This window comes from Paenibacillus sp. VTT E-133291 (assembly GCF_002264395.1).
GTDB classification, from domain to species: Bacteria; Bacillota; Bacilli; order Paenibacillales; family Paenibacillaceae; genus Paenibacillus_AQ; species Paenibacillus_AQ nitricinens.
Genome location: NZ_NFVA01000059.1, coordinates 1 through 45,268 on the forward strand (window position 1 = coordinate 1; position 45,268 = coordinate 45,268).

28 protein-coding genes are annotated in these 45,268 nt (G+C 35.5%); 10 read left to right on the forward strand and 18 right to left on the reverse strand.

The window, feature by feature from the left end:
- Window positions 1–289: 289 nt before the first annotated feature.
- The 3 genes from CA598_RS20970 to CA598_RS20980 form a co-directional block, all read right to left on the reverse strand.
- Complete coding sequence (locus tag CA598_RS20970) at window positions 290–4,024, reverse strand: AAA family ATPase (RefSeq protein ID WP_179283727.1); 3,735 nt, start codon at window positions 4,022–4,024, stop codon at window positions 290–292.
- Window positions 4,025–4,501: 477 nt separating this feature from the next.
- On the reverse strand, window positions 4,502–7,168 hold the full coding sequence (locus tag CA598_RS20975) for a UvrD-helicase domain-containing protein (protein ID WP_094877783.1): 2,667 nt from the start codon (window positions 7,166–7,168) through the stop codon (window positions 4,502–4,504).
- Window positions 7,169–8,062: 894 nt separating this feature from the next.
- Window positions 8,063–11,734 (reverse strand): ATP-dependent DNA helicase, encoded by a 3,672-nt coding sequence (locus CA598_RS20980; protein WP_094877784.1) that lies wholly within the window; start codon window positions 11,732–11,734, stop codon window positions 8,063–8,065.
- A gap of 399 nt (window positions 11,735–12,133) precedes the next feature.
- Here CA598_RS20980 and CA598_RS20985 point away from each other — a divergent pair, with 399 nt between their 5' ends.
- Window positions 12,134–13,345: a hypothetical protein gene (locus CA598_RS20985; protein ID WP_094877786.1), complete on the forward strand. Its 1,212-nt coding sequence runs from the start codon at window positions 12,134–12,136 to the stop codon at window positions 13,343–13,345.
- A gap of 609 nt (window positions 13,346–13,954) precedes the next feature.
- Here the strand turns inward: CA598_RS20985 and CA598_RS20990 are convergent.
- The 13 genes from CA598_RS20990 to CA598_RS21050 all read right to left on the reverse strand — a co-directional run bounded on the left by CA598_RS20990 (window position 13,955) and on the right by CA598_RS21050 (window position 37,454).
- Complete coding sequence (locus CA598_RS20990) at window positions 13,955–15,058, reverse strand: AAA family ATPase (protein ID WP_256990576.1); 1,104 nt, start codon at window positions 15,056–15,058, stop codon at window positions 13,955–13,957.
- Window positions 15,055–16,479: a hypothetical protein gene (locus tag CA598_RS20995; RefSeq protein ID WP_094877790.1), complete on the reverse strand. Its 1,425-nt coding sequence runs from the start codon at window positions 16,477–16,479 to the stop codon at window positions 15,055–15,057. Before CA598_RS20995 ends, CA598_RS20990 begins: the two co-directional genes overlap by 4 nt.
- A 372-nt stretch (window positions 16,480–16,851) precedes the next feature.
- Window positions 16,852–18,654 carry a cation diffusion facilitator family transporter gene (locus CA598_RS21000; RefSeq protein ID WP_094877792.1) on the reverse strand — a complete coding sequence of 601 codons (1,803 nt, stop codon included), beginning with the start codon at window positions 18,652–18,654 and terminating at the stop codon, window positions 16,852–16,854.
- Window positions 18,655–19,190: 536 nt separating this feature from the next.
- Window positions 19,191–19,745 carry an HNH endonuclease gene (locus CA598_RS21005; protein WP_094877794.1) on the reverse strand — a complete coding sequence of 185 codons (555 nt, stop codon included), beginning with the start codon at window positions 19,743–19,745 and terminating at the stop codon, window positions 19,191–19,193.
- A 369-nt stretch (window positions 19,746–20,114) separates the two neighbouring features.
- Complete coding sequence (locus CA598_RS21010; RefSeq protein WP_094877796.1) at window positions 20,115–25,364, reverse strand: DEAD/DEAH box helicase; 5,250 nt, start codon at window positions 25,362–25,364, stop codon at window positions 20,115–20,117.
- Entirely contained in the window at window positions 25,361–26,407 is a 1,047-nt protein-coding gene (locus CA598_RS21015) for a hypothetical protein (protein ID WP_094877798.1), read from the reverse strand. Before CA598_RS21015 ends, CA598_RS21010 begins: the two co-directional genes overlap by 4 nt.
- Window positions 26,400–28,367 carry a coiled-coil domain-containing protein gene (locus tag CA598_RS21020; protein WP_094877800.1) on the reverse strand — a complete coding sequence of 656 codons (1,968 nt, stop codon included), beginning with the start codon at window positions 28,365–28,367 and terminating at the stop codon, window positions 26,400–26,402. The genes CA598_RS21015 and CA598_RS21020 overlap by 8 nt, the downstream gene beginning before the upstream one ends.
- On the reverse strand, window positions 28,354–30,006 hold the full coding sequence (locus CA598_RS21025) for a hypothetical protein (RefSeq protein WP_143812434.1): 1,653 nt from the start codon (window positions 30,004–30,006) through the stop codon (window positions 28,354–28,356). The genes CA598_RS21020 and CA598_RS21025 overlap by 14 nt, the downstream gene beginning before the upstream one ends.
- Window positions 30,007–30,243: 237 nt before the next feature.
- Complete coding sequence (locus CA598_RS21030) at window positions 30,244–33,399, reverse strand: type I restriction endonuclease subunit R (protein WP_094877804.1); 3,156 nt, start codon at window positions 33,397–33,399, stop codon at window positions 30,244–30,246.
- A 24-nt stretch (window positions 33,400–33,423) separates the two neighbouring features.
- Window positions 33,424–34,677, reverse strand: coding sequence for a restriction endonuclease subunit S (locus CA598_RS21035; RefSeq protein WP_094877806.1), 1,254 nt, complete (start codon window positions 34,675–34,677; stop codon window positions 33,424–33,426).
- The gene (locus CA598_RS21040) at window positions 34,667–36,259 is read right to left on the reverse strand and encodes a type I restriction-modification system subunit M (RefSeq protein ID WP_094877807.1); all 1,593 of its coding nucleotides are present in this window, start codon (window positions 36,257–36,259) and stop codon (window positions 34,667–34,669) included. Before CA598_RS21040 ends, CA598_RS21035 begins: the two co-directional genes overlap by 11 nt.
- Window positions 36,260–36,279: 20 nt before the next feature.
- Complete coding sequence (locus CA598_RS21045) at window positions 36,280–36,849, reverse strand: restriction endonuclease subunit S (RefSeq protein WP_094877809.1); 570 nt, start codon at window positions 36,847–36,849, stop codon at window positions 36,280–36,282.
- Between the two features lie 329 nt (window positions 36,850–37,178).
- Window positions 37,179–37,454: a hypothetical protein gene (locus CA598_RS21050; RefSeq protein WP_094877811.1), complete on the reverse strand. Its 276-nt coding sequence runs from the start codon at window positions 37,452–37,454 to the stop codon at window positions 37,179–37,181.
- Window positions 37,455–38,004: 550 nt separating this feature from the next.
- Here CA598_RS21050 and radC point away from each other — a divergent pair.
- The 6 genes from radC to CA598_RS33045 all read left to right on the forward strand — a co-directional run bounded on the left by radC (window position 38,005) and on the right by CA598_RS33045 (window position 40,791).
- A complete protein-coding gene (gene radC, locus CA598_RS21055) occupies window positions 38,005–38,613 on the forward strand; it encodes a RadC family protein (RefSeq protein WP_094877812.1) in 609 nt (202 codons plus the stop codon).
- Between the two features lie 189 nt (window positions 38,614–38,802).
- A complete protein-coding gene (locus tag CA598_RS21060; protein ID WP_094877814.1) occupies window positions 38,803–39,162 on the forward strand; it encodes a helix-turn-helix domain-containing protein in 360 nt (119 codons plus the stop codon).
- Window positions 39,163–39,176: 14 nt separating this feature from the next.
- Window positions 39,177–40,121: a hypothetical protein gene (locus CA598_RS21065; RefSeq protein WP_094877816.1), complete on the forward strand. Its 945-nt coding sequence runs from the start codon at window positions 39,177–39,179 to the stop codon at window positions 40,119–40,121.
- A 33-nt stretch (window positions 40,122–40,154) separates the two neighbouring features.
- Entirely contained in the window at window positions 40,155–40,370 is a 216-nt protein-coding gene (locus CA598_RS21070) for a hypothetical protein (RefSeq protein ID WP_076103807.1), read from the forward strand.
- Window positions 40,371–40,456: 86 nt separating this feature from the next.
- Complete coding sequence (locus CA598_RS21075; RefSeq protein ID WP_094877817.1) at window positions 40,457–40,636, forward strand: hypothetical protein; 180 nt, start codon at window positions 40,457–40,459, stop codon at window positions 40,634–40,636.
- A gap of 29 nt (window positions 40,637–40,665) precedes the next feature.
- Window positions 40,666–40,791, forward strand: a complete 126-nt coding sequence (locus CA598_RS33045) for a hypothetical protein (RefSeq protein WP_256990577.1) — start codon at window positions 40,666–40,668, stop codon at window positions 40,789–40,791.
- Between the two features lie 137 nt (window positions 40,792–40,928).
- Here CA598_RS33045 and CA598_RS21080 read toward each other — a convergent pair whose 3' ends face one another.
- Both CA598_RS21080 and CA598_RS21085 read right to left on the reverse strand, forming a co-directional pair.
- Window positions 40,929–41,870: a hypothetical protein gene (locus tag CA598_RS21080; RefSeq protein WP_094877818.1), complete on the reverse strand. Its 942-nt coding sequence runs from the start codon at window positions 41,868–41,870 to the stop codon at window positions 40,929–40,931.
- A 146-nt stretch (window positions 41,871–42,016) separates the two neighbouring features.
- A complete protein-coding gene (locus CA598_RS21085) occupies window positions 42,017–43,081 on the reverse strand; it encodes a hypothetical protein (RefSeq protein ID WP_094877819.1) in 1,065 nt (354 codons plus the stop codon).
- 350 nt (window positions 43,082–43,431) lie between these two features.
- Here CA598_RS21085 and CA598_RS33505 point away from each other — a divergent pair, with 350 nt between their 5' ends.
- The 3 genes from CA598_RS33505 (at window position 43,432) to CA598_RS21100 (ending at window position 45,076) form a co-directional block, all read left to right on the forward strand.
- Window positions 43,432–43,632, forward strand: coding sequence for a helix-turn-helix domain-containing protein (locus CA598_RS33505; RefSeq protein ID WP_094877820.1), 201 nt, complete (start codon window positions 43,432–43,434; stop codon window positions 43,630–43,632).
- 79 nt (window positions 43,633–43,711) lie between these two features.
- Window positions 43,712–44,881 (forward strand): tyrosine-type recombinase/integrase, encoded by a 1,170-nt coding sequence (locus tag CA598_RS21095; protein WP_094877821.1) that lies wholly within the window; start codon window positions 43,712–43,714, stop codon window positions 44,879–44,881.
- Window positions 44,882–45,076 (forward strand): hypothetical protein, encoded by a 195-nt coding sequence (locus tag CA598_RS21100; protein WP_094877822.1) that lies wholly within the window; start codon window positions 44,882–44,884, stop codon window positions 45,074–45,076.
- Window positions 45,077–45,268: the final 192 nt, after the last annotated feature.

Genomic DNA, 45,268 nt, shown 5'->3' on the forward strand with positions numbered 1-45,268 from the left:
TACTCACGTACCGCAGGATTTTAAGTCCTGAAGTAGTCCTTTTAGAGCCTTTTCTACGCTACGGGAATATCGAGAAAAAAGCCTTTAACCATGCGTGTTGATGGCACTTTTTTTGTGTTCTGTATCCTCCGCATTCGAGGATTTATATGTGTAGCCATGTTAGCAAATATGTTAGCAAAATAATTGCGCATGAGTCTCGTACTCTCGCTCCTTTGGACAACATAATTTATAGGAGCAGATTTCAGGGTTCATTGTTAAGCACCGAAATAACCGACTCTACATTTTACACCTAAATATAAAAATGGAACTTTGTTAATATCCTATCTATATTTTCAAGGTAGATTCTTTGTTTAAAAAATTCTTTGTATTCATGTAACCTTTTGTAATACTCTCCTGCCTGTGCCTCCAGCCCTAACTCCCTCGTGATACAATCAATGGTATGTTGTATTTCGGTTTGGAATTGTAAATATTCAATTTTATGCAGTTCGTCCGCATAATGAGCTGCTTTTAAAAGATTTCTTTCAAAATAATCATAATTCCAGTCAAACCCATTGCACCATTTCAACAAGGATAGTTTCGCTGCGAGTAAATGAGTTAATGTCAGCATGGAAGTCCCCGTTTTATTTAGCCTCCCTGATGCTAACAGTTCATTGGCCCGGGCAAAGACTAGATTAATTTCCCGTTCAGCTTCCGGAAAGTTTCTAACTCTTACATAGCAAGAAGCTCTATTTCGAAAATCAAACAGAATTGCATTTGGAAAATTAAACTTCCTCTCCTGCTCCAAGTTTTGAGCAATGTCTAGCGCTTTATTTAGTTTCGGAATAATTTTTTCATTGGTCATGATATGGAAGAGAGTAACAACACCTTCGTTTCCAATGGTGTCGACATTTACTTGTTTATATTTCATTAAAACTATTAAGCTAAAAATATCCTGCTGAATATAAGCAAGTTCTTTATGTAGGACAAAAAGAGAAATTTTATAAAAGTCATTTTTCTCTGCTGCCAATGTCATGTAGTGGATAGCGGTTTCGTATTCCTGGACACAAATATCCGGGTAGAGCATTCCTTGTTCCAACTCATAACGATAAATTTTTCCCCTAGTATGATGAGCATTTGATATGTGAGCTTCAATCTCATGATATTTTTTTAAGTTTAGCTTTTTCAAAAGGGTAAGCGCATGCTGAATATCTATTTTCGCCTCTTTTACCACTTCCAATTTACTTCTCTTATAAGTCATAAATTCTAAATCCGAGAGTTGAAATACAGTATCAATTAAAATTTCAGAACGTAAGGTGTAAGAAATAACAAGTTGAAGGGGGTTTATATTATCCGCTGATTTTAATCCTTTTTTTCTAGCCCATTCGATACCGGCGAATTGGTCATTGAGATAAGTTAAAGCGACCGTTATATCACCAACCGCTTTATGAGCAATCACCATCAAGTTGATAATTTTGTGAGAAAAAGGATGTTCCGGTCTAAAGAATTGGTCCGTAATAGATTTCGCTTTATCAGCATATTCGAATAATTTAGTATAATTGCTTTTTTGCAGAGCTGATTCTGCAAGTACTCCAAAATAATAAGCTGCTTGGATCATAGCCTTTTGCTTACGAGACAGTAAGCCGTGGTTTGCTGCTAGAAGCAACAGATGCTCAGGATTCCGTTTAGAATCGATAAGATTCCCTTCCAATTCGTTCTTTAAAATGTTATAAACCTGAAAATGCTGTTCCTCTAAAGAGGTAGTACAAAAAAGTTTAAAACGAATCAACAAGTATTCATAATAGAGGGCATGTGAGAAAAGATACGATACCCAAGGCGAGTCAGAATAGTGTTCAATTAATATATTATACGTGATTTCACATTCCTTTAATTGAAATTCGGTAATAGCGTTTTCAACTTGAAGCTTGTTGACTAAACCAGGTTGAAAAGGCTCGCCAAAGAAGGCGCTCAATTGCAAAAATGTTAGTAGTTGATAACCTTCACTAAAATTTTTGGAGATTTGATACATTCTCTCGTTCATGACAGCTAGAGTATTAGCTGTAAATTGCTTCGAGTCACTAAAGGTTGTGTTTACCAAGTTATTCTCAGACCATCTTTTTAAGATAGAAGTCAATTCATTGATAATGATAAATTTGTTTGGGGAAGCCCAGCTCCAACCTGTATCCCGCTCATGTATAATGTCAGGATAGTAAGTAAGCAGATTTATAAATTCCACAATAAACAGAGGCTCTATAGACTCTTTATTCTCTTGGTTACAAAACCAATCCCACATAAGAGCCGCTACCGACGCCGTGATTTCCGTTGTATCTTCATAGATAGCAATCGACTTTTCCAGCAGATTTTGAAATTCCCCTCTTTTAAAACCATCAAGGGGTATCACACTTGAAAAGTAGGGTGATAAATTCATCAGCTCATTCCGACTTGTCGCAGCCTCTGGCCGTTCAAGGAATAGTATATATAGAGGAAATGATCGATTATTTAATTCTTTAAAAAGAGCTTCAAAAAAATGAGCAGTACCTAAGTCCATCCATTGAGTATCATCTACAACCCAAATAAGGGTTTTGTTATTTTTTTCTGTTAAACTTGTTAGTAAAAGCGCAATATATTCTTCTACTAACTGTTCAATGACTTCTTGAAGTGAAACTTGACTACTACTAACCTGAATCATTCGATTCACATCAACTTGGTAAGAAGATTTCTTTTTTCCAGACCTGGTGTCTTTGATAGCTGCGATTCCATCCTTTGCGGCAAAAATGGAGGTTTTCAGAATATCTACAACGGAATTGATAGGAATCCCTAGTAGAGAGGTAACTAAGCTTAGGAAGGAATCCGTCGTAGCTGTGCCATCAAAAATGTCAGCAAATAGCTTTAATCTCTCATTTGAATCATATTTCAATAAATTTTCAATCTTTTTTCGGATACTTGGATCGATTTTTAACTTTAGAAATTGAAGAGTATTGCGAAGTTCATACAATGATTCTCTCAATTCTGAGTATTCCCCACCAAAAGAAGTATAGATATATTCCACTTCGCCTAAATCGCTATAGATTTGATTAATTAATTGAGTAGAAAGGGAGGTTTTCCCCGTTCCGGCAGGCGCTTTAATTTTGGAAGCGATAAACGTTCTCTCAGCCCTAACTCGTTTTATTTCTTCTTCAAGGTCTTGTAGAAGATCCTCTCTTCCTATAAAAATATCATGATTCACTACTAAAGGAGGACTTGTGGTTTGTAAGGAACTGGCCATTCTATACCTATAGAGAAACCAACGAAATTCAGCAAGCTGTTTTATATCATCGGAGAGGTCTTCTTTTTTCGTAAAATGATCAAGTTCCTTCGCATCGTCAACATTCCAATGAAGAATGGTTAGTAAATAGCTCTTTGCTTCACCATTTGATGAACGTAAGGACTTGGGAACCATCGAATCTAATTGAACTTTTGAGAGTTTATCTTTATACAAACTGTAAAAAATTCTCAAAAACTGAATATCAATGGATTTTAATTTCTCTGCATGTTCAATATGTATTACAACCTTATGTAAATGGGAGATTTCAATTAATAAATTGATACTGGCAAGCAGGAGTCCTTCAGGAGTCTCAAGAACCTCTTCATTCTCTTTAAGCTTCTTTAACACCTTAACGGCGTATGCTTCTTTATTTTTCTTTACTTGGACATCGGAGTCTAATTCATGAAGAGTGATCCCTGCACTTATAATAGATAAAATAGGTGCTATAACAGGAAAGACTAAACTAGAAATACCAAGTGATATCTTAGTCATCCCCATACCAAGCGCCATAGAGATTGAAGGAGCTTCAAGTTTAAATCGTTCATAAGCAGACTTTAGAAAGGCTGCAAGTAAATATTCCTGTTGGTCATTTCCGTCATAACGAACAACAACATCCTCCTCGCCCCTCATTAGGAACAGATTATTTTCAGTATGTTCACGATCACCCTTAAAAACTTCAAATACAAATGGATTACCTTCATGGTTCGGCAGAATTCTACTTACAATAGATTTCGTTCTTGTCATTTCGTCCCCCATTTCTCATAATAATTTAGTCAAACTACAACCTTGATGCTCTTGCTCCTAATTACATCCAATTCTACTTACATTATATGTCTAGTTATTTGAATATGGTTTAATTGTACTCTACAAATAATATGCACAGTATGTGGGAACTTAGACTCATTAGATCCTACCAGCCCTAACAGGATAAAGCCTTGTTATATTCTATATTTGAGCATGGTTCTATTTGATTGCAATTTACTCTTTAGTGATAGCCTTCGTCCCAAATTCGTCCACAGCTTGAGATCTAATCCTATGAAACGGATAGCTGTTTATTTTGTAACAATTGAACAGCCATCGACATCACAACATGAATATGAGATTTTTTCACTTCTAATCTGACCCTTTCGTCTCTACCCGAAGCTTGGGTACTTTGAAGAAAAAAATATCCTGCATGATTCGCTTTTGAGAGTAGTATCTTCGCCACAAGGGACATCCTTTTTAAGATTGTGCATAAATATTTAGGCTATCTCTAAGAATTGTTATTTGGCCTTCTCTCACACTAATTTCCGTCACCATATTTTCAAATTCATCTGTGACAATGATTAATATATCAGTGGCAACAGAGATCCATCTCTCTTTCAACAGTACCTCCTTAGTGAATTGATTAGCTGCATATTGTTTAATCCAAGATTTATCCGCTGAATTCCAGCGATATTTGCTTTCTTGAAAGTATGATTTCAATTCAAACGTTTTACCTTGGATTTTAACTAAGTACCTTGAGGCCTCAGCTTTATTTCTTGATGGTGTTTTTAGGATATTTAAGTTTATTTGCTTAATATTTTTCGGTAAAAACGGTGATTCTTTTTCATACTCGGTGAGAATGACCATAGCTTTTTTTGCACGACTTAGCGCTACGTAAAACAATCGTTTTTCCTCTGAGATAGCGTCCTTCAGCGTTCTTCCGAGGACTTCAAAAAACACGTTGCTAGGATGCAATAAGGGGTAACTACTTTCTACTGCATCTACTACGATAATTACATCCTCTTCCTTACCTTTGAAAGAATGAGCAGTGTCCATGTTAACTACGAGTGATCTCATTTCTTCTGGCAAGGCATTTCTTATGACTTTAATAATATCCGAGTAAAGCTTTCCTTTTTTAGTGTCATAAGGAGTATACCAGGGTAATCCAGTTCCCTTTCTACTAAGAAGGGCAACCTTCTGACCATTCATCGTAAATGAATATACCAATCTTATTAAGATGGGAGTTATTATATCACCACTATAATTTATGAACTCTAAATCAGTTGGAATAAACTGATTGATATTCGCAACCCATACATTCCCAATTTCTTCTTTGCTTGCTTTAGATGGAGTACCATGTCCAATCATTACTTGGTTAGCAACCATAACGATTTTTCTACTTGATCGGTAATTCGATGTTATTTTAAATTGTTTAGAATTAGGGAAGTATTGTAGAAATTCATTGAAGAAGCGTAAGTCAGAGCCTGCGAATCCATTAATGGCCTGCCAATCATCACCGACGCAAAACAGTTTGATACCTTTATTAATAACTTTAATTGCCGAAATTAATTGATAGAAAAGAAGACTAAAATCTTGATATTCATCAATAAAAAGATATTTTATTTTTTTCAAATCACCAGAACCTAATTTTCTTTGCCATCTGCTTCGTTCCGAATTAACAACTTCAATGGAACGCATTAGTAGACCATCAAAATCCTCTAGATTATTTTCTGTGAGACTTCTTAAATATTCTTGATATATCTTCCAAATGACTCTCAAAAAATCAATCTGTAATGCAGGCAAATTATTATTCTTCTGTACAATTCCTACTAAATCTTCAGGTGAGATCATCAACTTTCTACATCGGCTAATAAATTGACTTACGATTACGCTAAATTCATCTAAAGCTCTGTTCTTAATTCGATGCCATAGCTCTAGGTCTGTTAGTTTTCTTCCCAATATGCCATATTCAATAAGAACTGAATTGATATGATCGAGGTCATGTCCAGGAAATAATTCTATATAATAGTATTCCTTGTTATTTTCCCAAAACTTCCGCTTTTCAGAAGTCTGTATATCATAGGCTTTATCACCAATAATTCCAAAATATTCTATTATAATTCCTTTTTTATCATTATTGTATATTGGAATAGTAAAATCAGGCCTGTAGTTCGTTCCTCCCCACTTGAAATTTTTCTCATATGCATAGGGAACCTCATGTTCAAATAAATAGTTAGCAATACTTTTTTCCCCAAGTGATTTATAGTATTTCCCATCTAAGCCTATGTTCGGAACCAATCTACGGTAAGTCACCATTTCTTCAGGACTTAAGTTATAACCGCCGGATGTAATATTGTTCCAGTCTTCACGAAAATATTTAATCATTAATTTTTCTATTCTTTTGCCCCATTCTTTATCTTGCAGAAAGGAGTCAATTACCTGCTGAACTGCTGTACTTTTCTCAAAACCACTCATGTCATCATCATAAATTAATGCTTCTTCCGGATGCACTATTGCATACGCAAGCGCATGAAAAGTCATGGCTTGTGGGGCATTTCCCCCTAAAAGGTTGCTTAAACGATCGCTGACCTCTTTCGCAGCTTCGCGATTAAAAGCTAAAAGTAATATTTCCGATGGAGATATTCTACAATGTTTTACTAAAAAGGCAGCACGATTTACCGTAGTCGCAGTTTTACCACTTCCTGCTCGAGCAACAACTTGGACATCACTCCATACTTCTGCAATACATTTTGCTTGTTCCCAGTCAGGTGTTTTCCATCTTTGTTTTTCAAACCAACTAATAACAAATTCTGCTGACAACTTAATAAAATCCTCTTCACTTACTACGCTTGACAACTCATCAAACCAGATTCTTTTAGATGACAAATAGTCAGCTTCAAACAAAAGTATGAGCATTTTTTTAGCTTCTCTTTTACATTCTTCTAATCTTTCACGTTCTTCTGCTTTTTTTCGTTTTTCTTCTCTTTTAAGATCTTCAATTATTTCTGATTCACTTCTGTGACTTGTTCTTTGCAATTGGCATTTGTGACACCGTAACCAGCTTCCATACTCATCAACTTTTATTAATTCAAAAGTCTCATTACCACACCTAGAACATTGCTCACTTCTTACAATATTCAGCATTATTATGCCTCCCGCTTTCCGATAACGCTAAGTTGTTAGTCATTAGTTTTCATACTTAAGAGCACCTTAATTATGTGATTCTAAAGAGGATCAAATCAATTTACCTATAATGATATACATGTCTTTTGAACAGTTTGAAATTCTGAAATTCAGTTTATTCCATTTAAAACATGATCGTTTATTAATTTTAGACAGTACTGACCAAGATCTATCACAGGGGAGAGCATCAGATCGTTATTCATGATCCAAGTTATATAAATCTTGAAGAAAAGGCAGGCTCTCATGTCCATTGTATGGCATAGGACGTTCACCTCACCATTTTAATCAGGTTGGTTTCGTCACTTAAACTATTCGAGATTTGGGGAGATACTCCCTTTTCTATGCCTAAAAATCCTTGTTAATACAAGGATTTAGATTTATGAAATAGATCCAATGAAATGATTAATAATAGTTTTATTTCAATTGAATATGTCCTACACATGGGATATCCTCAATTTATCAAGAGGATTCAAAATATACATCATAGGTAGTTAAAATTGATCATTAATAAAGGCTGATTACGAGGTTTACCCTCATAATTAGCCTTATTTATTACACTTTGTGGTCAAACGACGCTTCCTCTCACTGAGCCCCTTGATGTATAAGGGTCCAGAGCGTGTATTACATCATACCACCCACACTACTTCACTTTTTTTGAGTTTATTAGTTCTGAAACCGAATATTTTCCCACAGTTAGAGCATTGTTAGTCCAATAAGTAAAGATAAATAATATTACGGATGATGAGTTGGTACTCAAATGAAAATCAGACAATTTCACAGTTTAGAAAGACACATTGCACTGTATGCATCAATTGTGCTAGAACCCGTTATCTAAAATTGATAGAAATAAACTAACTATTTTTTTATCCAGTTTTGAATTTTACTTTCTATTAGCATTGCATCCAGACTCCCGTCTAATCCATCCTCGGTGATTATTAAATTACCAATATCTTCCGATATGCCCACGCTTTCATAATTTGATCTTTTTTCATCCCATCTCTTTTTATATGATTTATCTCTTAGCATTCCAAGATGCTCTAAGTATGAAGTTTTACCTTGGTAGCGTAGAGTAAAGTCAGGGATATAGGTCTTACCACTAATATTTAAAGGTTCTTCATAAAAATACTCAATTTTCATTTTATCAAGAATGTTAGCTACAATCACTTCCGACTTAGATCTTACCATCTCACCACGAATCGTTTTATGGATCAAATTCTCTTCAAAGTACCGTTTTTGTTTACTAGATTCTATCTCAATGATGTTTGGAGCTCCAAATAGATCCGTATATCTTTGCTTGGTATCCGAATACCAGTCATTCGCATACTGAACTAATTCTTGAATAGATAAATCACTTAATACAATTAGTTTTTCTCTTTGACGGGAAAATGCAGTATACAAAAGTTCTTTTGCAATAAATGAATTTTTTCCGTTTATGACCACTATGGTTTTACCAAAACCAGAACCCTGTGACTTATGAACAGTCAGAGCATATGCAAGTTCTAGCTTAGAGTCACTGTTTTCTCCACCAAATTCAGACTTATTATAGGAGAACAACTTTCCTTCAAACGAGCCAAAACGGAACTTATACCAGCTAGAATTCTTATCGTTTTTCCCATACTGTCCTGGGTAATTCGCCATAATACCAATTTCACCATTTGCAATATACGCTTTTCCGGATGTACCATCCCAGTAATCCTTCTCACCGTTTACATTAGATATGACTTTATCTCCGTAAACGATATTTTGAACTGAAAGAGGGCTATATTTTGACCATGTAGATGCATTCCATTTCTCGACTGTATCTTGACGATATCTTTGGTGAATTTGATTATTTAAATAATAGCTCCCTGCACCAATAAATTTAGTAGGAGATAGGACCTGCCAGTCTTCTATATGTTTACTAGTTGGATAATTTATATATTTTTCTACAGCAGCCCCCAAACTTTTATTGAAACCATCAATATCATCAGCAGTTGTCATGTTTGCAGTTTCTACCAATTCATCAAAGAACACTTTTTCTAAGTCAACTAAATCAACGTATTGAATATATTTTAGACGAGTATCAGCTTGATTGTTTTGAATACGATAAATTACATCTTTATCGACCGAATCCGAATTAGAGAATAATTGAGCAAATGATAAATCATCACCACCTGAACCTTGTCTCATCTCCGTTTTCAAAGTTGCAATCCTATTAGGAAAAGTACTCTCTAAATAATTAATTAAATCGACAAATGGGCGCCCTGCACCTATTGGAGGCAATTGATTAGGGTCACCTACAAAAATAATTCTATCAGCATGAGAATCAACAAGCTTTAGTATGCCAGCAAACATTTCTTCGGTCAGCATTGAACTTTCATCAATAATAACTGTTTTGGCAGTACTCGAACTTTGTTCGCTTGGCATCGTATAAGCCATTGTTTTAAAATTGAAGCCTTTTGAACGAATTAATAACTGTGCCACAGTCAAAAACTCAGCTTCAACACTATTCTTCTTAAATGAATTCTCCAGTTGAACTCTTGCTTTTCCAGTAGGGGTCAATGCTAATACACCACCAGCTTTTATAGATTTCGAAGAAGCTAAAATCCCCAATGCTGATGTTTTACCCGTCCCAGCTCTCCCCAATAAGACAGATATTTTGGATGATTCAATAGTTTTTAACGCTTTAGCCTTTTCAACACGAGCCAATTGATCGTTTTCTTCATTATTTTCTTGAAGTTTTCCAAACTGGTCGTTAATTATTTTTCCCCAGTCTTGTTCACCAGATAAACGTGCTTCCAAACGGCTACTTACTATCTCAACTACCATTTGCTTATAATCTTGATATTCTTGTAATTTAATGTACGAATTCTCCACATTAACGTGCAATTTGCCTTCTTGCAAGAATTCTAAAACACCATCAATTTTTTCAGTTTGAAAATCTGTTTTTTGATCCAATGGCAATCTATTAATTTCTTCAATTATTTGATTGTAGCTAAGTAAGGTATGCCCTTGATTTGCGGCTTGTGATAAAACAAAAATTACCATAGCTCTAAAGCGCCGCTTATCACCTTCAGTTCTCATTTTAGTTGGTTTATTTAAAGGATACTTATTTTCCACCATTGGATTCACAAACATCGCATTGTCGATTTGAGAGATTGTAACTTGATGTTCGTTCTTTTCTTTTCGCGTAAATTCGAATAATAAGTATGGGTTTTCAACAATTTCAGCTGCATCATTTTTCAGGTTACTCCATGCATAAATAGCTTGTTCAACAGAAAGATTCAATCGAGACAAAAGTTCGAAATATTGAATCTTGTTTTCATCTCTTAATAAACCAGAAAACTCATCCTCTCTGTCAGCCAAACCGTCATCTAGTTTCTCATTGCCAGTTTCTTTCTCCCCTGAAAAATATAACTTCAATTCAGAAATCAAATCGCTTTCAGAAGTATCAACATGGTGAGCAACATCGAAGCCATATTTAACACCAAAAGCTGATAATATCGAACCTAATCCAGGAAATATACCGCGTTGATTCCAAACGTTTTTTAATTGATTATCAATATATTCAAATTGTACATTAACCCATTCATGATTGGCTTCTTTTAACTCGAGTTTATCTATATTTTTTAATGCAATTTTCGCTTGATTTAAAACATCAATAGCCGCATCGTAGCTGACCCATTCAGCTGCATATGAAAATTCTGTTCTAAAACCTGCCGCTTCAAACAATGTGACACTTGATACATCAAAATCAGGATGCTTTTTTACATACTCGGAAATTTCATGATATGGCATTAAAAAGCCATCTTTACCATCAACTCTAATTGAATGAGCTGCATTTGTCTCCCATATGTAGTTTTTTTCGTCACTAGTTCCATTAGACCCATACTCTTGAATTTCTACTTTTGATACTATATTTCCTATTCCTGCAATTACACGCCGATTATCCTCAATAAATGGGACTTGTTTGTAGTATGGAAATATCAAGGAATTATGTGCACTAACTCCGGAAAAAAAATAATCAAAGATCCCTTTTTGGGATTCTCCATGAGAGACCCACGCACTTGACCAGCTCAGCATATTTTCAGTTTTTTCTAAATCAAAATAAAAATTATAGTACTTTTGTTTCTCCTTAGCATTCCCCTTTAAAGTCCATGAAAAGGGGCGCAATAAGAAAGAATAAGGGTTCATCTCAAAAGTTGTTTCTTCGAAATGCTCGAACTTAGGATTTCGGTTTCCTTTTTTATATGGATGGTTCATTTTAAGATTAAGTTTAGTATCACTCATAAACGCAGCGTTCTCTGTAATCCAGTTTTGCATTCTTACTGGTCCTACTTGTTCGTAACGCTTACCTTTATTAGCTTCCTCAAACTCTAAGTCTCGCGTTGATGCAATGTTTGGGATTACTTGAGCAGCTACATTATACTTAGGATTATTGTCAAATCGTCCAGAATAATCGTTATCTTTCCACGGAATTCTTGTTGAAAAGTGTTGGACAAAGTTTATTTGTGGTTTAACTTTCTTTTCTTTTTCATACAGATTCATAACTTCTCTCCTTTTTTCACTTCTATTACGTAATATTACTATTACTATAAATCCCAAGTTTTTGCCTTTAAATGATTCTGTTGTTTTAAATAATCTTATTCTATTTTCATTTTATTTCTCCTTCATTATATTTTGGTAATAAAAGAATTATGCAACCATTACTTATCTAATCTGGATTAAGATAACCATACTAGAAGACTAGATTGCCTCGACACAGATCGTAATCTGGCTTTCTCTAATCACACAAATTCGCTCTACAGATAAAGATATAGTCGCGAGCTTCCACGTTGCACCATCTCTACTTGGATACTCACCTACTTATTTAGGTGTATTTGACACCAAAATAACATTAATGATACCATGGTGTCAAATATATCAATACGAAAAGGGGATCCCAATTTGGAGACTCAAACTGAATATCCAAAGTGTATGTATAAAGAATATAATGATCTCGGTACGTATTTGGCATCTATGAAACATGAAATGATGATTCCCACAATTCGTGAATGGCATTTAGGAGATAATCTCTCCGCATCACCTTATGTAGATAATGGTCAATACATAAATACAGATCCGTTTGATTTTAAAAGAGTATCTGAGTTAGATCTTATGGTCGCAGGTGTTTCATTCGGTGAGTCATTAGAAAACTTGATAAGTTATATTTCTAATTTCAAACCGATTCATCATACGAAATTCTGGGATAGTTGGAGCGACTATATTATAAGCCTCCTATCTGACCTGTGTAAGGCTCCTAAGATTGTGCAAGATATCCATGTTCGTTCCAAGCTATATCATATATATAACGAGCAGTTCATGCGTCTAAGTCGTCGAATTGGTTTGAAGGAGTTTGCTTCCACTATTGGTTGGAGTTCACGCCATTTGGCTGCATTTAAAACTAAAGGAAATCTACCTGTTCCATTGGAGGTTCTTTCAGCTACACCGCTTTGGAGTTTAGGTCAGTTGGAAAATTTCATGAGGATTTTGAATGCACGAGGAGAAACCAAGTCAAGAGGCGATTGGAATTCGATGTTAGAGCAAAAATTTCAATGGCAGAAGGTTACAGAGTGGCAGGAAATAAGGGTTATTTGCGATGATGAACTAGATGAAGGAGAACCCGTTTACTATATTGAGGATAACGCTTGGAACTATTCAAGTTCATTAAATTTAGAAATAGAAAACTGTACGATGGTCGAAGAAGCTCTAATGATTTATAATTTTTTGAACAATCGACTTAAATATTCTCTTGATAGCAAATTTTCATTAGCTCTGTGTATGTTAAGAAATAATAAATATGATAAAGCTGAGCTGATATTGAGGGATTATATCGATTCCATTAATTCTATAATCCCTAAGGATGCAAAATTACATGATTCAATGGAAAATTATTTTATAGCATACTCACTGGTGTCTTATTTATTTGCACGTAAGAGGGATTATGTTTATGCCATAAAATTGTTACATCATGCTCAAGCAAAAATGTCCTCAACTTACGAATGGCCATTCCATGAGGAAATAAAAAAACTTGATGAAGAACCAGATCAATATACAAAATGGTTCAAAGACAAAAATGATCTTTTATTCATATGTCGCAGTAGCTCTAGAAAGGCATAAGATATTCACTTTGTAATCTAATATGAATTTTGAATCGTATCACTGTAATTTTAGGAATGAACATACTGATCTACGTACTAACTCATCAAATATCTCCCTCCCACGAAGCGATAAAAAAAGGGGTTCAAAGGATGAACCCCTACCCCGACATTTTCATATACTAATGTTCGTCCTCGACAAAATATATCTATTACAGCGGTATCAATAAGTTGTTAGGAATGAGCACAGAAGTGCTCAGAGCAATAATCCCCTTACATCATACCGTCCATGCTGCTACACTGTATTTATGAGTTTTTTTAGTTCTGTTACAAGATATTACGTGGAGCCTCTACGGGCATGAGTACTCGCTAAAAGCCGCGAGTGGCAAGCCTTTGCGAGGCCAACGAGCTTATCATGCCTCCCTCTTCATGTAAATCGCAAATCCTTTTGATTCACTTAGAGTAGCGTGGAAGCATAAAAAAACATACCCACATATTTTTACAATTCAAAGCTCTTAGTGTGATGCAGAAAACAGAGGTCGAAGCCGTACAACTGTCCCCTAGTAGCTTGTTGTAACATTGATTGACAGCAGCGACCACTACATGCCGAATATAACAAAACTGATTATCCCTAACTCAAAATCTCAAAATCGCTAGCTGTAATTACAGACAAATCATCTCTAGACACTTTAGCTATGTTTATTACTCTTCTAGCGTGATTTATAACTAAATCATCATATAAATTACGCGCCAAACGACCATTTGCAAAGTTCTCATTTTTTTTACTTATCTCGTTTTCAAAAAAGGATTTTACACTTCTCCTAACTTCTTCACTTAATCGATAGTCGTTCTTTTCACACATACTTAACAAGATTTCTTCTAGTTCTTCAGCCTGATAATTTTCAAATTCAATAAATGTATTAAATCTTGATTTTAATCCCGGATTAGATTCAAAAAACTTATTCATTGGTTCTTTATAACCAGCAACAATAACAACTAAATCATCTCTATAATCTTCTAATGCTTTAGTGAGTTCCGTTAGGCACTCTCTTCCATAAGAATCACTGTGATCATTTTCAGTAATACTATAAGCCTCGTCTATAAATAATACTCCGCCTTTTGCACGTTCTATTATTTTCTTAACTTTAAGTGCTGTTTGGCCCTGATATCCTGCTATTAGATCTGTTCTGGACACTTCAATAAAATGTCCATTTGATAGCAACCCTATCTGTTTGTAGATTCTACCAACAACTCTCGCAACCGTTGTTTTCCCCGTTCCCGGATTCCCTGTAAAGGATAGATGCAGAGTGTTTTTTGAGGAGTGAAGATTATTCTCTCTACGTAGCTTTTGAACTTTTTGATAAACTATTAAATCATTAACCTTAGTTTTAACTTTCTCCAAACCAACGAGAGCATTTAGCTCGTCCAACAATTCTTGCAAAGTTCTTGTATCCTCAGCTATCTCTGTATCTGGTTTGCAAATGCTTTGTAATGTTGTATATCCATAGTATTCAATTAAATTTGAGTTCAACACCTGGGCTACACGCTTTACTTCAATCTGGTATTTAGGATTATCTACTACCTTTAATATTTTTTTTAGAAGTGAAACCGTAGCTACCCTACTGTTATTTTCAATTATAGACGATGCAAGCTTTGTTATCTCACCACAGGCATCTGTAATAGCGTCTAATTTTGATGCGTTATTTATCAACGCGCTCTTGTATTTATCCATCATATCACCTTTAAAAGAATTACAATCAGCTCAATAATTGCAAGCCCCAATAATCCACCAGCAAGTAAATAAGCATATTTGATTTTTTTAGTTAACATCTGGACAGCTATATCATTCTTTTTAACAATACTTGCGATTGCAGCATCAGTATTTTCCTTATTCGTTTGAACAATGTCCCTTATTTCATCGCTTTGCTTTTCTAATTCAGACAATTGACTAGAATGCAACTCGCTGGAACTCCAAATATCATCCACATCGTTCAAATGTGTGATACTACGTAATTTTGATTTGTACTCTATCAATTCATCGATGCTTATTTTGTTTTCTTGAACAAGTTCAAGTGTATTCTCATCTTGTTGCATTAATTCTTTCAGTCTAACCGAATGAGCTTCCGTCGTTTCCCAAATACTATCAACATCATCCAAATGTTTTATCTGACGGAGATGGTTTTTATGTTTTTGCAGCTCATCAATGTTTTTTGCATTTGAATTTACATCAAACTTTATTCCTTCATTTGTTTTTACAAGATCATCCAGACGAAGATGGTGTTCTTCACTTTTGGTCCAAATATCATCTACATCGATCAAATGCTCAACACTAGACAATTTTTCCATGAAGGATAGAAGTGATTCTAGGTCAGATTGTTGTTTAGATGCGGTATCCTTAAAGGAACTCATCTGATTGCTGATATTTGCCAATGAATTATGTATATTAGATAACGAATCCCACATTACATCGATATCTTGTAAGTGGACAATGTTCTCTAATTCACTAGTAAAAGCGATAATGGCTTCAAGTTTTACAATCTGTTGATTCAGCTGCCTTGACAGATCATTTAATTTATTTTCTGTAGCCTTTAATACTGCTTTTAAACCTTCCGCTGTCTGTGCATTTACTTTGCTAATGGCCGCCGCACTACTAATAGAGTTAGATAATACAGTAATTTCGTCATGCAATTTATGTAGATTATTCCATATTATGTCAACATCTTCAAGATGGTCATAACCATCCAGTTTTTGCTTAAACTTTTTTAGGACCTCAAGTGTTCTCTTCTGATCATCAACAATCTTTTTTATTTGATCTTGCGTTATTTGAATACGTTCACTGGTTTTTTCAGTAGCTTTAATAGATATCAAAATAGCTTGAATGTAGTCCTTATCCAACGCTTCTAATGCACTATATACCTGACCAAACTCTTTGATGGATCTATTATTCGTAGTATTTAAATGGATTAAATGCTGCTGAATAGTACTGAGTCTACTATTTAATTCAAATCCTGTAACCTTATGATCACCAAAGCCAAGAAATCCACCGTCTGTTCTAACAGTATCAATCTTTAACTCCTCTGCCTTCTTTTGCGAAAATTGTTTCAGCCCTCTTTTCGCTAGTTCGAAATCGTGGGTTTTTATAACTAATTCACTCATCTTTATTCCTCACTTAGCAATTTGTCTAATTCATCATAAATTTTGTCTAAATCACTTTTTTACAGATATACCCAATGTACTGTGAATGATATCAACCGATTCCTTCATGAAGTTTGATGCCTCTTCGTGTCTGGTATATATGGTTCATACAGCTGAAAATTCAACATCTTCAAACCAAGAATTCTCACCATGAGTATCATTTCGGTTGATTTTTGACACTGTGTTATCTGATGAAAAATCATCAGAAGTCTTCTCAGGGTGAGTGTTAATATTGTTTTTGTCTTTTTCGTATTGTTAAGCAGTACTTAAACGGCTGCGCCAGCAATCAGTATAACTTCAATTATTTCAACACTTTTTTTCTTAACAGGCCTCTCATTCGAGTTCGTCAAATAGATTATCGATATCATCAAATGTGTTATGTATAGATTCATCATCCTCGCAGTTTGCAGCGATATTTTTTAGAGATTCACTCATCAAATTCGCTGCAGCAACATGACGCTTTTTTATCTCATTCACTGCATTTGCCTTAGTATGTTCCAGCTTTGCCTCACTTACAATACGGACTTGGTGCTGAAGATTTAGAACCTCGTTACTCTTCTTGACTTGAGCCCAAACAACATTTCCTTTCTGGCTTTTTTCTATTCTTTTTTCAATTAGATTTATTGCAATAGCGCCTATAATCCCTGCAACTACAGCACCAAGAAAAATACCTATAATATTCGCAAGGCTACCAATTAAAGGTAATACAATGGAAAATATAGGAATCGCCATCAACCCTTTTTCGACAACTTCGCCAAGCACTACTGCTCCAGCTCCAGTTAATCCTGCAATAATTATTTTGCCTGTTTCGAGAAGGAGACGACCAATAGGTTTACCTTTGTTCTCCGAGCTCTTTATATAATTGACAGCATCTTTAAGCGATTTCCAACCTTGCTTTAACAACATCCATATTTTTTTTATAGTTCCAAAAACAGGGCCCATAATCGCTGCTGCGACAGTACTAAACACAGTATTTCCTGCATTAATCAAGTGTGTTTTCATTTTACTGATGAAGGAATGAATAGCTTCTTTTAAGCTATCTAGAAGAGTACCTAGGCCCTTTTTAGCAGACTTAAACCATTTAACTAACTTAGCGATAATTTCCTTAACCAAATCAGCAAGCAACTGCATGAGCACCGCTCTAAGTGCTTTCCCACCAATACGAAATGCTTCTTCCTTCTGAGACTGTTTTCCTGCCTCCATAGATTTCTTCTCAGCTTCTTTTTTCAGCCTTTCTTCGTATTCTTCACGAGCCTCTTTGCCTTTTTTGCGCAGAGCTTTCTCATCAAGTCCAAAATATTCTGACTGCGTCTGCCCATCATCACGTGGATTATCTAACCATTCCTCCATAGCAAGGTCACTTTTGGACTGATTGGCTGCTGCATCCAAATCATTTAGATTAGTATCACTTTTTGCAAAATCCTGACGTAACTTTCTATCCATATGCGCTGCTGCATCCATATCTCTTATTTGCTCTGCGGCAGAGATAGTATGATCTTTCGCAACAGTTTTTGAGCCCTTTTGATCTTTAGTTCTCGTGTCAAAATTTTGTCTCGCATTAGACGCTAACTTTTTCTTCCAAGAGCCACTTCTAGTATCCCAATCTTCCCATACTTTAGTCTCTTCGTTGTACCTAGTTTTACCAACCAGCTCTTTTTTATTTTTATCAAAGCGCATATATGTCTTTGTTTTTTCATCAAAGTGCATATTTTTACTCATATTGATTTCCATCTTCGGATCTGTTTGAAAATCAGCTCTCGTTTCATTATATCGCTCTTGATAATCAATCTTAGTATTATGTGTTGCAATCTTCCCATGTTCAAAATTTCCTGTTGTTTGAATGTGAGCCTCATCTCGTAAATCGAGTTTGAGGCCATTATTCTCTTTAATAAAATCCTCCCCAGCAGTGACAGCTATTTGATTCATAAACTGCTTCCAAACAACATCCATAATGACATTTCCGAGATTGTCCGGATTTCCTATTTTTTCTTTTTCATCAGCCAAAAATTCCAGATCAGCAAGTTCTTCTTCTAATTGGCTTTGGAGTTTCTCTTCCAACTCATCGAAATCAAAAAAATCCGTTATATCCTCACTAAGCCCATGATTCTCATCAAGAAAAGCATTTTCCTTTGCCATAATATAGCTATCCTTTCTAGACATTAAATGTCTTGTCGAATAATAAACTCATAGAAAATAACCCGATCATGCAAAAGTATGTTTTCCTTTTAGTTCTCACGCCAGAAAGGAAAACAATCACTAAATGGGTTACAATCAAAAATACATCTAATTTCCGAGGGATTGGCCATACCTATGCTTTACACTGAAACTTTACTGCCCTTCACCACGTCGAATGGGGGGCTTAAGCACAGTGAATACTTGTTGACAGATTTACCCCCTCCTAATGAACCATGGATAGACTATACAACTAAATCAAAATAAATAATTCGTCAACAACCCTCCATCTCCTTCCAAATGCGTGTTCACTCTAGGACAATTCATCCCACAGGCACTTAACCCCATAACCAATCAAAGTGGCAGCAACTAGAATAGAGGTCACTGCACCCGCTGATGCTGATAATCCTCCACCAACACATTCCCTAGCTACTCGATAAAATCACTTTCCCCGCCTTTCATCTACATAAATAGTTATCCTTTTCCAACTTTACAGAAGGTCAAAATATCTTCCTAGAAGTTGCGAAACCAATTTTATTTTTTAAATAATCATGGTCTTGTTTCCATAGTGTTTTCCTTTCTAAACCACAGGCTTCGATAATTTCTTCATCAGATTTCCCTTTGTCACGCATGTCTCGTGTAATTCGCATGACTGCCTCTTGGCTGACAACAGCTTTCTCATATATGTCCATTGTTCTGTTTATGCCAGCCCAAAGACCTGAATGGGGAATCTGGTGACAATAGTTACAAATCGTTTCTAGATTTGAAAAGCTATTTTTTCGTGGGTTACCATCAACATGGTGTACATGAAGTTGCCAAGTGTTTTCTGTTGTATATCCGCAATACATGCATGTATATTCGTCTCGCATCAGTACTGCTTTTCTGATGTTCTTCCATTCGGTAGATTGCATAAACTTTTTATCATCATCACTTCGCCAAGTCAATTCGTAAGACAATACAAGCGACTGTTTTACTGGCTTCGGCACTTCTCCACCGTTTTGCTGTCGTGCTTCTTCTAACATTTCTTCTGGTTTGGGAATACGATTACGTGACATAGTTCGTTCGACTGTCCTTCCAGCTAATTTTATCGTTTTATTCTACCACAAGGCTATTATAAAGTATCTTGAAATAGAACCCAAGTTCCATAACTCTCGTGTAATTCACTTACATTTTAGTGGCGTCAAAGTACCCATTTCCCGTCAGTAACAACAAACCCCCGACCTCACACGGTCGGGGTTCTTGGTGAGAACTAAATTTGAAATCACCTTAGTTCGCCGCATCGTAAATATTAATATGAGTTTAATTATTACCAACACACTATTAACTTTCTAAGCGGGCAAATAGATAGTTATACCAACTTTCTTGAAGCAAAGTTATCGGGTACTGAAGTTCTAAATATGCCGTTTTGAGCTCTAATAGATGTGTCACTTAGTACTAATCAATTGATAATATGCTTCAGGTAAAGCTTTAGATATTAACCTATCTGAGATTGCTATAACCTGATCAGGTATAGATGTATTCGATTTATTCCACATAGATGGATATATATATATATTCTTCTTAGTGTTATTACGAGTAACTGACAACATATTTTGAAGCAATTCAACTTTCGACCCATCGAGCTCCAGTAACTCTCTTAATGGTTTGAACAGTTCCAATTGTTCTTTAACACTAAATTCATTTACAATATAACCAGTTTGTCCCCATCTCAGTAATTGCAAAGCAACATTTCTATCCATTTTGTTCTGAACCCTTTGATTCCAAAAATGGTTCAAACAGTCATGACATGAAGAACTACAATGACAGTCACTTAATATTTTTTTCGTTTCATTTAAGAGTTCATCAACCTTATTAGCCACTTCCGCACTATAACCCGCCCCACTCGATAAACTATCAAATAGATAGATATCCACATAAGTTGTTTCAGGAGTATATCTTAAACGGTAACCACTCTTAATTTCATTAAACTCAACATCCAATAATCTGCCAGCCGCAAGGACCATAGCCTCTGATAATGTTACAGCAGCTGTCTTTATCCATAAATCATCAAGATTTGTATTTATTTGAGTATTATTAAATGCTATTTCAAAAACAACCATATCAGTATTAAAATTATGTCCTAATACAACACGCTCAACATCATAATGATTACACTTTTTAAATGATCTTGGATGCTTGTAAGGTTTACCATGTTGTTTAGTGAATTCTTCATCTCCAGTAACTGCTGCACCACAATCTTTACACACTTTAAACCCTTTAGACTTCGGTCCTTTATTCAGAACAATTAGTGTTTGGTCTGCACGTCTAGCAACCTTTATATATTTGTTATTTGTTGTTTCCATGTCATCCTGCGCAGGTGTTGCTGAATAACATGGAGCCTCAGCAAAAGATAACTCATTTTCTGCTTCAGACTCTGATATGTTCTTACCATTAACAGGCGCAAACCCCCATGGTTTTAATATATATTGAGATGCTATATCATGACCCTTACAGAAGGGACATTCATTGTTTTCAGGTACCTTTATGCCGAACCATCCACAATAATCATTTTTGCAATAGTAGAGGTCTCTAAAGTGTTCTTTATTCTCAAAATAACTTCTTGCAGGTTTTTCATAATAGTTTTGTTTGAATTTCGAATGATAGTTATAGATACCACCAGATTTATAAGTCTTCTTATTCACTACAATAATACGACCCGGTGCGTATTCGCTTATTGCCATATCTAGTGAACGCTCTGGTTTCTGTTCAATTTCTTTCCCCTCTTTATCTTCAATATAGAAGCCTACTACATTCTTAGGGAACGAATACGTTGGAAGGATACTCTCGTCGTAAAGAACATCCAGAAGAGACTTTTGTTCACCTTTTTCAGTAATATACTCTAAAATATTTGACTTTAACATTTCACCAATATAATTTAATTTATCTCTTAGCTTTTGTTTACAATCAGATATGTTTACAAAATTCATATTAGACATTACGACAAATAATTCATCTTCCATCATCTGATATTTATCTAAGTATTTACAGAAATCCTGATGATAAAGATTATAATATTTTTCTATTTCTAGCTTATCCATACCTTCATTAATACTAGACATATAATCAGTTAGTATAACCATATTAAGATGTCGCATAATTAATTTAGAATTATTAACATCTATCCACGGTTTTCTCACTTCACCTGTAATGATTTTTTTAGGATGTAAAAAATAATAGCTGTCATGTGGACCGTCATCTGTATATGTTACAATCGTAGATATTGCGGCACTTCTTCTACCTGCACGACCAGCTCTTTGTTGATAATTTTCACGCATTGGTGGAATATTTCTTAAACCTACAGCGGTTAAAGAACCTATATCAATACCAACTTCCATTGTTGTAGTACAACTTAATATATCAACTGGCGTAGCCTCATTTACCTGTACATCTTGAAATCTCATCTCATAATCTTCCGTTGTTGACCACATCTTTTGGCGTTGATCCTTATGTGATAACTGTGCAGTATGTTCTTCCGTATTTATACTAGTTATTGATTCAGATTGTTCGGATTCTATTACATCTAACACAGGTTTTCTCCAAAAATCAAATCGACGCAAATCTTCTCTACTCATAACATTGACTTGAGTATAACCACAATGAGAACATCTTCCCCATAAGGTAGTAGCAAAAACCCCTGAACATTTTGTGCAGTGATACCACACTTGTTCATTGTTGTATGCTAAAGACATCAAATTTAAATTGAGATACCTATTTTCACTACCTTGTGGAGTAGCAGTGTACTTCAGTAAACACTTGTATATAACATCAATATTCTCTTCTGAATAACCCTTTTCAGATAAGATCTTCTTTAAAGGTGTAGCAATTTTTGAGTTTGCTGCTATACCAAAGCGATCATAACTTGTCGTTCGAGCGTTTTCTCGTACCTCGTCACTGATTGTATCACCTAAAGCATAACTATCTTTCATGACGATATTCGCCCATGCTGCAAATAATTGTTCAAACTCTTCGCTCGACATGTTAATCTCCGAGTCGTCCAACTCATCTTCAACTTCCTCTAACTTGTCTTGATTACAGGGCTTTATGTAACATAATCCAATATCACTTAAAGAACGATAACTACTACACATTAATTTGAGTAATTGTTCATCATATAATCCTGGGGTTGAGTTGAAGTCTGTCTTCAATGATTCATAATCCAATATTCTACTTCTGCGTGCTGCCCTCTTAATCTTATCATTGATCTTGTTCATATCATTTTTGAAACTCGTCTGTTGCTCTCCGTAAAACAAGTGCAAATTATTGGATACCGAAACCTCTAAAAAAGCCATATAAAGCAAATTCATCGTCGGCATTTTATTATTTGTCTTCGCCCATTCTTCTAACTTTTTTGCTGCTATGACCATAACTTTTCTTACTGCTTCATCATCAGCAGCTCGAGTAAGATCTTTGGCTAATTTGGCAGCACGTTGTCTACTATCTGAAAATAGCAATACCTTTCTACCCGCATTCGGATAATTTCTCACCAATTCTTCATCAAATAATGTAGGGGGTTGTATATGTAATTGCTCGGAAACCAGATTATAAAATGACTCATTTCCTTTTGTCACGAAATCTGATGGATAAAAATGAGTTTTCTCGCACTTTGGACATGAGTGATACGTTAGTTTACCAGGTTTACCCTTAAATTCTTTATTATTATATGCGACGTGTAGAAATCCTTTCTGCCCAGCATAGTTATCATTATCAAAAAATTTTCCTGTGACTGAGTTTAACCACCCAACCTTGCTTTCTTTAGTCTTTTTATAAATACCATTGCTAGGTACTATATATATGTGAACCTCTTTAATTGAATCGTCATATAACTCACCGATTGTGTTCCATATGAAATCTCTTGCTTTAGGGTTTTGATACATGTACCCTCTAATAAACAGTGCTCCACAACGTCTGTCGTTAACTAGTTCATAAACTTTACTTCCACAACAATCACAAGTATCTCTCCTACTACCTAAATATATCTTTCCAAGTCTCAATTCTTCATTACTATTTGCCTCTCCGCAATCTGGATTACAACACATAAAGATTCCTTGAAGACCTCTAAACATCATATGAAGTCGCGCAGGAAATAACACTTGATTTTCTTTATTCTTGGCTAATGGTGCAATTGCTAGTAAGGTTTCTAGAGCTCTTCGGGCAGTATGTTCACTATCGTTAGGGAAAGTAAGTTGAGCTAACTCATCATATGAAACAGCATTTCCACGACATGCCCTCATAATGTCTATCATGGGTCTAAAACTATTTAAAAATGTGAATAACCATTGTTGTGCTTCTGAATAATTTCCAAACTCTAATGTTCTCCCGTTTGTCATTAGCTTAGCAAACTCTTTAATTGCACTACGTTTACTATCCTCATCACTTAGAAAGGGGTTAGTATCAACTTTCGCAAGGATATCTGATCGTATGTCAAAAGAATCGGCTTCTATTAATTCTTGTTGCTTACCATAGATAATATCGAATGTTAATTGATCATTATCTTGAGCTGTTAAATCATTCGAAAATTTTCTAACATGCGATTCGCCGTCACTAGGCACACTAGCACTAGTTAAAATAAATCTTACTTTATCGCGTGTAATCTCTAATTTATGAAGCAATCTTCGTATCAGTAACGCCACTTCACCACCAGCAGAACCTCTGTACATATGAGCTTCATCGATAACAATTAGTAGTTTATTGTCCTTAGATAAATCTAACCATGCTTTCGTGTTGTCCCAAATACTTTTCTCAATAGGTCTAATTAGCATATACTCAAGCATAGAATAGTTTGTTATCAAAATATCAGGACATGATTGTTGCATTTCTTGTCTAGTTATTAACTCTGCATCATAATCATTAGTTACATGTTTACCTTCATAAAGATTATTCACATACTCATCAAGATTTAACTTGGAAGGGTATTTTCCGATATCTAACAGTTTTTGTTTTAGTTTTTCATCCTTGTTGATTAAATTCTCCTCAAGCGTCTTGGCAAACTCTTTATCTTGCTTGTTGTCTTTATCTCCTGGATAGGGTGTCCGACCCGTATACATACCAAATTGGGGTATACGTAAATCCTTATTGCCAGTTTGACCATAAAATATCTCTCTGAAACTACCTTTATCATCACCAATCATTCGGCGCAATCTCCCAACTTGATCAGAGACTAGAGCATTCATTGGATAAAGCATAAGAGTTCTTATGCCTCTTTGTTTCCATGAGTCTGGATTCGTTGCTGCCTCATTTACAATGCTACTGATCATTGGCCACATAAAACACTCTGTTTTCCCTGAACCAGTACCTGTGGTTATGAACAAATCCTTCCCACTATAGAAACTCTCTAATGCATCTATTTGATGTTGAAATGGATGCGGAAACACACCCAGTTTCCCTTTTGACATTTGTAATAGGGTATCCTTCACACCGATCGGTATTGCAGCTCTTTCTATTCCGTTTTCTTTCACTTTATAAGCTGGATTTGCTTCAATATAAGGTTCTTGAAATAAGATACCTTGTTTTTCTAGAATATCACTGCATGCATGATGCAAAAGTTTATTCTCCCCTAAATACTGTGCTCTTAAATAATCAATTAACCTCTTTTTTAGAGCATTATGCGTCTCATATACACTGAATTTATCAATCACTTAATTTCCTCCAACTTGATATTTAAGTTGTTTAATATTTCCCGAATAAAATTCCATACTACCCCGTCAAAAATAAAATTGTACTTATCATTTATATTCTTCATTGGCCAACCCAGTAACATCAATATATTTTCTTCTTTTGTTGGCAATCCATTAGATAAATGCAATAAAAATAGGTTTTTATCTTGAAATCGTTTATATTTTCCGCTTACAGGATTGCCTACATTCTCTTTCAAACCGTACATAAATCGCCTAACTTCATATTGTTCAATCAAATATTCATTTATCTGACTGGTATAATACGTATTATTAATTTTCTTTATAAATCCATAATCTCGATTACCTTGCCAGTACAACGGATTACGATAGATCGTTACGTCGTGATCATTTAATTTCAAATCCGCATCCCAACTATTTGAAAATATATTCATGCTATATTTATTAAATACTTGAGCATTGATCTCACTTCGTTTACTCCATTTAATTAACTTTAAATATTCAACTACCCTAGCACTCGCTGATTTACTTTCCAACCCAAAAAAATCCATTGTATCACTTGGATCAAAGTTTTCTCGCTCGTCATGTTTTAATTGGGCTAATCCTGTTATCTTATTTAAGGCTGCTGATTGTAGCCCTCTTGTTACAACTACATTTGAATTAATTAAACTTTCTTCGTAAAAAGGTAAGGAAATATCTGTATGAAATCCAACATCAACTAGCTCACCGCCTTGATACAATCTTTCTCTAACTATTTCAATTGGACGAGTATTTTGATCTTCTGGATAAAACCACTTTTCAATAGTAGGATACATTTGGATCATGTTCTCAAGAAATAACTTACATCTATTGTATATATGAATTTTACTCACACCGATTTTTCCTATTGATTGATTTAGAATGTCTTCATCTAGAGTAGAGTATCTGATCCACATTGATAATGCTGAATACACAATTCTGGATAAGAACACTTCTTGTTTTTCTTCAGGTACTTTCCTTATTTTTAGGTCATCAGCAATTCTCTTAATAACAGTGTAATTATTCATTAAACTCTCCTAATTCAATTGCTTCATGCAACATCTTTAATATCATCGGACTAAACTCATTTTGATCTACATAATCTATTAATTCTTGGGACTTCCCAATTGAATTACACATCAAGTTCAGTGAAAACATAATAATATCGTACAAAGCATTCGGTGAATTTTGCATATCAATTACACTCATAACCTCAGCAAATTTTATTTTTGCTACTTGAGACATTGGGTATATATAATTCAACTTTTTAGTGAGATTAAAATTTCTTCTAAGTGTTTCCTCTTGAATTGTCTCTTTAAATATCGCGAAATCCGTTAAAGATCGGAGCATCTCTTCTCCACTAGCCGCTAATCCTATAATTGAATCTAAATCAATTAGCATCATATAATCCATAAAACTTTTTGGTAGCAAGCTGATATTTTCCGACGAATCTAATGAGAATAATAGAATATGATCCATTTCATTTTTTAACAAAGGTAAGTAAACACTTTCGAAAGTATTATCGATTGCATTCTCAATAAGTATCACTTTACTGGTAGAATTACTTATCGTAGTCATTATTTCTCTGCTATTATCATATCCAGGTGGTAATGTTATAATTTCCGCTTCTGATCCTTCAATAAGAAAGGATAAAGCATCCGCTACCCCCCTTGAGTTATAACCAACTACTAATAAACTTAATTTTCTGGATATAGAGGCATAAATGAAGTGTGATAGATCATTTGTATAGTCATTACGAATACCACATAAATTTAAATTAATAGCTAAATCATCAATAAAATATGACTTATCAGATGTAACTTCCTCTGCAACTTTATTAGATCCACTATTACGTATTAAAAGTCTACTTTCCAGAATAGGAACTTCATTCTTAAATCCTATCTTTTTTAGTAAACTTTGGATGTTCTGTATTACACCAATTCCTTTATTATCTAGTAACATTATATTATTCTCTAATTCAGTTTTATTTTGCTCTAATGCATCTATTTCATTTGTAAGCTCTTTTCTGATCAAACATAATTCATCAATCGACTCTTGGATCGTATTCTTACTTTGAATTAATTCAGTATTAGATTCGGTCCATACTTCTTCAACGGTTGCACAATATTCTTCATACTTCATATTAACAACAGATGATAAATTATTGATGATGTCTTCATAATCTTGATTCACTTTATTAAGATCATCAATTTTATTATCCAATTCACTAATTCGCTTTTTGCTTTTTTCATTATCAGCATCCAAATTTTCAATTAAACGTTTGTAATCACGATCTAATTCAAGGACTTCTTTTTCTTTTTGCAGCAATAATTCATGATTATTTTTTTCTGACAACTTTAATAATTGCATAAGTTCATCTATTTTTACTTCATTAGTTCTTATGACACTCTCATACGTTTTTTTTAATTCACTCATTTGAGTGTCATAGGTTACAGAGATCTTCTCAGTAACTTTTTTTGTTAGGTTCTTTTCGAATAATTTCTTCTCAAAGTCATTCATAATATAATCCATTTGAGATTCTGATAAGTCATATTTATTCATTTTAAAATAAACTATACTTTTCTCAGCGCTATCATATTTATGATCAAGCAATATAGTCATTAGTTGCTCAAAACAATTCATATCATTCAGTTCAATTTTATTTCTAACACCTTCTATCGGTCCAATAGTAGTTGTAATTACTTCATCCATTCTACTTATGTATTTTATTATTAATAATTTGACTTGCTTTGCTAGTAATAGATTGCGATCAGTATAAATCCCTTTATAATAGATTTCTTGTAGCTTCTTTAACGGAAGTTTATCCAGTCGATATCCTTTAGTATACTCTCTAAAGGTCTTTTCACTTTTCTTTATTAATTCTGTAACTTTCACATAAGGAAATAAGGTTATAAGAAACTCGAATTCTTCTTTTGAATAATTTAATGTGAATTCATTAATAAGATTATTAGTACTATTTTTGATCATCTAGATTCCCATCCTTCAAACGATATAAAATTTCAAGTAAAAACTTTTCAGATTTGTACGGCATGGCATTGTTTTTTATATAAGATTTAATAATTTTCAAGGTACGCGGATATTCTTGCAAGAGAACTCCTAACTTTTTCATCCAGAAAGGTGCTTTCACTGAAAGTCCATTAATCATCATTAACTGACTAGATACCTTTTCATCACATATAACTGACTTATTTGTCACCTGTTGTATAAAATTTATAAGTATGCTTTCTATACCGTTGTTAACGGTTAGAATTTTATCTCCAATTTTAAGGTTATCAATCATTATTTTATGAGCATCGTTCATTATGTACTGAGTGATGTTATTATTATGAACATGTAATATGCGGCTCTTGCTATCAGTACTTATCTTAATACAATCTTCAAATGGCATATTGTATGTTACTTCTTCAAGATGATTATTCTTCATATCGGTAATATCAAATGAATTGCGGTATGTTTTAATTCCCCCCTTAAACTTTCGAATCATGGAATGTATTGAACTATACTTTTCATTAATTGTTATAGTTAATCCTTCAGCAGGTATATCTAAGGATAATAATTTGGTACCCTTATCTAAGCTCTCCCCGTTTATTACCTTAAACTCTGGTCCATTATGAGAAAAAACCTCCACTGAATCTAAGTCATCACTCTTCAATAAGAAAAAGTTTTCTCTGTGTTTAATACAGAAAGCTTGTTGTTCTTTTTCTATAACAGGTGGCCATAATGCTTCAAACAATATTGGTTTGTAGTTTAATGTAACTTTAAAATAATCACGACAAAATTTAAAAAGAGCACCAAACTGATGGTCATTTTGAGGGCTTAATATTATTTTATAAACATTGTATATTACTTCACTATTATTAACTTGCAATGATATCGTTCCATAATTCATATAACTTATAGTGTCGCAATGTCTTTCTAATAAATTTTCATTTCTACACATATATAGATACTCTGTACTTGTGGATATTTCATCATTAATTCTGATCTTTCTCCCACCATTATCATGAAACGTAAATAATGCGCCATCTTGCAATATGCCTTCAGCATAATCCCCCCATCTCTCTTTTAACATTATTTCACAATGAGGTAATGAGTAGTTTATAGTATAGCGAGGCGCGATAAAATCAATTTTCTGTAATGTTGTCATTCCCATAAAAAAGTTACTTCTATTGAATATTACACTTAGACTTTTTTTAATGTAATTATTCATTCCATATGGATTTATTGTAATTTTAAGATTCGCCTTTTCAAGATTATCAAATAATGATTCATTTATATTATAAAAACCTATACATAGTTCATATCTACCATCTATATACTTCCTGATATACATTGGTAATCCTAATCTCTCATATATAGAATTATAAGATTGATTGGTACTTCTTAAGTCACAGTCTTTAGTAAAATCATTTTTCTTACCATGTTTAAAATATGAATTGTAACCATATCGTCTCACAAAGGTTACATATTCTCCACATTCTGTGCATACAAATTGTTCAGCACTCGCTCCTACATTTTCCGAAAACAGCTGGTCAGCTATTTCAACAGAAATGGTTTGATGTTTTCCGTAAGCATAGTTTTCTTTTGCCTTATCCAGCACACTCACTTCCAATCATTCATAGTAATGGGCAGCTCATTCATTATATAAAAAAAGTGTATCACCAACCTGCCAGCTTCCACAGTGTCAATGGATACACTAATTTTAATCCTCCTTCTTAATCATATCTTTATTACAACGGATTAGGCCTATTCTTTTGTTAGTAATGGTCAACAATTTTACACCTTGCCCATGCTCTGTTAGATGAACTTTAAATGTTTTATATTTCTTAATCCATTCAAGGCCTCATTTCAACTCTTCATTTAATGGAATAATAACTTCATCTAACGTCTTTCTCCACTGACGCTTCATTTCTGGTCCGTATTTTAATGGTTTAGCATCGGGATGCACAGCTTTATATCTTTCAAATTGCTTGCTGTCGTAAATGCCCCCGATATTGGGGATAGGTTCTGATCCTATCACATATTGAATAGCGGATGTATGCAGCTGCCCTTCTTCTACAAACCAAGTACTCGCAAAATCTTCAATCGCTTTATTATAGGATTCAGTAAAGAAGCGTCGTTTCACTATAAGGATGTCTTCCTCTGGGGCTATTTCATTACTATCAATAGCATTTAAAATTGCACGATAAACGATTTTAACAATTTCTGACTTCTTCAGTTTTTGAAGTGCTTTTTCAATATCATCACGGATATTCTGATTATTAGCTGAGTACGTTTCTAATAACATGTCAATATAGGTTGAGTCAATGTCATAGATCTTAGTCGCATTTCCTCCATAGAATTCAATGTCAGAAAAGTTAGAATCAGTCCCGCCTTCCCCTTCAACGACTAGTGATCCTTTAACCGTGTTGTACACGCCAATATATTCTTCCAAAGTCTTTACCATTTCTTGGAGCACCTTGGAGTTCTCCATCTCATCATTATAATCATCATAGGTCACTAAAGCTTCATAGGCATTACTAAGCTCTTGAAATGATTTTACAAATTCAATACGGGATTCAAGAGGTGAATGCTCGTCAATCTCGGTTGGATTTGAAACTAGTGTTGTTAGTTTTTTATGGGCCTTATTAAAACGCTTTTTTGAATCATCATACGATGGATAAACAAGATGAGACTCTTCTTGTGCCTGAGAATATAATTTCGTGGCATCATTCACATTCTTTTCCATCGTTGAAGGTTTTCTAAATGTCACAATCAAACCTTTTGCCTTCCCCGGATAGGTACGGTTGGTTCGAGAAAAGGCTTGTATCAAGTTTGCATAAATTAGATTTCGATCCACAAACAACGTTTGGATTGTTGGTGCATCGAATCCAGTCAATAACCGATCCACAACGATGACAAGATCAATTTGTTTCCCGAATTGTTTAAATTCTGCTCTCTTACGAGCTAAGCGGTTGTTGATATCACCGTTATATCGCTCAATATCTTCGATGGACCAAGCAGTATGATAGTAAGCGTTATAGTCCTTAATAATTTCTTTCATTCCATCTTCAATATGCTTAGAATTTTCTTCATTCTCCTCTATTGAATAGGTGATAGCAACCCGTGGGAAATCTTGATCTTCAATCGTACGCCCTGTTCGGATCGGATGTCCTGCAAATTCCTTCGTCAGCCATTCTGGATCTTTGATCATTTCCTTGATTGCTTTATAGTAACGTTTCGCCATATCAATAGAACTCGTTGTTAGAATAGCAGACTTTTGAGGACGACCATTTTGAAAGTCAAACTTTGTATAAGCATTATCAGGTCTGAAAATTTTGTGAATAACTTTTTGAATATGTTCATCACTTTCAAAAGAGGCCGGTTCAAGATATGCTTCCTTTTCCATTCTCTCCATTTTATCGATAATTCGATTTATTTCATCATCACTAAGATTTGCATATTTTATATTTGGACGCAGAAGACTAAAGATATAGTTATTTAATGATGTTGGTTCGATCGTATCTTCGTGCTCCACTTGGAACCCTAAAACAGCCCCATCATCTAGCGCATTTTTAATAGTATAGGTGTGTAATACATCTCCATATTGATCATGAGTAGTACGAGCCAATTTACCTTTAGCTTGTTTTTTATTTACCTCGAATATGGGTGTACCTGTAAATCCAAACCATGTGGAATTTGGAAAGAACCCTTTGACTACTTCCATTCCTTCTGAACTTAACGCTCGATGGCATTCATCCACGACAAAGACAATATGTTGTCCTTTAAGTTTCTTAAAACGCTGAGTCCCCTTTTGTTCCTCTTGATTTTGAGCATATCGCAAAGCCGATTCTAACTTTTGACGAGTCGTAATAATAACTATATTGGAGTTAGCATCCGATAGAAGAATGTTACTTAACTCTTTTGCACTTCCAGTGCCAACAATCAAGCTATTAGACTTGGCATTACCAGAAGAAATACCAGTATTAAATTCAGAAGCAAATTTAGTGAATTCAGATGTAGTCTGATTATCTAAGTCTTTTCGGTCGATGAGCATAATAGTACGATCTACACCAGGTTTGCGCGCCAATAGCTTCGTAGAAACAAAACTTGTCAACGTTTTTCCTGAACCAGTTGCATGCCATACATATCCTGACTCATGCTTCATGGCAGAGGTAAATAAGGCCTCAATTGCATGAATTTGATAGGGGTGTAATACCATTAAGACTTTATTGTCTTGATCCTCACTTACAATTGTATAATTAGCAATCAAGCGATGTGCATCGGGAATGTTTAAGACCTGTTTCACAAATTCATAGAGATTTTCTACTTTTCGATTATCTGTAGTTCGCCAACTAAAGACAAACTTCTTATGCATGTCTTTGGGCATCGCATTGGCAAAATAACGGGTCGTTTGTTCGTTGGAAATCACAAATAGCTGCAGAGTAGAAAAGATATTATTTCTAAACATTCCTTCTTCTGCGTACTTCTTGATTTGATTATAGGCTTGAAAAACACCGTCTTTAGCAGTAACCTGTTTTAATTCAATTTGAACAATAGGCAACCCATTGATTAATAGTGTTACATCAAATCGGCGATCCCGACCGTCGACGTTTGACCGTTGTTTCGCGATCTGATGAACAACTTCGTATGTAGAGATCCCACCACCAATGTCCTGGTTGGAGTATAACACCAACGATATCGAACCGAGAGTTACATCTTCACGTTCAATCGTAACACGAGAAATTCCATTTTCCCCTTTGAGCCATCTAGCTGCATCAAAGGGGGTCTTTGTTTTCGATAATAATTCTGTTTTGATCGTGTCGAACTCCTTATCCGAAATGGGGTTTTCCCCAATTTCGGATAAGTTATTTTGAGTAATCTTCTGACGCAAGTTCTTCCAGAGGTCATCTTCGGACTTTAAATCTGGACGGTAATTCCACTGGTTGTGCCCTTCCCCTAGCACTTCAATCAGACGGCGTTCTACTTCAGCTTCATCATTATGCGAGATATTGGTCATGGTGTTTCCCTCCCTTCTGTTCGCTTAGACAAGCATCTTTTGCAGGAATGCTTTTTTGGTTCTTTGCAAGGTATCTAGTTCCCGTTGGTGAGAAGTGATGAGGCGGTCGAGTTTTGATAGAAATTGACTGATTTTCAGTTGTTCTTCTACTTTTGGTAAACATATATCAAGATCTTTTATAGTTTCAGCGTTATAACTTTGTTGCTTTGTTCCTTGCGTGAATCGAATACCATATCTCTCTCCTACCAGCTTATACCATTGAAATAAGAACTGCGTACTTAGCAATTCCTTATTAGGATATACCGCCATACAGGACTGATTTAACGTTGTATCAATTCCAAGAATCCCACAGTTTCCACGGGTCCCAGCTGCCTCTAGTCCGGTTATTGCCATAACAAAGGTGTTTTTAGGAACAACACGTAAATTTGCATCAGCCTGCCCAGCCTCCGTTATCTTTTCATTTGCTGATTCGACAATCGAACGATTTAATTCTCCGCTTGATAGCCAATTAATCTTGCCATTCCAGAAGTCATCTCGTGCTCTCGATGGAGTTTGTCCATTATATAATCCATCTATCACATCCCCCAACTTCCGTTCTTCCCATTCCACACTAAACTCCGGAAAGCGAACTTCCGGCACGGACTGCCCTTCTTTTGGAAACATTTTTTGCAAGAATCCCCGTTTGGTTTGTTTGAGGGTAGTTAGTTCTTGCTGATGAAGAGAGATTAGATTATCTAGCTTCTTAAATACATTTCCTATTTTTCGCTGTTCCTTAATAGATGGAATCGAAATCATTAGCTTTTCAAAGTCTGGCATATTAATAGATTGTACGGTTGTCCCCGTCTTAACTATTGAAGTAAGAATCGTAGTCTCTTTCATTTCAAGATAGCTGACACAGAAATATGTGTCTAATATTTCGTTATCAAAGAATAGAGCTTTGATATCTTGGTTTATTGCAACATCAACAGTTGGAAGGGTAATTGGGAACATTCGCGCAAGAATACCGCTTCGTGAAACAATAAGTGGAGTAAATGCTGGAATAATTTTTGTAGCTGATTCACGCACGGCTTTTTCGGTTATCGTGTAAGTTCCTGCTGAAACATATCTGTCTTTGATTTCCTGTGATGAAAGCCAAACAATATCACCATCCCAGAAGGCCTTATTTGCCTTAGAAGGCGTGGCTCCACCAACCATTTTTACAACGTCCCCAACTCTACGCTGTTCCCAATCTCCAGTAAAACTTGGGAATCGAACTTGTGGTGTATTATTATTTATCACGATTAAACACCTCTAACGCACCCTTGATCCATTCCGCATTTTCTTCATCGTATTGAAGTGACGAAATCATGTCATATAGGCTGGATTCCAGTTTTTCTTTCTCTTTCCGAATGTCTTGAATTTCCTGACCTATCGCAACCATATCCACTATTTCTTCTTCCTCAAAAGTATCCACGTAACGAGGAATGTTCAGATTGAAGTCATTCTCTTGGATTTCATTAAAACTTGCGACATGGGCATACTTCTCTACATCTTTACGCGCTTTATAGGTTTCCACGATCTTCACAATATGTTCTTCAGTAAGATTATTTTGGTTCTTTCCTTTCGTAAACTCATGACTTGCATCTATAAATAATACATCACGAGAAGTACGGTTTTTCTTCAAAATAATTACGGTTGTTGGAATCGATGTTCCATAGAATAAGTTGGCAGGCATGCCAATTACGGCCGTAATACTGCCATCTTCTAATAATTTCTTACGAATTACACCTTCTGCAGCTCCGCGGAATAGGACCCCATGCGGTAAAACAATAGCCATTGTTCCTGAATCTTTCAAATGGAAGTACCCATGTAATAGAAAGGCGAAGTCTGCTTTGGACTTTGGTGCTAATTTCCCATAGCGATTGAACCGAGAATCATCTAAGAAAGTATCCGCGGAGGACCAATTTGCCGAATAAGGTGGATTCATTAAGACAGAATCAAAAGTATATGGCTCATCAGTCGGCCAATCCTTGTTAAGGGTATCCCCATTACGTACATGCATATCTTCTTTATTCACACCATGCAAGATCAAGTTCATCTTGGCTAGATTAAAAGTGGTTGTATTTAGTTCTTGTCCGTGATATTTCATACTATCTGGATGGTTAATATAATTCCGGATATTCAACATCAAAGAGCCTGAACCCATCGTTGGATCAAATACGCTAAACAATTTTTTGTCCTCTTGTCCAATTGCAGCGATTCGAGCCATCATATCCGAAACTTCATGTGGGGTGTAAAATTCTCCAGCCTTCTTACCAGCTTCAGAAGCAAATTGACTGATCAAGAACTCATAGGCATCTCCAATAACGTCTCCGTTATGTCCGAGAACATCGATGTCATTCAATTTCTTTAGTACTTCTGTGATTGTAATGTTTCGCTGTTGATCGTCTGATCCCAATTTCTTAGATTGTAAATCCACATCATCAAACAATCCGTTGAACTGGTCATATTTTGTGGACAGGTGGATAAATGCTTTATTCAAGTCATTTAATTGAAATGTGTTTTGTTTCGCTTGATCAGCTAATATATTGAATAAATAATCTGGACCAATATCATAACCTAAAGTATCAACAAGAGTTTCAATCAGATCATTTTTAACTTCCGTATCTGCCATTAGCCCCTTATACAATTGAGTTTGCTTTGCTTGTGTGTTGTATTCTTTCAAGGATTCATCTGCTATTTCAACTACTTTCTCCAATAATCGATCAGATAAATACTTGTAAAAGATCAATCCCAATAAGTAGTTTTTGTATTCTGACGCATCCATTTTACTTCGCAGGTTATCAGCGGCACTAAATAATTTCGAGTTCAATTCAGCCATTTTACGTTCCTCACTTTAATCTAATTATTTTCTAATTTATTCAATACTTCTAAATACAGCTGTTCTTCCAGTGCTGCTTGTCTTTTCACCATCGCTTGACGTTTTCTTAATAGAAAATAAGATTTACCAATCATTCGTTGCTTCTCCATGCTTGGTAAATTTATTTCTAATTCTTTTAGAATCGCCGGAGTTAATTTAGGAATAGTACTTCCTTGCATGGAGATTGCCATTTGCTTTTTCATTATATATGATTCGTTTAATGCGTAGCATAGATAGTAGCGATCCAAATCATCATGCTCAATAATGAGTTTCGCAAAGTTTTGATTAATGATCTTTCCTTTGTTCATATGACTTACTATCCCTGCTTTGGAACTAACGAAGCTGAATACAACATCTCCAGCACTACTCAAATAGCCTTCCTTTAGATCTGAATTCTCAGTAAAAGAGCTCACTTGTGAATTCAGATTTAAACCATCTAGATCGTTATTTAAATCCTCAAATGAATAAGCAATCAGAGTAGGATCATTTTTCTCGTTGCCTCTAGATAAGTTCCTGCCTATTCTAACCGTTATAAGCTCTTCAAGTTTCATAGCCGCCTCCCCTTGATGTATTTCTTTCGAATTACACAATCACGATTGCAATATGATCTTATCACCCTGCTGTTACTAAGTCAATATTTTTGTGTATTTCTAAAGAATTACAAATTTCTCCGAATGAATGCAGTATCCAATAAATGTTAAATAGCCTCATTTAGTTATCATATTAGGTAGCTTTTACCTGGTATATAAATGAAGAATATTGGCTCCTTAATAATCCAAATGTTCTTAAATAGAAATATCTGTTCTCGTAATGCCTATACAATTATGTCTCCACTATGGGCATAGGTAAACACATCTAATCCACTCAATCCAGTAACCTCTCAATTAGCTTGGCTCTTACTAAATCCCTGACTAATGTCGTATTCTAACTGCCTCGAAAATGATCGACCCCATAGAAAGCGATCTTTATCTCTAAGGGAAAGATCTTCTGGAGTTGCAGACTTTACCATTTGTATATAGGCTTCGTATCCGCTCCAAATACTTTCGAAGCTCGATAGGTTCTTTAGCTTATGGCAATCGTTTAGCTCGTCACATACCCGAATATCATAGACTGTAAATTCTGCTGGATACAAAGCAGTCAGGATAGCTGTCGCCATAGGTAGTTTGAACCCCCACACTTTCATTATGTAGCGTAATCTCTCTTTAGGATCTGCTGCATTGCTAATTCTGGATGTGAGCTCATATACCGCATCCTCAAGATTATCGAACTTATCTTTTAGTAGTCACTGAGCAATCTTAGATTTAGCTCGATTAGCTTTCCAAATTACGATACAAAAGAAGTCATATGCATTCAAAAAACCCTCCTCAGAAAAACGGTGATGTACTGTATCAAATATGTATGATTCTAGATCGTACTGTGATAAATAGTTCACTCCTATACCTCTCAATTTAGAAACCCCTCTCAATTACTTACATAGTGACATTCGGACAATCTGAAATTACAAATCGCTTACTAAAAACGTGACTCACAGGGTATCCCTTCATATCTTTGAAATTAGTAAAAATACATAGTTAGTAAATAATCTATCATTTTCCTCCGAAAAGAGATATCAATTTAAGAGATACATATCATTATGTCGCAAATTCGAAAATTTAAAATCTATATTATACATACGATAATCAGAAATTATTTGGGAGGTTAAGCATATGGGACATGTCAAAGAAAACTTTTTAAGACAATTAGTATCTGAATCATTAAGAGAAAACAACGACAGCTACACAATTCAAGAACTTTTCGAGCGCTTTCCAACGGCTACAGAACTAATGGATGTATCAGAGCAACAATTAGTATCTATAAAGGGAATCGGCAAAGGAAAAGCTCGGCAAATCACCGCCATGTTAAAACTTGCAAAGGTACTGACCTTACCTGATCAAGATCAACATATCATTCGTAGTCCCAAAGACGTTTTCACCTTGCTCGAATCAGACTTGCGTTACGAACAGAAAGAACACTTCATCTGTCTTTTCCTCAATACCAAGAACCGCCTCATCTTCAAAGAAGTCATCTCCATAGGCTCTCTAAACGCCGCCATCGTCCATCCCAGGGAAGTATTCCATGCAGCGATTAGACGCTGTAGCGCCTCGCTTATTTGCGCTCACAACCACCCGAGCGGTGACCCGGAGGCATCAATAGAGGACGTAAATCTGACAAAACGACTCATAGCTGCTGGAGAAATCATAGGAATAGAAGTCCTTGATCATGTAATCATTGGCGGCAGTCGCTTCTACAGTTTGAAAGAGCATGGTCATTTCTAAATTTCACTAAACAGCTTTTATTTGTATGTCCCTCAAACAATGAAATATAAATATCTTCCTCTTAAATACTTTTATCCACGGTTTAACCACACTCCGTATCAATTCTCTACTATAGGAACTAAAATCCGCACTATATCCTGTTGAGCCTCCTACAAAAAAATTCTATCGTTTGATTAGGGGTGAAGGGAAATGAACAGCATCGAATCTATCGGAGAAAATATCAGGATTTTACGGTTAAAAAATGGCTTCAGTCAGGAGCAGCTTGCACTAAATGCAGGAGTTAATACATCCTACATCGGTCAGATTGAACGAGGAGAAAAGAACCCTACTATAAAAACCTTGGAGAAAATATCCAAGGCTTTGGGAATTACTCTGATTGACTTGTTATTTCGCGTGGATTCTAGGGGAGGAGGTTCAAAAACGTTTTGCAGTCAATCGTCTCCGGTTCTTACCCCTGAGCAGATCAAGCAATGCTTGCTGGAAGTCTTGATTGACAATACTAACATGATTGTCGATAAGCAAAAATCACTGAATATAAAAGAAGAATAAGGGAGCAATTAATCATGTCTACAACTGAAGTTATCCAATCCGAAAAGATCAAGAAATCAAAGAAGAAGCCTCTTCTTAAGCGTTGGTGGTTCTGGATTCTTGCTTTACTTGTTGTAATCACTGTTGTTAGCATACTCTCTTCAGAAGGAGAGTCAACGGCTTACGAGCTATCAAAAATGCAAACGATGACTAAGGAAGAAATCATAACGAAGTTTGGAGAACCAAATGAGGTTATTCGAGATGATTCAGACGGTTATGCCATTGCTTATAATTCTGGGTTTATGGTTAGTGGTGACAAGCAAGGGGCAAGCGAGATCACACTACAAGAGGATGCTGTTAAGGGAAGCTCGAAGGATACATACAAAATTTTCGATGTAACGCTAGGTTCATCTTTTGCTGATAATGTTGCACGTTTGGGTAAACCAAATCTTACTCAAGAAAAGGACGGCAAGAAAAGCTTCATGTACCTGACTGAAGAAGATTATCTGCTTGTATTCTCCACAAGACCAGATACCGACAAGATCAGCACCATTCAGTATTCTGCTTATGATTCAAGTATGGAGTCTCTTTCACTCGACCTCTCAAGTCTTCTTGGTTTATCGGCCACTGAAGACGAATTTAAGTCACTCTATACAATTAAGGATAAAAACAGTTCTCAAGGAGAAACAATGTATGCCATGGAAGAGGGCTTTGAATTACTTGTTGATGAAAATAATTTGATGAAACAACTCATAATTTCTTCAAATTCTGTTTTCAACATTCATGGTATTCGAACCTCTGACAGCTTGGATAAAGCAAATCAAGTGTTTGGAGAGCCTATAAGTACATCTGCTGGGGTGCAAGATACCACTCAATATTCTTACAACTATAATGGCGGTGCAATCCCGACAACTGTTGTTTTAAGCGTCGATAGCGGCAACAAGATCGGTTACATCCAAGTTAATGCTACAGAAGAATAAGGGTTAGCGCATAATTATTATAGGGGGTCAAAAATGATAGAACTTTATGTTCTTCTATCTATTCCATTTGGTTGGAAATTCATAAGCAAGCTACAACGTAACATCACCGTATTTACGACGATCTCTAATTACATCGTTTACAAAATCATCTTGTCTGTATTTGTTGGTTGGGCTGTAACACCGTTTTACTTGATCGGATATCTCTTTAAGTTAGTTCGAATGTTTAATCCACCCTCAAGTACTAAGTAGCAAACAAAATAGAATCATCTATGCAACGGGGAGAGCAGCGCTCTTCCTGTTTATTTTGCATTAATCCCTGAGAGGAGGTGAGAATCATGGATAAAGTAATTGAAACTGCCGGGAAGACAGCGCTGACCGCAGCGGGCGTACTAATCGGAGGAGGAGCAGGAGCAGCACTTGGCACTGCAATATTCCCCGGTGCAGGAACAGCCATTGGTTATTTATTCGGTGTTGGATATGGAACACTCAGCAGCCTTAAAGCCTGGAAACATTAATCAAAATAAATTTACGGAGGAATTAAACGATGAGTGACTTTTGGGAACGTGTAGTAGAATCTGCTGTAGATGCAGTAAGCCAAACAATTGAAAATAAATATGATGTGGTCGAAACCGCACAAGATTTATACGATAAGTATAGAGAAGAAGAATAACGAGAATTAGCTCATTTGAAGCCCGTGAATCAATTTATGGCGGGCTTCATTTCATTCAAATCCCTCTTCAATTTTAGCATAAGGATTCTCAATGTAATCAATTTCCCAGTCTTCAGGAATTAGAACAGGATTAATATTCAAATCCCTAATTTTCTTAAAATCTTTCCAAATTTATCAGCAGATGCCTTCGCATTCACACCTTTAACATAGACTTCTTTAGCGTTAGTAACTCCTCCACATTGATCAATGAATTTAAGCATATAAATCAGTGTTTGACGTTTTTGAGAACTACGTACACTTTGATTTATTATTTGCTCTGCCCCTTTTAAAGAATGATAGTCGCCTTTCCCGACAATCAGTTTATAAAACTTCATTACTTCATTTTTTAATCTTTGTTGGCTTAATAATTCCCTCACTTTTTCCTTTCCATCCCGAACTTGAGTTTCAAATCTAAGTACTCCTTTTGTCAGTGTAAAATCTCTAAATTCCTTACCCGATTCCTTCTCTTTAATTAATAGTGTCTCATAACGATTATACCAATTGACTGTTTTATTCTCTGACATCAAGTAACAGTTAGTGACAGAAGAGATGTATTCCTTGGTTCTATCATTGTTCCAAAAATACTCTGGAATGAATCCCTTTTTATATAATGATAAATATTGTGGGATTAGCTGTTCAGGCAGCCTTATATCTACAGCAGCTTCTATTCTCTTAGCTGTCCAATCAAAAAAATCGGGGACTTTTAACGAAAGAATATCCTTTAGCACGTAATTAAAGACATTTTGAACTCCTATAAACTCAGATACTTTTGTTACGAAATAATATCCATCTTTATCAATAGTGAGCTGGGGGCGTAAACGCACCTCTATGGAATAGTGACCCCAAGAGGCAGAACGCAGTCGAATTTCTTGAAAACCAAACTCAGAAAATGCATTTGTAATATAGGCATTTTTATCATACTTGTCTTTACGAAGTTGGCCCTTACTGAAGTATTTCTTTAAGTATGCCTGTACTAACTTAAACGTTTCATCATATTCTCTTTTAGTCATTGAGTGTACCAGATACAACATATCTACCATGAAAGAACAGCACCTCCAATACCCTTAAAACCCACATGACAACAACTAGTTGGCGGAGGGGTATTATTATCTAAGTCAAGGTACTGTTACTAGAAAAATAAAAAAGTACATTTCAGCAGGTGGTTGCTGTCATGTACTTCATTTTTTTATTCAATAATATGTTGGTTTTCCTCTAAAAACTCATGGAACCGAATTTTATCCAGAACAAAAGCCCTCTTGTTACCTTTCCCAATTTTTTTATCAGGTCGAAAATCGCCTTCAATATCCCCATCAATAAATAGTATACCTTGTTTAAAAAGGAACGCGTAAAGCTTGTTGTCGATCTTGAAATTCCTTCCCGTCCTTTTCAGTTCGTTCGTAACATGAGGCTTAATCAAACTATATTTTATTGCCCAGATGTTTTCATCTCCCCATCCAATAAAGCCTTCCTGAAGCTTTGAGTTATTATCCATGTTAAGGAATTCAGATTTATGAATAAGCCCTTGAACAGAGTTTAAAAAAATAACCGCATTGAATTTCATAGGATCAATCTCAATTGGCCTATCTTCTGATTCCATCCATTTATAACCTCTGGAATCTTTTATATATCGCAAATAGCCCGAATTGTCTCTTCCATAAAAGTTGTCTACCCAACCAATTTCATCATTAAATATAACCTTTTCATCATCGTCATCTATTAATCTTGTAGCGAGTCTAATTGCTCGTAATAGGTAAGAATATAAACTGTCTTTATATAGATAGAAGTCATAGTCCAGAAAATTAGGGTCAATCCATTTTGAATTAGCTAACGTTTCGTTAAGCAAGTCAAGTTCGATACACTTATATTCTTTTTTGTTAATCCGGGTGTAGACTTTAACATTAAGCCCAACTTCTGTAGTCTTCTGCTTCTGCAAATCGTACACGCGAAGGCGGTTTGTTGGAACAACAAAGAAGTTGCAAATGAATGCACCTCGTGTTGTTTCCTTCCCTTCTCGCCTTTCATCCGATTTTGTTTCCTCGCTCTCCATTTCATTCTTTGCTTGATTAATTCTTTTTCGCGCCACTTTCATCATCTTGTCGTCTTTCACAAGAAAATCCTCGCACATTTCCGAAAAGATAGCATTCATCTCCGCCAAGGTTTCTTCGATTCTTTCGAATCCTTCTCGGTTCTTTTTCCGATTGATATAATGCACATACTTTTTAGCGCAATGGATACCTACATCATTAACCATAATGTCACCCTTTTGTCGTCATGAGTAAAAAAGAATATATCCTCTTACATTAAGATAATCGAATCAAATTTACGTCTGTAAGCATATTATCGTATACATTTTACAGCAATAGCAGATGCACAAATATTTTTGGGAATTCCGGGATACTTGGGATTTTTGGGAATCCGCATTTTTACTATAACTTGATATGTTTTTGAAGTCCATGACATACAAACAATAACCGAGAACGGTGAAGAACAACAACGAAAGGCATGAACAAATATCATAAGGTACGCGATAACAATTTCAGAACCGTACTGTCCAAATTAACAATTATATATTATTACCATGAACAGGAGGTGATTAGCTTGATGCTACATGATTATCCAGAAATTATAACAGTCGAAGATCTTTTAGACATATTGTTAATTGGCAGAAACTCTGCCTATAGGCTACTGAAATCTGGCGAAATTAAGTCCATAAAAATTGGACATACGTACAGAATCCCTATACTAAGTGTAAAAGAATATATTCTAAGCAACGCTCGAATGGTTTTATCTAAATACATGTAATTCTATAGCGGTCTACAGGCAGGGGCAATTACGCTCCTGTCTCTTTCATTTCCCAAAAAACTATTGGAGGTCGAAGCATATGAAGGGTAGCTTACTTAAACGCAATAAATACTGGTACATCATTGTTGAAACGAAGGACGAGTCCGGTAAGCGAAAGCAAAAGTGGATTAATACCAAGTGTGAGAAAAAAACGGATGCCGAGAAAGTTTTACGAGAAACTCTTACAAAAATAGATAATAACAACTTCGTTTTACCACAGCGAAAACTTAAATTCACTGAGTTTATGCTAGATTGGCTTCATAACGTTATTAAAAGTGAGGTGGAAGAAACGACTTGGGAAGGTTATGAGATGATCGTAACCAAGCATATCATCCCTTACTTTAAGAGTAAGAATGATATATTACTACAAGAATTACAACCAATGCATCTGCAAAAATATTACGAGACCAAACATCAAGACGATCAAACAACAGGCAAAAAAGGATTATCCGCTAAAACATTACGAAGACACCACGCCAATATCAGGAGTGCATTGAACTTTGGAGTGCGAATGAACTTGATTCCGTTTAATCCCGCTGATCGAATCGTACTTCCAAAGCAGGAGAAGTTCAATGCCAGCTACTACACTGTCGAACAGCTCGAAAAACTATTTGAGGTTTGCTTGGGTACACCGATAGAATCGGCAGTATATCTCGCAGCTCATTATGGGCTTCGGCGTTCCGAGGTGCTTGGACTAAAGTGGGATTGCATCAATTTCGAAGAAAAGACAATCTCAATTAGAGAAGTTCGCGTGAAGTACGGTAAAGAAGTTGTCGTAAAGAAACCTAAAAGCGAAAGCAGCCAGCGAATTCTGCCTTTGATGGAAAAACTCGAAGATTACTTATTACATCTTAAAAAGCAGCGAAAGAAAAACAAACTGCAATACGGCAAAGATTACTTCGACAGCGGTCTTGTTTGTTGCTGGCCTGACGGCAGTCCAATGAAGACGGAATACCTGAACCACAAATTCAAAGACATACTCGCAAAGAATGAATTACCACACATCAGATTTCATGATCTCAGGCACTCGACAGCTAGCTACTTGATTAAACATGGCGTAAGTCTAAAAGAAATTCAGGTATGGCTGGGACATTCAACCATCAGCATCACAGCCAATACTTATACTCACATCGATATGGAGACTAAAAAAGATACAGCACAAAAGATCAACGATCTGTTTTCCAAAAAATCAAAGGAAGCGGCTCAATGAATGAAGTACACCGTTTGGCGATCATTAGATGATGCGGCAATCCATTCTGCGCTGCTGGACATTGCCATGCTGCACGTAAAACTTGCTTTGGAGTACAGCGACAAAAACACTTTAACTTGTCGTAAAGAAGTCATTAGAGCAGAAATCCAGCGATTGAGAATGAAACGTGACAGAATCCTCAATCACAGAACCTGAATAAGAAATGCTTAACGTGAAATCATTACAATCACAACTCTGAGCATATCGGAAACCTCGAATCCACACAAAAAAGAGGCGCCGTTAGCAAAATGTTAGCAAACCAGCTTAAAAACAAACAAGGGTTCCAGCTCTAATGAGCTGAAACCCTTGTTCTTCTAGTGCCGAGGACGGGGGTCGAACCCGTACGGT

Coding starts and splice junctions, on each gene's coding strand:
- CA598_RS21005 (WP_094877794.1), bottom strand. CDS start 19,745: ATGTCACGTAATCGTATTCCCAAACCAGAAGAAATGTTAGAAGAAGCA.
- CA598_RS21000 (WP_094877792.1), bottom strand. CDS start 18,654: ATGGCAAAGGAAAATGCTTTTCTTGATGAGAATCATGGGCTTAGTGAG.
- CA598_RS20980 (WP_094877784.1), bottom strand. CDS start 11,734: ATGAATCTGTATGAAAAAGAAAAGAAAGTTAAACCACAAATAAACTTT.
- CA598_RS21100 (WP_094877822.1), top strand. CDS start 44,882: ATGAAGTACACCGTTTGGCGATCATTAGATGATGCGGCAATCCATTCT.
- CA598_RS21030 (WP_094877804.1), bottom strand. CDS start 33,399: ATGACCAATATCTCGCATAATGATGAAGCTGAAGTAGAACGCCGTCTG.
- radC (WP_094877812.1), top strand. CDS start 38,005: ATGGGACATGTCAAAGAAAACTTTTTAAGACAATTAGTATCTGAATCA.
- CA598_RS20970 (WP_179283727.1), bottom strand. CDS start 4,024: ATGACAAGAACGAAATCTATTGTAAGTAGAATTCTGCCGAACCATGAA.
- CA598_RS21080 (WP_094877818.1), bottom strand. CDS start 41,870: ATGGTAGATATGTTGTATCTGGTACACTCAATGACTAAAAGAGAATAT.
- CA598_RS21040 (WP_094877807.1), bottom strand. CDS start 36,259: ATGGCTGAATTGAACTCGAAATTATTTAGTGCCGCTGATAACCTGCGA.
- CA598_RS20995 (WP_094877790.1), bottom strand. CDS start 16,479: ATGAGTGAATTAGTTATAAAAACCCACGATTTCGAACTAGCGAAAAGA.
- CA598_RS21045 (WP_094877809.1), bottom strand. CDS start 36,849: ATGAAACTTGAAGAGCTTATAACGGTTAGAATAGGCAGGAACTTATCT.
- CA598_RS20975 (WP_094877783.1), bottom strand. CDS start 7,168: ATGCTGAATATTGTAAGAAGTGAGCAATGTTCTAGGTGTGGTAATGAG.
- CA598_RS21070 (WP_076103807.1), top strand. CDS start 40,155: ATGATAGAACTTTATGTTCTTCTATCTATTCCATTTGGTTGGAAATTC.
- CA598_RS21050 (WP_094877811.1), bottom strand. CDS start 37,454: ATGGCGACAGCTATCCTGACTGCTTTGTATCCAGCAGAATTTACAGTC.
- CA598_RS33045 (WP_256990577.1), top strand. CDS start 40,666: ATGAGTGACTTTTGGGAACGTGTAGTAGAATCTGCTGTAGATGCAGTA.
- CA598_RS21060 (WP_094877814.1), top strand. CDS start 38,803: ATGAACAGCATCGAATCTATCGGAGAAAATATCAGGATTTTACGGTTA.
- CA598_RS21085 (WP_094877819.1), bottom strand. CDS start 43,081: ATGGTTAATGATGTAGGTATCCATTGCGCTAAAAAGTATGTGCATTAT.
- CA598_RS33505 (WP_094877820.1), top strand. CDS start 43,432: ATGCTACATGATTATCCAGAAATTATAACAGTCGAAGATCTTTTAGAC.
- CA598_RS21075 (WP_094877817.1), top strand. CDS start 40,457: ATGGATAAAGTAATTGAAACTGCCGGGAAGACAGCGCTGACCGCAGCG.
- CA598_RS20990 (WP_256990576.1), bottom strand. CDS start 15,058: ATGATGGATAAATACAAGAGCGCGTTGATAAATAACGCATCAAAATTA.
- CA598_RS21095 (WP_094877821.1), top strand. CDS start 43,712: ATGAAGGGTAGCTTACTTAAACGCAATAAATACTGGTACATCATTGTT.
- CA598_RS21065 (WP_094877816.1), top strand. CDS start 39,177: ATGTCTACAACTGAAGTTATCCAATCCGAAAAGATCAAGAAATCAAAG.
- CA598_RS21015 (WP_094877798.1), bottom strand. CDS start 26,407: ATGAATAATTACACTGTTATTAAGAGAATTGCTGATGACCTAAAAATA.
- CA598_RS21020 (WP_094877800.1), bottom strand. CDS start 28,367: ATGATCAAAAATAGTACTAATAATCTTATTAATGAATTCACATTAAAT.